This is a genomic window from Halorubrum tibetense (assembly GCF_055396225.1).
The window spans coordinates 1,167,623-1,223,304 of the sequence record NZ_AP043742.1 but is presented as its reverse complement, the minus strand read 5'-3'; the positions used below and the strand labels follow the sequence as shown (position 1 = coordinate 1,223,304).

The window sequence follows — 55,682 nt, the reverse complement described above, 5'->3', positions numbered from 1 at the left end:
TCGGAACGCCTCGGCTGCCACCCGCCGGTCGTCGAGCGTCTCGCGGACCTCGGCTTCGCGGTCGGCCAGCGTCGACCGGCGATCCGCGATCGCTGCCGCCGTCGGGGCGTCGAGCCCGGCGGCCTCGACGGCGTTGTCGACCGCGGCCTCCCGCTCGTCGATCCGCTCGCGTACCTCCCGGACCGCCTCTAGGTGCTCTTCGCGCTCCCGCTCCGTCTCGCGGATCGACTCCTCGATCGACTCGATCGTCGACTCGACGGTCGCCAGCTCGGAGCGTTTCTCCTCGTACGTTGCGAGCGTCTCGGCGGCCTCCGACCGCGTCTCCGTCGCTTGTTCGCGCTGGGTCTCGTAGTGGTCGACCTGATCGTCGAGCTCCGACAGCTCGCTCTCGAGCCCGTTGAGCCGGTCGTGGAGCCCCTTCTCTTCTTTCTCTTCGATGCGTTTCTCCTTCTCCTCTAACACTGCCCGTTTGGCGTTCAACACGTCCTCGACGCCGAGGCGGGCGTCCCCGGCGCGCTCGCGGTACTCTTCTAGCGTCCCGAGCTGGAGGAGGTCGTCGATGACGTCCTGTCGCTGGCTCGGGCTGGCGTTGATGAGTGCGTTCACTTCCCCCTGTCGGACGTACGCACAGTTGACGAACGCGTCGGCATCCATTCGGAGGAGCTCGGTGACGAACCGGCGCACCGCGGTCGCACCGTCCCGGGTTACGTCGCTCCCCGCGGTCGCCTCGAGGGTACAGTCGTGGTCGACCCGGTCGTCGTACGCTCGCAACCGGCGAGAGACGTGGTACGACACGCCGTCGTGGGTGAACCAGAGGTCGACTTCCGTCTCCTCCTCGCCGTTCGTGATCACGTCGTCGAGGGTACCGTCGAGCGCCTTCGAGCCATACAGCGCGAAGAAGCACGCCTCCAGCAACGAGGACTTCCCGCTGCCGTTGATCCCGTGGATGACCGTGACGCCTTCCGTCAACTGGAGGTCGGCGTCACCGTACGGTTTGAAGTTCGAGAGCCGGATCCGGTCGAACCTCATAGGTAGTCCTCCATCGACACCTGGCCGTCGGCGCCCGGGGCGGATTCATCCCGCTCCGCCGTCGACTCCGTCCCGTCGTCCGCTCCTGTCTCACCCGTGTGCGTCCCATCCGTGTCGGGTTCCGCGTGCTTACCGGCGTCGGGTTCCGCGTGCTTACCGGCGTCGGGTTCCGCGTCCTCGTCACTCTCGTCCCCGTCGGACATCGAGTCCTCGGCCGGCTCGAACGCTCCCGGATCGTCGAGTCGCTCCTCGACCGCCGACTTCACCGTCTCCCGGACGTTCGCGTCGGCGACGCCGTCGTCACGAACCGTCGCATCGACGTCGAGTGCGGCGGTCGACAGGCCCATCCTCTCGATCCGCTCACGAACCGCGTCCTCGGGATCGGCGAAGCTCACGTCGACCGCCTCGTCCGTCTCGACCGTTCGTCTGTCGGTGACGCGGGCGATCAGCGCGCCCGCGTCAGCCGCGAACTCCTCGACGGCCGCCGGGGTGATCGGGTCGCCGTCGCCGGTCACTTCGACGAGCACCACGGCGTCCGCGAGGTCGTGTTGTCGGACCTGCTCGCGGACGCGAGCCTCCCCCTCTCCCTCGCCGAGCTCGACGCTCACGAAGACGAACTCGCGGGTGTCGAGCGCGCGTCGCCGGATCTCGATGCGGTCGTCGCCCGCCGCGGCGGCCTCGTCGAACCGAACGAGGTTGTAGCCGCGTCCCTCCCGTTCGCTCGCGCTCGCGCGTTCCGTCGACCCCGGGTACGTCACCCACGTGTCGGCGACCGTCGCCCGATCGGGTTTGTGGTTGTCGCCGAGGAGCATCGCGTCGAACGCCACGTCGCTCTCGGTCAGCACCGTCTCGGTGTCCCAGTCGGCGTGTGCGAACGGCTCGAACAGTCCGTGGGCGACAAGCGCCGCGTAGTCGGCGTCGTGCGGCTCGAACGCGTATTCCAGCTCGTCGCGGCGCGAGACGGGGACGTGGTCGAGCCCGTAGAACGCGGTGTCACCGACCGTCACCGGCTCGTCGTCGAGCCGTGTCGCGAGCCCCAACCGCTCGAAGAGGTCGAGCCACTGTCCCCCGCGGGTCGACTCGTGGTTCCCCACCACCGCGAGGAAGGGGATCCCGGCGTCGTCGAGTCGGCGGAGGACGGTGATCGTCCCCATCAGGTCGGGGAGCTCCGGGCGACGGTCGTGAAAGAGGTCGCCCGCGTGGACGACGGCGTCGACGTCGCCGTCGATCGCGTCGTCGACGACGGCTCCGAACGCGTCGAGAAAGTCCTGGCGTCTGACCGGCGAGTGGTACTGCTGGTACCCGATGTGGGTGTCGCCGGTGTGGATCACCCGTGTCATCGCTCCACGATTGGCCCGTATCGGGTTTAGGGGTTCCGGGGCGGTGTCGGATCCGTCGTCGCCGCCTCTCCTGGCGTCGTTGTCGCCGTCGACGTAACGGTCGCCGTCTCCCTCGTCGCCGCCCGAAACCGCCGGTACGACTCGAGCGCCACGCGGCCACGCTCGGCGAGATCGACGCGCCCGTGCCGCTCCGCGTCCCTGATCGCCTCGTCGAGCCGATCGAGCCCGACGGCCTCGACGAACCCGGCCGCCCGCTGGAGATCGTCTCGTGCGGCGTCGGCCTCGTCGATAACGGCCGCGTACGGCCGCCTCGCGGTGTCGGTTCGCGTCGCTAGCGCCGAAAGGGCCCGCTTGACGTCGTCGGTCGAGACCACACGCTCCCTGGCGCGGTATCGGATTTATACTCTCGGCCGCCCCGATCCGAGACCGTCCCCGTGCTCACCCACCGGGCTCACACCGACAGCGAGTAGAGTCGCTTGCGGGCGTCGGTAAACGAAAAGCGCGAGTCGACCGCGTCCTCCTCCTCCAGCCGCGAGAGCGCGTACCGGACGGTTCGTGGCGGGAGCAGCGTCTCCTCGGCGAGCTCGCTCTGGGTCAGCGTGTCGTTGTAATCGAGGACCTTCGCGACGAGCTTCGCGCTCGGCGGGAGGTCGCGTACCCCTTCCCACCGGTCCGTGACGTCGTCGGCGGCGACTGCGTCCGTAGTGCTCATACGTGTCCTCCAGTAGTTCATGCCGTTAAATAATATTTACTATCCGTTCTAATTACTTTGGAGCATAAATATGGCTTTTTCGTGTGCATCGGTTTCCCCACCCGAAGCCTCTTATCCGCGAGACGCCTTGCTTGACGTAATGAGTGACACCGTCGACGACGTCGATATGCCCTACGATGAGGGGTCGGCGACGAGACAGGAAAAGATCGAGACCCTCCAAGACCGGCTAGAGGTGCTCGAGTCCCAGAACGAGGAGATGCGCGACAAGCTCCTCGACGCGAACGCGGAGAACAACAAGTACCAGCAGAAGCTCGAGCGGCTCACCCACGAGAACAAGAAGCTCAAACAGTCGCCGCTGTTCGTAGCGACCGTCCAAGAGATAACCGAGGACGGTGCCGTGATCAAACAGCACGGTAACAACCAGGAGGCGTTAACCGAGATCACGGACGAGATGCGCGAGACGCTCGATCCGGACGATCGGGTGGCGGTCAACAACTCGCTGTCGGTCGTCAAGAAGCTGGAGAAGGAGACGGATGTCCGTGCTCGGGTGATGCAGGTGGAGCACTCGCCCGACGTCACGTACGCCGACATCGGCGGGCTCGAAGACCAGATGCAGGAGGTCCGCGAGACCGTCGAGATGCCGCTCGAACACCCCGACATGTTCGAGGATGTCGGGATCACGCCACCGAGCGGTGTGCTCCTGTACGGTCCGCCGGGGACGGGGAAGACGATGCTGGCGAAGGCGGTCGCTAACGAGACCGACGCGACGTTCATCAAGATGGCCGGCTCCGAGCTCGTCCACAAGTTCATCGGCGAGGGCGCGAAGCTCGTCCGCGACCTGTTCGAGGTCGCCCGCGAGAACCAGCCCGCGGTGATCTTCATCGACGAGATCGACGCCATCGCCTCGAAACGGACCGACTCGAAGACCTCCGGCGACGCCGAGGTCCAGCGGACGATGATGCAGCTGCTCAGCGAGATGGACGGGTTCGACGAGCGCGGCGAGGTCCGGATCATCGCCGCGACCAACCGGTTCGATATGCTCGACCCCGCCATCCTCCGTCCCGGCCGCTTCGACCGCCTCATCGAGGTCCCCAAACCCGACACCGCCGGCCGGGAGATCATCTTCCAGATCCACACCCGCAACATGAACCTCGCCGACGGCATCGACTTCGAGCAGCTCGCCGAGAACGTGCCGGACGCCTCCGGTGCCGATATCAAGGCGATCTGCACCGAAGCCGGGATGTTCGCCATCCGCGACGACCGGACGCAGGTCACCCTCTCCGACTTCCTCGAGGCGCACGAGAAGCTCAAACAGGACGACGCGAGCGACGCCGACGACTCGCTGGCGTTCGCCTGATCCGCACTGCCCTGCCTCACTCCGCTTCGCGTCTTTCCTTCCCGTTCTCTTCCCGCTTCCACATCCGTTTCCACCCGGTCGACGCCCGATTCGCTACAACGCGCTGAGGACCAAGTACGGCAATAAAAAGAACCCGATGAGTATCAGCCCGGTCGCGAGGACGTATCCGAGCCCGACCCCCACCAGCGTCCGCCAGCTGTCGTCGACCGATCCGAACTCCATACCGCCCGATCGACGGGTTTCGTCTTAACCGTTGGGTCGACAACGATTCGGTCGACGCTCGTCCCGCGCGTCCCGCCGATCAGACGTCGCCGGCCATCGCCCGGAACAGGTCGTTCGAGAGGGTGTCACGGTCGACCGTTTCGAGCGCCTCCTCCCCGGTCGGTTCGATTTCCGGTGTTATCGTGCCGCCACCCATCCGCGAGTGCCCGCCGCCGTTGCCGTTCTCGACCTCGGAGAGCACGGCGTCGATGGCGTTCCCCATGTGAACGCGGTCGTCGCGGGACCGTCCCGAGAGGTGTACCGTCCCGTCGCGCTCACCGATGACGACGACGGCGCTTATCCCCTCCAGCTGGATCAGCTCGTCGGCGGCCTGCGGGATGGCGTCCACGTTGTTCACCCCGCCGACGTCGGCCACCGCGAACGACCCCTCGATCTGTCTCCCGGCTATCGCCCGTGCTTTCACCTCCAGTACTTCCGCGTCAACGGCGGGGTTCGCGATCCGGTCGAGCTGGTCCTGGTCGACGCCGGGGTACACGTACGCCGCGGCGGCGAAGTCCGGCTCGCTCGCGCCGACGGTCAGGTGTTTCGTGTCCGCCAGGATCCCGTACAGGAGACCGGTGGCGGCCCGTGTCGACAGAGCGAAGTCGCCGTCGGTCTCGCTCGCGTGTCTGTCCGGCGGCACCGGAACAGCTCCGTTGTCGTCGAAGTACTCCGCCACGATAGAGGCGGTCGCGCCGTAGTCGGTCCGAACATCCGTGAACTCGTCGCCGGCACCGTCTCCCGGGTGGTGATCGACGACCGCCGTCGGCAACACCCCGTCCGCGCCGCCGAATCCCCGTGGCTCGTTGTGATCGACGAGCACGACGGTCTCCGCGGCGAGGTCGCTGACGTGGTCGATCCGATCCAGTTCGAGGTCGAGGACGGTTCGGAACGCCCGGTTCTCCTGATGTCGGATCTGTCCGGGGTACTGAACGGTCGCTCCTACGTCCAGCTGGTCGGCGAGCGACGCGATCCCGACTGCGGCCGCCATCGCATCCGGATCCGGGTTCGGATGCATGAGGACGGTGACCTCTTCCTCGTCGGCCAGCAGTCGACGGAACGAGACACCCGGTGGCCGACGGGCGCGGAGAAGTGCGTACGTGCTCGCGACGACGGCGACTGCCGCCAACACCGCCACGGCGGTCAGCTCCGGGTTCTCACGGACGAACGTCTCCGCGCCGGAGAGCGTTTCGCTCACCGTCCCTAATGACCACATACGTCAGACGGCACTCGCCGCCGATACATCAAGGTTCGTGGATACTTCGACCGACCGATACCTGTAGAATACCGTTTCAGACCTTCTCTGTCCCGTGATCCGCACGGAACGCGGTGATCGCGTCCCGATACCCCTCGCGGTACGTGGGATACGCGAACTCGTAGCCGAGCGCCCGGAGTCGGTCGTTGGAGCATCGCTTGCTCGTCCGGATCCGTCGCCGGGCGGCCGCCGAGAGGTCGCCGTCGGCGATCCGCTCGTCCTTCGAGCGTTTCTCGGGCCGGGTGACGCCACACTCGTCGGCGAGCCAGTCGGCGAACGCGTGTTTGTCGACCGGCTCGTCGTCGACGACGACGACGGGCTCTCCCCGCGCTCGGTCGGTCTCGAGGAGGTGTCGTATCGCGCCCGCCGCGTCCGCACGGTGGACCATGTTGAGATAGCCGGCCGTGACGGGACCGTCGATGTAGCGTCGTAAGCGATACCGGTCCGGGCCGTACAACCCCGCGAACCGGGCGACGGTCCCGTCGATCCCGTGATCCGCCGCCTCCGACAGCGCGACCTCCTCGGCGGTCGCGAGCACTCGCGTCTTCTCCGTCGTCGGATCGATCGGCGTCCCTTCGTCGACCCGCTCGCCCCCGTGGTCGCCGTACACACCGGTCGAAGAGGTGTACACCAGCCGGCCCGGCGGTGCGGCACGGCTCCCGTACTCCTCGACAACGTTCCGGAGCCCGTCGACGTACACCGCCCGAGCCGCGTCCGCACCCCGGCCGCCGGAGCTGGCGGCGAAGACGACGGCGTCCGCATCCGGAAGCGCCGGGAGCGTCCCCGGCTCCGTCACATCTCCTCTAACCGCGTCGATGGAGCCGATCGCTCCGCTCGTGCCGCCTGTCGACTCATCCCCCACAGATCCGTCGACCGCCTCCCCGACCGCCTCGACCGCTTCCAGCCCACGGTCCGATCGGCGGACGCCAGTCACGTCGTGGCCCCGAGCCACGAGCTGCTCGGCGAGTTCGAGCCCGACGTAGCCGCAGCCGACGACGACGATCCTCATGGCTTTCGACCCTCGATGACGGCCATGACCTGCGCGAGCTGTTCGAGTGTCATCGCGGCGCGGCCCTCCAACACCTGTTGAACCTCCTGTCCGGTGAGGTCGGCGTCGATCGATGCCGCGATCGTGTCGACGTCGAGCACCGCCGTTACCATTCCCATGAGGAGGTGATCGCGGAGCTCGGCGACCATCGGGTCCGGCTCGCGATCGTTCGCCGCCGCGAGGACGGACACTCCCTCCTCAAGCGTGAGGTCACCCACGTTTCCGGTGGCGGTCGCGTCGACTGTCTCCTCGTCTAGCGACGTCTCCGCGACCACTCGGTCGCGACCCGCCGCGTCGATCGCGTCCGCGAGCGCCGCCTCGAACGCCGCCAACAACGCCGCAGCCTCGATCGTCCCGTCGCTGTCGTCGTCCGACCTCCCGGTCACGTCCGACTCGTCGACGATCTCGTGAAACATACCGTCGATCGGTGGTCCCGTCTCAAAACGCCACCGGTCAGGGACCGGTCAGGGACCGGTCTGAGCCCATCCCGCCTCGTTGTGTCCTGCTCTTCTCCCGGGCCGACGATCACCACCCTGCGGAGGTCTCGTCGCGGGTGCCGTCGACGTCGCCGACGCCCGGTGGGCCCGCCGGAACCGCAATGGCGACGATCGTCCCCGTCTCGAACGCGACCGGCCTGGTACTCCCGAGCTCGATCGGGTCGCCATCCACGGACACTGTCACCGTCGCCTCCTCGCGAACGTACTCGAAGGGTCGTCCGGGCTCCCCGACGTCCGCCCGAAGCGTGAACCGCGGATACTCGCCGCGGACCTCCACGCGCCAGGCGTTAACAGTCGCGACCCAGTACCCCGGCACCGGCGCGACCGGAAGCCCCGCCCCGACGCTCCGAACCGGCTTCGGCGCCCATCGCTCGGCGGCTTCCTCGCCCACCCGCGACGCGCCCTCCTCGACCGCCCCCTCGATCTCGCCGCGGACCTCCTCGCGGACTCGTTCGGTCGGCCCGTCGACGAACCGGGTTGGGATCCTGACGGCGTCCCGTCCGGCGGCCGTCCGAAGCGTGACGTGGAGCCGTGCGGTCAGTGTCGCTCGCTCCCCCGCCGAAAGCGACCCTGTTCTCGCTGCCTCGTCGGCCACCCGATCCGCGTACCCCCCATCGCCGATCGCGACCGCTCGCGCCCCCGGGGAGTCGTACGTTCCGGCGACCGAGGCGAGGACCGACGCCCGCTCCTCGCGTGTCAGCGACGTCCGGTCCGCGAGGGTCGACTCGAGGCGGTCGTCGACCACGGATCGCGACGCTTCGATCCGGTCGGCGAGCACGTCCCTGTCGGCTTCCAGATCCGGGTCGTTCCGTCCTGCAAGCGAGTCGTCGGCCGCCAACAACGCCCGCCCGGCGACGCCGATCCCGACCGTGTCCTCCGTCCCGAGGATCCGGTCGGTGATTCCGCCGGCGACATCGCCGTACGGCACGGTCACGTAGTTGAGGTTGCGCGTGGCGAGCGGCCGAGTCGTCGTCCCGTCGACCGCCTCGACGGTCGCCCCGTCGACCGGCGTTCGCGGGAGATACCCCGGCGAGCCGTCCGGCGTGAACCGCACGTAGCCGCCCGGCCCCTCCTCGCCGACGCGATACCGCCGGGTGTCGCGGGCGGCCTCGCGGCTGGCGAGTATCTCTCCGAGTGACGGACCGTCGAAGGCGCTCTCCACTCGGTCCAGAAACCCGTCGGTCGCTGCTTCGTCGTCGTCAGCGGCGGATTCCAGCTCGTCGACGACGGTGGCAAGGTACGCAGCGCGGGCGGCGACCCGGGCGCGGTCCTCGGCCCCGTCGTACGTGTTCGGTGCCGCGAGGAGCTCCGCTCGACGCTCCCTTACGGTTCCCGCGAGCGCCCCATGGGTACCGGCCTCGCCGGCCGCGACCGACTCCATCGAGAGGGTCGCATCGATCGCTCGCACGTCGGTTCGTAGCCCGTCGAGGTCCGCCCTGATCCGATCGACGGCCCCCGACGACGGCTCTCCGAACACGACGGTCGTACGTTCGAAGCTATCCGACATGACGGCGTCGTGAGCGGCGTCCTCGACGCCGACAGCCGTCTCGACGCCGAGCGTCGAGCGGGCTGTAGACGGCGTTCCGGTGAGGTCCGGTCCGCCGCTTCCGCCCGTTCCGAACGTTGCGGTCGGGCGATCCGGCGCGCCATCGACCGGTGCGTAGGCGCCCGAAACGGAGATGACGGCGTGGTACCGGTCGGTCACGGTTGCACTCGTCGTCGTCCGCTCGGCGACCTCCCGTTCGGGTTGGGTGCTGTGAACGGTCGTCGGTCCCGCGTTCGTCTCGGGTCTCGGGGCCCGATCGACGTTCGCGACGACGCCGACGTGTGTCGATCCGCCGCCGTCGATCACCGGCCCGATCCCGTCGTCTTCCCTGTTATCGGAGCCGTTTTGGCTGTCAGCGTCGTTTTCGCTGTCAGCGCCGTTTTCGCTGTCAGCGTCGTCCTCGTCGTCGACGACGACAACCCGTTCCCACGTTCGGCTGGCCGTGCGTTCGACGATGACCTCGCGCATCGTCGTTCCGAAATCGACGGTCTCCCCGGGAGTGACGGTCCCTGACGGCACCCCACTCGGGACCGCGTCGTGACCCACGACGCTGGCAGTCTCGTCGTGAGTGGTGTCGACTCGCACCCACTCGCCCTCTTCGGCAGTGTCCGGCCGTGGTGGACGCGGGACGCCACCGTTCACGACCCGCTCGGCGTCAGCTTCGAGCGTCGCCTCGACCCGGTAACTGTCCTCGATACCGGTCTCGACCCCCTCGTAGGTCTCGACCGCGGCGACGTCCGCAGCGTGGCCCACCGGGACGGTCGTCGTCTCGTCCGTGTGTCCCGCTGCGGCGACGAACCCGTCGTCACCCGTGCCGCGGGTCGGCGTGGGCGTGTCGACGACGAGGTCGGACCACGCCGACTCGTCGAGCGCGGTCGGTGCGAGCAGGTCCGCGACCCCGGTTCTCGCGGTCGCCGCGGCGACGCCGCCGCGTGCGCCCGGGTCGCTCTCCCCGAACACGTCCCGCTGTGTCCGGACGATCCCGGCGTTCGTCGACAGCTCTACGTGTCGGTTCGCGAGGACGTTTCGGACGGGTGCGCCCGCGTACTGTGCGTACCCCCGTGCCCACGTCATGGGATACAGACTCGCGGTCAGCTGTCGGCCGAGGCCGGCGCCCTCGACCGGGCCACGATTCAGTCGGTCCTCGAACCGCTCGGTCCGCTCGTGTGCGGCGAGCGTCGGGACGGCGACGACGACCGTCCGGTCGGCCGTCTCTTCGGCGACAGTACGGTCGTCCCGCGTCGCGGTCACCGTCACATCCTCGAACGTGACTCGCGTCGCAGTCCCGTCGGCGACCGGCTCGACCGTGATCCGCTCCCGTGCGGTCCGGAGGTCCTCCGATCCGATACCGTCCTCCCGGACGACGAACGCCGCCGTCGCCGAGACGCCGTTCACTTCCGTCTCGACCGCCGACAGCGACGCCTCGGCGGCGAGCGCGATCCGGATCCGGAAGGCGTCCTCGAACGCCGAACCGGGTCGGACCGCGGCCGTCGCGCCGGGGTCCACGGTCCCGGACGCGTCCCCTGGTGCGTCGGTCACCGGCTCCGCGGCCGCGTCGTGAGCGGCCTCCCGGGCCGCACGTTTCAACGCCGCCGTCGTGTCGGCGTCGACGCGTTCGACCGCTCGCTCGACGCTTCGATCCTCGCTCACGAGCCCTTGGTCGGCCAAGCCAGCAGCGTACGCCGCGCTCGTCACGAGCAGCAACACGCCGATCAGCGCGAACGGGATCCGTGCTCTGGTGTCCTCGTTGAACTCCCTCATCGTCACCACACCCGGACGACGACGTGGAACCGGTCGTCGGCTCCCGTCGACTCGAACCGATCCGGTCCGGGATGTGTCAGAACGACCACTGTCACCGACTTCCCAACCGGCGGCTCGTCGCCGACGGCGACCGGATCGTACTCTTCTGGACCCTCGTCCGCCGCATCGTTCCCGTCGTTCCCGCGAACGAGCCCCACGCCGGACCCCCACCGCATCGACACCGGCGGATCACCCGGTTCCGAACGAGGCTGGTCCGTGACGTCACGAACGTGTCGCACGTCGACGCGAGTTCGTTGCCCCAACGCATCGGCGACCGTCGCGAGCGCTCGGTGCCGGAACCGGTCCGTCATCGCCGGGTCCGCCGTCCCGTCGGCAGTGGCCGCCATCGTAAGCAGCTCGACGAGCGTCGCGTGGACCGTTCGCGACCCACCGTCGGTTCCGGGCACCGGATACGCAACCGTCGCGGTCTCGGTGACGAGCCGGTCGGCGGCGTCGGTCGCGGTGTACTCCGGACCGCTGGGTGCCGAACGATCGTCGGCCGCGCCGACGAGGACGACGCTCGCGGAGACACAGAGCAACAGAACCGTCACGTCGAGCACCGTACTCGTCATCCGTGCACCACCACGCGAAGCCTCCCGGGGAGGTTCTCGCCCGGCCCGACCCGCACCGTTACCGCGCTCTCCGCGCTTGGAAGCGACTGCGGGTCGCTCCCACCGCCATCAGTGACGGCGTCCGAACCGGTCCGTGTTCTCCACGTCTCGCCTCCTGCACGCAGCTCGACGGTCGCCTCCGCTCGCGTCCCGCCTATGCTACCGAGGCGGTCGGGTCTGACGACGCCGCCGACCGTCACGTCACGCTCGATTCGGTCGAGCACGGCCGTCGCGTCGTGTTGTCCGCCGGTCGTCCCGCTCGCCGCGGCGTCGAGGGCGCCGACGTACAGTCCGAGGGCGGCACCGACGGCGAGGACGGCAACGAGGGCGGCGATCGGCTCCACGGCACCCCGGTCGGCCGCCCCGAACGCCTCATCCGACGAGTGTGGCACGGTACCCCTCGTAGTGGACCTGTCTGACGGTTATTCGGTCGGGCGCGGCACGCCACTCCTGACCACCTGTCCGTGCGTCGGCGGCGGCGGCAGCGAACGCCTCCGGGTCGTCGAACACGGCATCCGGTGGAACGCCGTCGAGAACGCTCCGCAATCGGTCGTCCCCGCCGGATCCCTCGGCGAGTACCGGCGTTACCGGCCCGCCGTGAAGCGTCGCTCGGGCGGTCGCCCCACCACTGGCGAGCTCGATACGCCGATCCGTGAGGCGGATCCGGTCGGCCGCGAGGCCGTGCTCGGCAGTCGCGACGTACTCGCCGTCCGCGACGGAATCGATCGTGTGAGCGACGCCCGCCGCGTCGGGCGGCGGCGACGCGGGGAGCGCGGCGACCACGCCGGCCGTCGCGACGCTCACCACTGCGAGGCCGAGCCACGCGTAGGTCGCGTCCAGCTGCGTTTCGAACATACGCCCGGTGGCCGCGGTTTCGTATTTAAAAGATCGCCCCCGGGACACCGTATCGATGTTCTCCCCGAAACCGGATCGGATCGAGCTCTTCGCACTTGACGACCACGAGCCCACTACAACAACGCCGTCGCACCGACGAACGCCACGAAGTACGTCGCGGTCGCGGTCGGGAGCGCGATCCCGATCCGATACGCGACGAGCGTCGTGTCGAACCCGCGTTCGAGGCCCGTCGCCAGGGCGGTCAACGTCGCCGAGAGGAGGAGCACGTACGCCCCGACGATCCGGCCGAGAACCGGGACGGAGAGCGCGTCTCCACCCTCCCGTTCCGCCCCCGCCGTCGCGTCGCTCGTGCCGTCCGTTCCGCCGAACGCGTCCCCACCTCTGCCATCGATCCCACTCATCCCGACGCCCACGTCACCGACCCCGCCGCTCGCAGCGCCCAGTCCCCCGACGCCGACCGTGTCCACTCCCGTCGCCAGCGCGACCGTCGCGCCGCCGACGAGCGGAGCGAACACCGCGGCAGTGTTCGAGAGGGTACCAGTCACCGTTGCAAGCTGGCGTCTCGCGTCGCGTTCGAGCTCGCGGAGTCGTTCGATCTGGTCGGCGAGCTCGAGGAGAACGTCACCTGCCGGTCGCCCCTCGCGTGCGGCGACGGCGAGCAGCGCGACCGCTCCCTGTACCCGCGGTGATGGAACCGTCGCGGTCGGCCCGCCTGTCCCGGCGAACGCCTCCCGAACGCCGACCCGGAGCGTGTCGCTCCGCCGGGCGGCCCGCTCGAAAACCGCTCCTGTCGCGCCGTCGAGTCTCGTCCCGGCGTTCGTGACTGCCTGCTCCACCGCGACGCCCTCCGCGACGTCGCCGCCGATCACGGTCATCGCGTCGGGGAGCCCGGACTCGATAGCCCTGACCTCGGACAGGACCGCCCGCCGGGGCCGAACACCGACGACGAGCGCCGCACCGACCCCAGCGCCGATCCCCCCGATCGGTGCTGCCCAGGGGGCGACCGCCCAGCCGGCGACGACGGCCGCGACGGAACCTCCCACGACTCCGACCGCAAGCGCGTGTGGAAGCCGACGTGGTACGTCCGGGTGGCTTCCGTCAATGGCTGGCGGCGGGAACGCCACCGGCCGCTGCGAGAGCAACCACGCGGCGGCCGCGAGTAACCCTGCGGGCAGGAGACCCAGGTACAACAGCGCGACGAGCCCCGGACGGATCGGGACGCCGGCGGCGGCGGCCGCCGGTAACAGCGCGATGAGTGCCAGCGGGAGGAGGACGCCGAAGGCGTACAGCGCGCTCACCGGTCCTCGAACCGCGCCGACGAACTCGGCGAGCCGTTCGGTCGTCCCAGACAGCGTCGCGTCGAGCGCGCGGTCGAGACAGCGTCCGCGACGTTCCGGCGGCGCTGACGCGGCGGTCCTGACGAGCGTTGCAGCTCGCTCGATCGCCGGGAACCACGGTCGCCACTCCCGGGCGAACGCCCGAAGCCCGCTGGTCGGCCCGTTCACACAGCGCTGTTCGTGCCGTGTCAACGCCTCGGCGAGGGGGCCACGCCCGGTCCGTGCGGCGAACTCGACGGCCCGCTCGGTCGACGGATCCAGCCGCATCCGCAACACCAGCCGTCCGACGAGCCCTGGCGCGGCACCCAGCGCACGGGTCCGCCGGAGCGTCGCCAACCAGACGGGCCCCCGATGGGTGGCGTGTGTCGTCGACAGCCCTGCGATCGCTCCGGCGAGGAGCCCGGCGGGTGGGGCGACGACGAGGGTCACGACCGCGGCCACGACCAGTCCGGCGACGACCCCGAACCGGTACCCGACTTCGACGATCCGGTCGGCGGTCACGTCCCAGCCGAGGAACGCGACCGACCGCTCGAGCTCGGCGGACGCGTCCGCCGTGTCGCCGTCGCCGATCCCGCTGCCCGATCGGATCCCTCCGTCCGGATCGACAGGTCTTGAGCCGGCTTCAGTCATCCCTTGGCCCCCGTGTACCGATCCGGCGACATCCGTCCGGCGGCGGCCGCCGCGCGGATCGCGTCGGCCCGACGGTCCACGGCCGCTCGTGCCGCCGCGAACGACTCCCCGTCTCGTGAGAGGTACTCGAGGAGTCGGCTTTCCCCTCGGTCCATCCGACCGGTTGCGCGCAAACCGCTCTCGGAGCGCTCGAACAGCGGTTCGAACGCGACGTCGTCTCCGTGATCGATGACCTCACAGATGGTGTCTACTCGGTGGTCGTTCAACACGACGAGCAGGTCCGTCGCAGCGAACGACGACCGGCTGACTCCGAGGTCGGTGACCACACGCTCTCGGACCGATTCCGGATCCTCCCCGTGGATCGTCCCGAGAACCGTTTCGCCGGCAGCGCCGACACGCATCGCCTCGTACAGCGCCGTCGCCTCCTCGCCGCGGACCTCGCCGACGACGAGTGCACCCCCGCCGAGACGGAGCGCGGTTCGCACTGCCTCGCTCGGCGACGGCTCCGCACCGTCCCCGACCCGGAGCCGCTGGACGTCACGGTCGGCCGCCGCGAGCGCTGTCGCCGGCAGCTCGGGCGTGTCCTCGATGAGGACTGTTCGGGTAGCAGGCGGGAGGTCCCACAGGAGCGAGCCGAGCGCCGTCGTCTTCCCCGCGCCACGTCCGCCGGCGACGAGACCGGTAACGCCGCGTTCGACGGCCAGCGACAACACGCCCGCCGCGTCGGCCGAGAGCGTTCCGACGCTTACGAGCCGGGCGAGCGTCCAGGCGTCGGGGTCCCCCCGGCGGAAGGTGAACGAGAGCCCGTCGCTCGCCGGGGCGGTGGTCGCCGCCACGCGAACGCGTCCGGACTCCGTCTCGATGGTCGCGTCGAGCGTCGGGGTCGCCCGGGAGAACGCCCGCCCGCTCGTTCGACGGAGCCGCGACGCGAGAGTGGCGGCACCCTCCGGCGGAAGCCGAACGTTGGTGTGACAGCGCTCGCCGTCGAGCACGACGCGGAGCGGGTTCTCCGTCACCGGGGCGGACAGCGTCGCGTCGCTCACACGGTCGTCGGCGAACACGTGCTCGAACACCCCGTATCCGTGTGTGTGTCGCTGGAGGACGGCGGCGAGTACCGAGACCGGGTCGTCGTCGCTCGCCACCGCTCGCACCGCACGACCCGGTGCCCGTTTTCCCCCGTCGGGGTCCGCGAGCAGCCGCTCCTTTGCGGCTTCGAGGGTCTCGATGGCGCTCGCATCGAGATCCGCTACCGGGGGTGTGAGGTGGTAGGTGTCGAGGTCGCCCGAGCCGGCGTACAACCGGACCGTCGCGCCGGTCTCCAGCTCCCACCGATCGACGAGTGCCGCTTCCGCCGGCGTCGTCGCCGCGACCCGCGTCGACGCGACCGTGGGACCCGCGTGTGCCCGGATCACGTCCGCGGTCCGTTCCGCGTTTCCGACTGCCGCTTCGAGGCCGACTTCCGAGACGATCCGACGTGGTGGCCCGGCGCGGCCGGACGCCTCGTGAGCGGCCCCCACCGGGTCACGGGTGACGCGCTCGGCGAGCCGCGATTCGTGGAACGATACCTGCTCGCGAAAGCGACCGGCGGCGAGGAGGCAGGCCGCGGCCCGACCGGCGTACGTCCGCTCCCGTCCCGCGTGCCTCGTCCGGATCACGTCGGCATCGCGGTCGGTCAGGGCGTGGATGACGGTCGACAGGCAGTCCGGGTTCGCGGCGAGGTCGCCGCGTCCTGGACAGTCGCTCGCGTCGACCGCGAGCACGACCCGGTCGTCGACGCCGGTGCCGACGGGGCGGTGAAACGACGCGTCACAGCGGCACCCGTCGTTGTCGTCCCCGAAGCGGACGAACGACGGGATGTCGATGGTCATGGGCCGCGTGGCCGCGGTATTGTATATAAACGGTCGGTCGTTCCGTCGGTGGCTGGACGGCCTCTGTCACCTCGTGGACGGCGGGACGAACAGCCCGTCACCCCGTTCGTCGGATCCGAACTGTCGGACCGTCGTCCCCGTCGACGAACCGGAGTTCGAGCCGGCTCTCGCCGTCGGTTCGGAGGTCGACCCTTCCACCGACGACGTCGAGGCCGCCGACGCCTTCAGGGTTCGACAGCGGAACCGTCCGGATCGGAGCGCCCCGAAGTCGGTACGCGAGCACGACGTCGGCATCGCCGACCCCGCTGACATCGCCGACCCCACCGACATCGCCGACCCCACCGACATCGCCGACCCCACCGACTCGCTCGGCGTCCACGAGTGCTAGCCGGTCGAGCGGTGCGGCGGCGAACCCGGTCGGGGGGCCGACGACGAGCGACGAGCGGGCGGCGAGCGCTCGCTCGTCGACGGCCATCGAATCGGCGACCACGTCTCCGGCGGCCCGTTCGACCCGTTCTCCCTCCGTTTCCATCCGCTCCACGGTTATCCCGGTCCGTGCGTCGTCGAGGGCGGGCATCGAGACGGCGAGTAACGCGATTGCGAGGAGGACGGTCAGGACGACGCGGATCACAGGGCGTCACGGAGTCGCTCGAACGCGCCGGTCGTGCCGCTCCCGTCGTGTTCGTCGCTCCCAACGGTGTCGTCGTCCCGCCCCTCTCCGTCCGCTCCCGGATTCCCGGTCGCCACAGTCGCCGGGTCGTCCCCCGGGATCGCGGCCTCGATCGCGGCGTCCGTGGGAACGCTCGTGTCACCTCCGTCGGCGCGTCGGTCGTCCCCGTCCCGGTCGGCCGACGTACCGCGGGCCTCCGTCGCCCGGGCGAGCGCGAGGTCGGCGCGCCGCTCCACGTCGCGGTTGACGGCGCGTATCGCCCCCGCGTATCCCCGGACGGCCTGTGTCGCGGCCTCCAACTCCTCGACCCGCGCCTCGATCTCGTCGAGGCGATCGTGTACGGCCTCCGTTTCCCCGCCGACGCTCCCGCCGTCGACGTTCCCGCCCGCGGGCCGTTCGCCCCCGGCGATCGCCCGTTCGACGGCGGCCAACCGCTCCGTGAGGCGGGCTTGCTCCGTCGTCGCGCTCCCCTCGACCGTCCCGCCGTTCTCGCTCGACATACGCCGGGTGGCCGCGGTACCGTACTTAAATCGACGGGGAAAGGGTATTATCCCCGGATAGGTATGGTTCGTGCATGAAAGCCGTCCTCGTCGGTGTCGGACAAGCGGGAGGCAAGCTCACGACGGCGCTCTCGGAGTTCGACGCTGAGATGGGGTTCGGCGCGGTCCGCGACGCCCTCGCCGTCAACAGCGCGGTCGCTGACCTCGACCCACTCCCTCTCGACACGGTGCTCGTCGGACAGTCCAGAGTGAACGGCCACGGCGTCGGCGGCGACAACGAGCTCGGTGCCGAGGTGATGGACGAGGACGCCGTCGAAGTGTTGGATGCGCTCGCTCCGAAGGTGACGGCCGACGTGGAGGCGGTGTTCGTCGTCGCCGGGCTGGGGGGCGGGACTGGGTCCGGCGGCGCGCCGGTACTCGTCCGCGAGCTCGCCGCGGTGTACGACGTGCCGATCTACGCGCTCGGCGTCCTTCCCGGCCGTGACGAGGGTGCGATGTATCAGGTGAACGCGGGCCGGTCGCTGAAGACGCTCGTCCGGGAGGCGGACGCGACGATCCTCCTCGACAACGACGCGTGGCGCTCGGCCGGCGAGAGTGTCGAGGGCGGTTACGCCGCCATCAACGAGTCGATGGCGCGCCGCGTCGGCCTCCTGCTCGCCGCCGGCGAGGCCACACAGGGCGTCGGCGAGTCGGTCGTCGACACCAGCGAGGTGATCAACACGCTCCGGGCGGGCGGGATGGCGGCCGTCGGCTACGGATCGGCCCCGGCGGCCGAGGAGGCGGGCGAGAACGTGAACACCGTGATAAGTACGGTCCGCAGCGCGGTGATGACCGGGCTATCGCTGCCGAACGCCACGGAAGCGGACGCGGGCCTCGTCGCGATCGCCGGCGACCCGGAGCGGATCTCCCGGAAGGGCGCGGAGAAGGCGCGAAAGTGGCTCCAGGAGGAGACGGGATCGATGCAGGTCCGCGGCGGCGACTTCCCGCTCGACTCCGACCGCCTCGCGGCCGTGGTGTTGCTCGCGGGCGTCGAGCGCTCGCGGCGGGTCGAAGCGTTCCTCGAACGCGCGCGCCAAGCGGTCCGGGACGAGGAGGGGACGAGGCCCGATCCGGCGGAGGCGTTCCAGACGGACGAGCTCGACGACCTCATGTGACCTCGCAGGCGAGCCCGGGGCCCTCTTCCGCCGCCGCCGTCGCCCTCACGACGCTTCCGCACCTTTTTACTCCCGCCCGGTGGACTCACTTCCGATGAGCAATCCGTGGGACGACTGGGACCACGTGCTGAAGGTCGACCCCGACAAGGAACTGCTGGACGGGGAAACCTTCGAGGACGTCTGCCGGACCGGGACGGACGCGATCGAGATCGGCGGTACCCTCGACATCACCGCCGAAAAAATGACGCGGGTCATCGACGCCGCCGCCGAGTACGACGTCCCGCTCTACCAAGAGCCGTCGAATCCCGGTGTCGTTATCGAGTCACCGGCACTCGACGGCTACCTGATCCCCACGGTGTTCAACGCCGGGGGTCCGTTCTGGATCACGGGCGCACACAAGGAGTGGGTCCGCATCGACGATCTCGACTGGGAGCGGACTCACACCGAGGCGTACATCGTGTTGAACCCGGACGCGGCGGTCGCGGAGCTGACGAACGCGGACTGTGACTTGACGCCGGACGATGTCGAGGCGTACGCGAAAGTCGCGGAACGGATGTTCGGCCAGGAGATCGTCTACGTCGAGTACTCCGGCACGTTCGGCGACACGGAGACGGTCGCGGCCGCTCACGACGCGCTGAACGACGCGTCGCTGTTCTACGGTGGCGGCATCCACGACTACGAGTCGGCAAACGAGATGGCCGCCCACAGCGACGTGATCGTCGTCGGGGACCTCCTCCACGACGAGGGAGTCGACGCGGTTCGCGAGACGGTCCGAGGCGCGAAAGACGCGTAACGCGCCGGTTGTTCTCAGTACCCCTCCCCGGTTGTTCTCAGTACCCCTCGGTCATGTTCTCGACGTACTTCGCGATCACGTCGACCTCCAGGTGGACCGGGTCGCCGACGGATTTCTCCGAGAGCGTCGTCAGATCGTAGGTTGTCGGGATGATCGCCACGTCGAACGCCGACTCCCCCTTTTCTGCGACCGTCAGGGAAATGCCGTCGAGCGTCACCGACCCCTTGTCGACGAGGTACCGACCGTGTCCCTCCGGGATCGAGAAGGTGAACCGCCAGTCCTCCCCGACCCGCTCGATGGCCGTCACGTCGGCGACGGTGTCGACGTGCCCCTGCACGACGTGGCCGTCGAACCGCCCGTCTGCGGGCATCGCGCGCTCCACGTTGACAGCATCGCCCTCGCGGAGCTCCCCGAGGTACGTCTTCTCGACGGTCTCGCTCGCGAGGAACACCTCGAACCACGCGCCCTCGCCGTCGGGCTCTCCGTAGGATTCGACCGTTAGACAGACGCCACTGACGCTTATCGACTGGCCGTGGTGGAGGTCGTCGAACCCGCCGTTTCCCGTCTTTTCGTCCTTTCCTTCGACCGCGTCGATGCCGATCCGCAGTCGAAGTCCGTCGTCGGTCTCCGTCCGCTTCCGGACGGTTCCGGTTCCCTCGACGATGCCGGTGAACATGGTCGACGGTCCGGGCGGCCGACGGATATCCATTCCGGGTTCCGACCGATCCCAGGGCGCAGTATCCCGGTCGGTGTCGGGATGCCGCTCGGACTGCACGACCGCCATCGACAGCTCGAGTGGTCCCCAGGACACCCGCACACCCGGACCATCCGTGACCCACCTCGGTAGTATAAAGTACGGCAGGGATCTGATATCTCGTGTGTCACGAACGGCCGTCATCGCCGACGACGACGAGACCATCCGGTCGATCCTCCAGTACAAGCTGTCGATGGCGGGGTTCGACCTGACGGTCTGTCACGACGGCGTCGAGGGACGGGAGGCGCTCGACGCCCCCGATATCGACCCGGATGTCGTGATCCTCGACGTGATGATGCCGCGACTGAAGGGAACCCAGCTCCTCCGGGAGATCCGTCGAGGGGAGCTCGGGGTCGATCCGGACGTCCCCGTGGTGCTTCTCACTTCCCGTGGGCGCGAGTCGGACGTCTTGGAGGGGTTGGAATCCGGGGCGAACGAGTATCTGACGAAGCCGTTCAGTCCGAACGAACTGCTCGCTCGACTGGAGAAACTGCTCGCGAGACGACCGTGACGGCCGCAACGCTCATCGCACAGGTCACGGTTCCGACAGGCGTGCTGACGGGGGCGATCGTCGTCCTCGTCTCGGCGCTGATGGCGGCCGTGATCGTTACTCTCGGGTACTCGCTTCGAGCGGCCAGAACGCGACGACGACGGACCGTCGTCCGGAGCGAGCTGCGCTCCGAGTTGCTCGACCGGCTGTACGGCCGCGACGATCCCGCGTGGGAGGCGTGGGCCGCGTCGCTGTCGAGCCGCGAGCGCGAGGAACTGGAGTCGATCCTCGGCGTGTACCTCCGCGAGATCGAGGGACGGGACGCGCGCCGGCTCGCCGGGCTCGGGACGGCGCTCGGGATCGACGACCGCTCCCGCGAGGACATCGCGACCGGCGACTACTGGGACCGGCTCCACGCGCTCACGTGGCTCGCGCTGCTGCGTGACGCCCCGGACCGCGACCTGCTCGAGACCCACTGCCGCGGAACGCCCCGTGAGCGGGCGGCGGCGGCACGCGTCCTGTACGCGAGCGACGCCACGGACCTCGCGACCACCGGCGTCGACCTTCTGTTGGGGGACCGTCCGGACGCGTTCTCGGTGTTCGGTATCGACACGCTGTACCGGGTCGCCGAAGCGGACCCCTCCGTGCTGTTCGAGCGGGCGGCGGCCGACTTCGACGAGTGGGACCCGGCGCTCCAACAACAGGTGTTGCTCGCGACCCGCCACCTCCACACCGTCGTCGGGGGTGCCGACCTCTCGTGGGCAGTTCGCGCTATCGACAGCCCGGCGGAGCGGGTCCGCGTCGCCGCCTGGCGCGCCCTCGACGCGTACGGCTGGAACCCGCGGATCCGTGCAGGAGTCGAGTTCGATGCCATCTACGACGACCCCTCGCCGATCGTCCGTGCCGACGCGTACCGCCTGCTCGGCGCGTGGGGCGACCCGGACGCACTCGCGACACTTCAGGGGGCTGCAGCCGCCGAACCCGACGCGAGAGCTCGGGTCGCCGCGGCCGACGCCCTCTTCCACAACCGGTCTCGAACCCCCGAGACGCCGGTCCCGGACGGTCTCGACGTCGCGTGGCAGTGGGCCGCTGAACACGCACGATTCGACGCCCTCGCTCGCGACGTCTCTGCCGGTCGGCGCGTCGCGACCGCGCCCGCGTTCGAGGGGGCGGACGGATGACGACGGTCGAAGGGGTCGTCACGAGCCTCGTCATCGGTTCCGGGATCTTCATCGTCGCGTACTACGCCGTCATCAACCTCGGATACCTCCTGATACACGTGCTCGCGCTGTTCGAGCTGCGCGACAACGTCCGCGAGGCCGAGTGGCAACCCCCGTTTCGCCCCTTCGACAGCCCGTTTTACCCCGGCGTCGCGATGGTCGTCCCCGCGTACAACGAGGCGGCGACGATCGTCGAGAGCGTCCGGTCGATGTTGACGCTGAACTACCCCGACCAGGAGATCGTCGTCGTCAACGACGGTTCGACGGACGCCACCATGGATCGTCTGCGAAACGCCTTCGATCTGGAGCCCGTCGAGGCCGAACTCCCCTACGATGTCCCGTCGGAGCCGATCCGCGGGGTGTACCGCTCGACCCGGTACGAGGACCTCCTCGTGGTTGATAAAGAGAACGGCGGGAAGAGCGACGCGCTCAACGCGGGCGTGTGGCTCACCGACCAGGAGCTGTTCTGTGCGGTCGACTCGGACACGATCATCGACCGAAACGCGCTGTTACAGATCGTGCGGCCGTTCCTCGAGGAGCCGGACAAGGCGGTCGCCAGCGGCGGCACGATCCGCGTCGCCAACAATTGCGTCGTGGAGGACGGGGAGGTACAGGAGGTGAACCTCCCGAAGACGGGGATCCCCGGGCTCCAAGTGATGGAGTACCTTCGTGCGTTCTACTCGGGGCGGCTCGGGCTCAACCGGCTCAAAGGGCTGATCCTCATCTCCGGCGCGTTCGGGGTGTTCCGAACCGATCGGGTCCGCGAGATCGGTGGCTACCGCCACGACACGATCACCGAGGACTTCGATATCGTGGTCCGGCTTCACCAGTATCTCGTCGACGAGGATATCGAGTACACGATGGACTTCCTCCCGGAACCGGTCGCGTGGACGGAGGTGCCTGGAGATCTGAAGACGCTCGGCCGTCAGCGGCGGCGCTGGTACCGCGGGATGCTCGAAACCGTCGTCGCCAACCGGAACATGTTCCTCAGACGGAAGTACGGTCGCGTCGGCACGCTCATCCTCCCATTCTTCGTGATGGCGGAGGCGATCGGTCCGCTGATCGAGGGGTTCGGCTACATACTGTTGCCGCTCGCCTGGTACTTCGGGCTGTTGAACATCGAGTTCTTCCTCGCGTTCCTCTTTCTCACCGTCGGCGTCGGCGTCTTCCTCTCGTGGTTCGGGGTGTTCAGCGAGGTGTGGAGCTTCAATCGGTACGAGCGCCCCCGCGACGTCGTTCGCCTCCTGTGGTACGGGATCCTGGAGAACTTCGGCTACCGGCAGTGGAAGACGATCGTCGCCTGGCACGGGCTCGTCGAGTATCTCCGCGGCGAGAAGTCGTGGGGTGCTATGGAGCGTCGCGGATTCGGCGGGGGCGATGCGCTGGACGCCGGTACGAGCGGAGGAACGGGGGCGACCGCCGGAATGGCTGCCGGCAGCGCGGCGGCCGCGGGGGCGGCCGCGTCGTCGCGTCGAGATGACGGCTCGGACGCTCACGAGGGCACCGATTCGGGGTTCGTCTGGGCCGATCACCTCCGCGAGGAGCCCGGATCGGACGGGTTCCGATGGGTCTCGTATCTCGCGAGCGACGAGATCGCGGGCGGGTTCTCGCTCGCTCGTGACCCGGTCGTGGGCGTCGGCGACGGGGGGTTCGTGTGGACGACGGACTTCTCGGGGGGTGTCGGCGACGGGGGATTCGTGTGGACGACGGACCCGACGGACGGGGTGGGCGACGGCGGCTTCGTCTGGGTGCTCGACGGCAACGACCCTCACGTCGGCCGCCTGGTCGCGACGACGGACTTCTCGGAGGGTGTCGGTGATGGCGGGTTCGTATGGACGACGGACCCGACGGACGGGGTTGGCGACGGCGGCTTCGTCTGGTCGCGGGAGTTCGACGACGTGGACCCCGACGCCGGCTACGTCTGGATCGCGGACGCGCCGTCGTCGTTGTCGTCGCGGTGAAGCGCGTCGTGAACGGGCTCGGCGGCGTTGATGTCCGTTACGCGGAACGTCGTCCCATCGGCGCTACTCGTCACGTCGAGGTCCCAGTCGTGTCCCGACACCACGCGGAGCACCACGAGGAGCCCGAGCCCGAACGACTTCACGTTCTCCGTGTCGGCACGGTCTAGTGCGGCCTCGACCGCGGGCGGGAGCCCGGGGCCGTCGTCGGCGACGGCGAACCCGTCCGCGTCGCCGGTGACGGTCACCGTCACGTCGCGCCCCCCGTGTTCCACGCTGTTGCGGAACAGGTTCTCGAAGAGGCGCTGGAGCCGCTCCGCGTCGGCGATCACGGTCGTTCCCGGATCGATCTCGACCGCGAGGGTCGCGTTCCGGGTTCGAACCGTCGCCCAGGCGTCGCGGACGAGCGGTTCGAGTTCGACCGCCTCGCGTTCGCCCACGTCCGCGCCCTCCTTCGCTAAGATCAGACACTCCGCGATCATCGATTCCATGCGTGCGAGCGAGCTCCGCACCCGGTCGAGGAACTCGGCCGTCTCGCCCGTCGCGTCCTCCTGAGCGAGCTCGGTGAACCCGATGGCCCCCGCGAGTGGGTTCCGGAGGTCGTGGGCGACGATGCCGGCGAACTCGTCGAGTCGCTCGTTCTGTTCGCGGAGGTCCGCGTAGTGTTTCGCCCGTTCGATCTCCGTTCCCACCCATCCCGCGAGGATCGAGACGAAGTCACGCTCCTCGTCGCTGATCGGCTCCGTCCGGGCGTTCTCACTCGAGAAACACAGCGTCCCGTACGTCTCGCGGCCGACCGTTACCGGCGCGCCGACGTAACAGTTCAGCCCGGTCGTTTCCCGAGCGACGTCGTCGCGGTACGGACTCTCGCCGGCGTCGGCGAAGCCGATCGTCTCCCCGTCGGCGACGACGTGGCGACACCACGTTCCGTCGAGATCGACGACACCTCCCTCAGCGTATGGGCCCTCATCGATGTTCGTTCGAATCACCTCGTACTCGCCCTCGCCGGTGTACGAGAGCACGCCGTAGTCGACGTCGAGGTACGCTCTCCCGACGTCGATGGCGGTCCGGATCCGTTCCTCGGGAGTCAGATCCTCGTCAGCTAACCTGAGCAGACTCTTAAACGGGTTCGACCGCTCGGCGGTACCGGTCCGAGCAGTCGGATCAGCGTCGCCGGTCATGGGCGTGAATTGGGCTCGGGGATCATTCGTCAATACCGTCCCCTTTCTCGGCGACACGGTATAACCCTCGGATGACGTTTCGGTCGTGAACGCCCATCTCCGTCGTTGACGGATACCGGCCGAGCGTATCACGATACGCCGCTCGATCAGATCTCGGTGCGCTGGCCGGCGAGAAACCGACGTTCGAACGGTCCGATCGGGAGGACGGAAAGATACTTATACGATCCTTGGCATACATTGACACGCAATGTCTAGCGCACCCAGCTCGAACGACGACGTGTTCGACGAGTTCCTGTCCGACCGCGGTCACGAAACGGAGATCGTACGCTGGGAACGATCTTATAACAAGCTTCAGTGTCCCGAGTGTGGTGCGCTACACCCCCAAGACGCTGTCACTTGTGACGTCTGCGACTGGCGGCCGACCTAACGGTTCCGAACGCCCGACGCGCCGGTGACGGCTACTCGACGCGGCGCTTTTCTTTCCACTGAGATCCGGCGGTAGTATTATGTATACCGATCGGTTAGTTGCCATTATGCCGACCTGCCAGAACTGTGGTTCGTTCGTCACTACGGACTACGTACGGGTCTTTACGCCCAACGATGTCGATCGGCCCCGTGTCTGTCCTGCCTGTGAGGACCTCGTCCGTGACGGCGCGGACGTCCGCGAAGCACGCGCGACGCGCAGTTGATCGGCCGACTCGCCCCGAACGCTCCTCCGTGCCGTACGTGTTCCGGCCGCCCTCTCGGTCGGCCCTCCATCGTCGGTCCTGTTCGACCCCTGACGGCACGCCATACTCCGAGCCACGGCGTTTAAGGAGAGTGAGGATCAGTAGTCGGTAATGAACGACCCCACCGTAACTCGGCTGTTTGGCGGCCCCGGAAGCGGGAAGACCACCGCCCTCCTCGACCGTGTCGAAACGATCCTCACGGAGGAGGACGCCGACGTCCGTGACGTCCTCGTCGTCTCGTACACCCGTGCGGCTGCCGCCGAGATCCGTGAACGGCTCGCCGAGCGGCTCGACGTTTCCCCGCGAAGCCTCAAAGGGAACGTCTGCACGATGCACGCGAAAGCGTACGAGCTCCTCGACCTCTCGCGCGGCGACGTGGTCGGCGAGGACGACAAGGAGGCGTTCTGTGAGGAGTACGGGATCGAGTTCGAGGACCAACACGGCGGCGCGGGCCGCCGAACCGCGCGGTCGACGACCATCGGCAACAAGATCATCGCCACCTCCCAGTGGCTCCAGCGCACCGAGCGGGACGTCGCCGACTGGTACGACGTCCCGTTCCAGTGGGACGTCGAGGAGGTCCGTCTCCCCCCCGAGGAGGACCCCAACGCTCAGCAGGGGAACAAGTACACGCCGACGTGGCCCTCCGACGACGACCGGATCGACATCCCGGAGACGATCCGTGCGTGGCGAGGATATAAAGGGGATAACGGCCTCGTCGGGTTCGCCGACATGCTCGAACGCGTCGCTCAGCGGTCGCTCGTTCCGAGCGTCGAGTACCTGATCATCGACGAGTTCCAGGACATCACCACGCTCCAGTACAACGTCTTCGAGGAGTGGAAACCGCACATGCGGAAGGTGCTCATCGCCGGCGACGACGACCAGGTCGTGTACGCGTGGCAGGGCGCGGACCCCGATCTCCTCTTAGAGACCGAGGTCGACGAGGACGTGATCCTCCCGAACTCCTACCGGCTCCCCTCGGAGATCCTCAACGTCGTCAACGCGGAGATCCGCCACATCGACAAGCGGCAGGAGAAGGACCTCCACCCGCGCAAGGAGGGCGGCAGCGTCGAGGCGATCCAGTCCCCGTCGATGCTCGAGCTCGTCCGGAACGTCCGCTACACCGTCGAGGACGACGATGGGAGCGTGATGTGTCTGTTCCGTGCGCGCTACCAGATGTTCGATTTCATCGACGAGTTCATCGACCACGGGATCCCCTTTACGATGCTGACGGACGGGCGGATGTGGACCGACCGGATCCAAGATTACGTCGCGGCGATCGAGAACGTCGACGACGGCGAGCCGGTGTCGTTGCTCGAGGCGCGGCGGCTCGCGGACATGCTCCAAGAGTCGGCGTTCGGCACCCACGACCGCGACGAGTTCTACGACTTCCTCGACGACTGTGAGGAGGACGCCGACGCCGACGACATCGCGACGATCGAGCTCGACCCCGACGAGGTGACCGACTACATCCCCTTTATGCCCGACCGGACGAGCGCCGACGACATGGTCCGGAAGGTGACGAGCTTCCAGCGGAAATCGATGGGTGCGTACTTCGACGGCGACTATCAGGACGCCGACCCGGGCGCGGTCCGCGTCGGCACCATCCACTCCGCGAAGGGCCGCGAAGCCGACCACGTGTTCGTCGCGACCGACCTCACGGAGAAGGTGGTCGAGCAGATGGCGGCCTCCATCGACGACCCGACCGACGTCGACGGGGTCGACGAGTTCACCAAGTCGACGAGCCCGGTCCCGGTGCTTACCGACAACGAGCGCCGGGTCTTCTACGTCGGGATGTCCCGGGCTCGCGAGCGACTGGTCATCATGGAGAGCCTGATCGGCGGCGCGCCGACCCTCCCGATCAGCGTCCTGTTGTTCAACGAGCTCCGTGACGAACCTCCGCAGGAGCTGATCGAGGAGGTTCAAGCGGAGCTGGCGGTCCCGGAACCCGACCCGTGAACGGGGATGGATCGGGGGCCGAAGCGGACGAAGGCGACGGGTCAGGGGAGGACGCGGCCGGATCGGGAGCCGAGGAAGCGGCCGACGCGTCCTCCCCGCTCCGGACGGACCTGACGCCCGTCGTCGATGCGGTTCGGACGGCGGGGGCCGTGGGGTTCGTCGCCGTCGGCGACCGCTTCGACGACGCCCTCCGATACCTGGCCCGTTTTTCGGGTCCGGACCGCGCGTACGGGCTGGTCGTGTGTCCGGGAAACGGGGACGTCCCGCCGCAGGCGACCCTCCTCGCGCCCGGGCTGTTCGCCGAGCAGGCCGAGCGGGAGTTCGTCTCCGCGGCGCGGGGAGACGGCCCGGGTGCGTCCGCGGCCGGCGCGGACGCGTTCCACGACGGGGTCGTCCGCTCCGTGAGCCTCGACCGCGTCGGCGACCCCGCCGGGCTCAGGGCCGTGGCCGTTCTCGACCGGGTGACCGGCCGTGACGAGGGCGGAGCCGGTCCCGCCGATGCCGATGCCGACACCGGCGTCGAGGGAGACGCAGGCGACGAACCGGTGTCCGTCCTCGTTCCCGCATCGATCCCTCACGACGCCGCCGTGTACCTCGAACGCGCGGGATACGAGCTGGCGTCGACGACCGTGGTCGCCGAGGCTCGCGCGGTCAAGTCCCCGGCCGAGATCGGTCGGATCCGGCGGGTCCAGCGGGCGGCCGCCGCGGGGATGGCGCGGGCGGAGTCGGTGTTGGCCGCGAGCGACCCGGCGGAACCGGGATCGAACGCTCAAGCCGACGCAGCGACGGACGCGACGACGGACGACGACACCCGGCCGGTGTCGTGGCGGGGCGAACCGCTCACGACCGAACGACTTCGGCGGGCGGTGAACGCGACGCTCGCCGCTCACGGCGTTCGGGACGCCGGCAACACCGTTGTCGGGGCCGGGCCGACGGCGGCCGACCTCCACTACGTCGGCACCGACCCGATCGACGCGGGGGAGACGGTCCTGATCGACATCTCCCCGCGCGGTCCGGACGGCTACTACGGTGACCTCACGCGGACGTTCGTCGTCGACGGCGACGGCGGCTGGGACCGCCGGGCGTACGTCGCGGTGGAGGCGGCCCGGGAGGCCGCGCTGGCGGAGCTCGGTCCGGGCGTGACCGCCGCGACCGTCCACCGCGAGGCGGCCGCGGAGCTGGCCGCCTACGGGTTCGACCCGGACGCCGACGAGGGGGAAGCGGGGTTCACCCACGGGACGGGCCACGGTGTGGGCGTGAGCCTCCACGAGTCGCCGTCGCTGTCGGGTGACGTCGAGCTGCGCCCGGGACACGTGGTGACGGTCGAGCCGGGCGTGTACGACCCCACGGTCGGCGGGGTCCGACTGGAGGACCTCGCCGTCGTCACCGACGACGGCTACGAGCTCCTCGCGTCGTACCCGTTCGGAACGGTGCCGACTGAACGCGGTCGGTCGTGAGTCGGCGTTCGGGGACGGATCGGCCCGATGGAGACGGATCGACCCGACGGGGACGGATCGGCCCGATGGAGACGGATCGACCCGACGGGGACGGATCGGCCCGATGGAGACGGATTAGCGGCCGAGCGTCTCGGCGGTGTCCGTCGTCTCCGTCGTTTCTCCCGTCTCTGACGACTCCGCTGTTTCGGGAGACTCCGCCGTTTCGGGCGATTCCTCCGTCTCGTCGGTGTCAGTCGCTGTTGCGGTCCTCGCCCGCTCGCCGTCCGTCTCCTCCTCGCCGCGGAGCTGCCGTGGGAGAAGCCCTTTTAACAGCCCGGCGAGGATCCGTCCCGGATCGAGGAAGTACTGCGGGAGGACGACCATCGCGACCGCCACGACGAGCAGCCCCGCGCCGAGCGCGATCTGGCCGGCAAACAACTGGATAACGGCGTAGTTCGCGAGCGGGATCGCGAACACTAACGAGGCCGCCAGCCCGATCATGTCGAACACCCCGAGGTTCATCGCTCGCCTATAGCGCCCGGGCGCGCATAAGGGTGGAGGGATCCGGCCGTCGGAACGCCCTGGGTGCCGCCGGCGAACGGGACCGAAGCCCGCACGTTGAAGGCGGTCGGGGTTAATCGATCGAACATGTCGGAACACCGAACGACGACCGCCGTCGTACTCGCCGCGGGCGCCGGCCGACGGCTGAGCCCCCTGACGAACCGGCGGCCGAAGCCGATGGTTCCGGTCGCGAACCGGCCGCTCTTGGAGTACGTGATCGAGGCCGTCAGCGACGCGGGCGTCGAGGAGGTCGTGCTCGTCGTCGGCTACGAGCGCGAGCGCATTCAAACTCACTTCGGCGACGGCGGTGACTGGGACGTGTCGATCCGATACGTCACCCAGGGAAAACGGCTCGGAACTGCACACGCGGTCTTACAGGCGGAGGCACACGTCGATTCGCCGTTCCTCGTGTTGAACGGGGACCGAGTCGTCGACTCCCGGATCGTCGCCGACGTGCGGGACGCGCTCGCCGACGGCGACGAGGCGGCCGCGATGGCGGTTCGGCGAAGCGGCCGGCCGCGCTCGTACGGGGTCGTCACGGTGCGGGACGGCCGCGTCGAGACGATCGTCGAGAAGCCCGGCCGCGACATCGAGTCGGAGCTGATCAACGCCGGCGTGTACGCCTTCTCCCCCGCAGTGTTCGACGCGATCCGGGAGACCGACCCCGCCGCGGACGGCGAGTACCAGCTGCCGGCCACGGTCGAACGGCTCATCGACGATGGCGGGGTTCGAGCGGTCAGACACGACGGGGTCTGGCACGACGTCTCGTACCTCTGGGACCTCCTCGACGTCACCGACGCGGTGATCGACCGTGAGGGGGGCGCGATCGACGGGAACGTCGCCCCGGGCGGTGCCGTCGACGAGCGGAGCGTCCTCGCGTCCACCGCGTCGGTGGGTCGGAACGCGGTCGTCGCGTCGGGGACGACCGTCGGAGCGAACGCGTATGTCGGCCCGAACGCGACGGTCGAGCGCTCCGTGCTGTTCCCGGACGCGACCGTCGAGGCGGGTGCGGTGCTCCGCGACTGCGTCGTCGGCGCGGGCGCGACCGTCGGCGCGAACGCCACGGTTCGCGGCGGAACGGCGACGGTCGTCGTCGAGGGGACGCTCCACGAGAACGTCCGGCTCGGCGGGGTCGTCGGCGACGACGCGAGCGTCGGGGGTGCAGCCGTGCTCGCCCCGGGGACGGTCCTCGGAAACGACGCGGTCGTCGGCGACGGCGCGGCGGTGAGTGGACGCGTCGCCGACGCGGAAACGGTACGGAGGGGATAATCATGTGTGGGATCATCGGCTACGTCGGCGGACGACCCGCGCTTCCGATCCTCTCTACGGGGCTCGCGAACCTGGAGTACCGCGGCTACGACTCGGCGGGGGTGGCGCTGTCCGGCGAGGCGTTGGCGGTGTACAAGACGTCCGGCGAGGTGAGCGCCCTCCAATCGATCCTGCCGGAGTCGACGGACCACCGGGCGGGGATCGGCCACACGCGGTGGTCGACGCACGGCCCGCCGACCGACGAGAACGCCCACCCGCACACCGACTGTACGGGTCGGGTCGCCGTCGTCCACAACGGGATCATCGAGAACTACGACGCGTTGCGCGCGGAGCTGTCCGACGAGCACGCGTTCACGAGCGAGACGGACACGGAGGTCGTGCCGCACCTCATCGAGGACGCGCTCGACGCGGGTGCCGACCCGCGAGCCGCGGTCGAAGAGGCGGTCGAGCGGCTGGAGGGCACTTACGCGCTGGTCGTGACGATCGCCGGCGTCGACGAGCTATACGCGACCCGGCAGGACAGCCCCCTCGTCGTCGGCCACGGCGAGGACGGGACGTTCATCGGTAGCGACGTCACCGCCTTCCTAGAGCACACCCGCGACGTGACGTACGTTCAGGACGGCGACTTCGCGGTGATCGACGACGACGGGCTGGCGCTGTACCGTGACGACGAGCGGGTCGAGCCGACGGTCGAGCGGCTGGAGTACGAGGCGGACGCCGCCGAGAAGAGCGGCTACGACCACTACATGCTCAAGGAGATCCACGAGCAGCCACGGGCGCTCAGACAGACGATCTCCGGACGGATCGACCCCGACGCCGGTAGCGTCGACGTCGAGGTCGACCTCCCCCCGGAGTATATCGCCTCTATCGAGGAGATACAGATCGTCGCCTGCGGCACCTCGAACTACGCCGGACGGTACGCCGCGGAGCTGCTGGAGTCGACCGTGGACGTCCGCACGACTGTCGAGGTCGCGAGCGAGTACGAGTTCGACGGCGGCCGCGACCCGTGGCGTACGCTCGTCGTCGCGGTGACCCAGAGCGGGGAAACCGCGGACACGCTCTCCGCGATCCGCCGGGCGAAACGCGCTGGGGCGCGGACGCTCGCGGTCACGAACACCCTCGGCAGCACGATCGTCCGCGAGACCGACGACAGCGTGTTCATCCGCGCGGGCCCCGAGATCGGGGTGGCGGCGACGAAGACGTTTGCCTCCCAGGTAGCGACGCTCACCCTGCTCGCGGTCCACATCGGTCGGGAACGCGGAACGCTTCCGTACGGCCGGGCACAGGAGCTGCTCGACTCCGTTCGGCAGCTCCCGAACGCGGTCCAGAGCGTTCTCGACGCCGAGGACCGCGTCCGCGAGGTGGCCCGCGAGTACGTCGACAGCGACGCGTTCTTCTTCATCGGCCGACAGCTCGGCTATCCCGTCTCGCTGGAGGGGGCGTTGAAGCTCAAGGAGATCTCCTACGACCACGCCGAGGGGTTCGCCGCCGGCGAGCTGAAACACGGGCCGCTCGCCCTCGTCACCGAGGAGACGCCCGTCCTGGCGCTGCTGACCGACGGCAGCAGACCGAAGGAGACGCTGAACAACGTCAAGGAGGTCCAGGCGCGTGGCGCGCCCGTGATCGGCGCGCGAACGGACGCCGGTGACGGTTCGAGCGCCGGAGCCGGCCCGGGCGGCGCGGACGCCAGCTCGTACGTCGACGTCGACCTCCCGGTGCCCGCCATCGGCGATCTGGAGCCGCTCGTCGCCAACGTCTACTGGCAGCTGTTCGCGTACCACGTCGCGAACGAGAAGGGTCGGCCGATCGACCGGCCGCGGAACCTCGCGAAGAGCGTGACGGTGGAGTGAGGACGGTCGGACGCCCCGTCCGCCCCTCTCTGTGGACCGGACACTGTCGGGGCAGGGGGTCCCGACACGCGCACGGCGATATCCGTCCTCGGCTCACGCTCACGCGTATCTATCGAAGACGTCGGCGACGGCGTCCGCGGACTCCTTGAGCCGCTCCGTGTACCGCGGCACGTCCCACGTCGGTGGGGTGTAGGCGGTCGTGTCGAGACGCGCGTCTGGGCCTGCCGATCCCCCTCCAGTCTCGTCGATCCCGGGGATCGCCCCCGTCAGGTTCGTCTCTCCCGCTTCTGTCCCCGCCTCCGCATCCGCCCGCGCCCCTGCCCCCGCTCCTACTCTCAACCCTGACACCGACGCGGCGTCGCCGTCACCGCCAGCCGGCACGTACGACGCGGCCGCGACGTCGATCGTCTCGAACGGCTCGTACCTGTCGAGTCCGTCGGTCCAGACGTCGCCGAGTCGGCGTCGTCGGCTCGGGTCGGCGACGTTGAGGAGCTGCCAGGGCAACCGGACCTCGATCGCGTCCTCGGGTGGCGAGACGTGGACGTCCGCCAGTGAGTCGTACGCTGACGAGGCCGGGTTCCCGTTCCCGTATCGGAGCCGCCCCGTCTCGACCGACTCGAACGGGATCCGCTCGCCGGTCGGGGGGACGGTGTAGCCGCGGTTGATGACTATTCGGAGCGGTGCGAACCAGCCCGGTTCGGGGTCGCGGTAGGCGGCCAAGTCCAACCCGGCCTCAGCGCCGTAGCGGTACGCGAAGGTGTCGTATCGGGGATACACCGTGACCCGGGAATCGTCAGGGCCGCCGAGCCTGACGACGAAGTCCGCCCCTCGCGAGGTCGCGTCCACGTCGTAGGGCAGGACGACCTCGCCGCGGTCGGTGAGCCCGAGCGTCAGCAGGTAGTTGACGCGGTCCCAGTCGACGCCGGAACCGAGGTCGGCGCACTCGAGCCGGATCGAGAGGTACGCCTCGTCGCTCGTGACCCGAAGGGCGGTCAGCTCGCGGGCCGGATCGACACCGTCGTCGAGGCGGGTCGACTCGCCCCTCGGCTCCGCGACGGTCGCGTCCGTCCACGCCTCAGGCGACCCGTCCAGCGGGACCGCGTCGGCGGGGTCGAAGGCGAGTAGCCCGAACCGCTGTTCGGGAGTCTGAACGTTCGACCAGTGGGGCCGCCGGTTGGGGTCCGAGAGCGCTTCGAGGTTCCAGGTCCGCTTGAACCACTCGTCGTGCCAGCTGAAGAGGATCCCACCAGCAGCCCCCGACTCCTGGACGTCCTCGTAGCTCGCCGCGAGTATCTCGCCCTGTTCGCGCTCCGTGTGTCGCCCCTGATCGCGGCCGTGGACGTCGCGCTGGGCGATCCCCCGTGAGGAGGGGACGCCGAACTCCGCGACGACGAGCGGGATGTCCGTCGATCCCACCAAGTCGTTCAGATAGCCCGCGTAGCTGTTCGGCTCGCCGCGGTGGTCGACGTACTCGGCGTACTCCGGCGTCTCGTTCAACAGCGGCGGGTAGTACGGATACACGTGGTAGGCGGCGAACGTCCCCGCCTCGTACGCGTCGGTCGGGACGAGCGCGTCGGGGTCGACGCTCACCGCGTCCTCCATCTCGAACGGCTCGTAGGGGTGATCCAACGGGTCGGTCGTCACCCAGTTGGTGAACGCCGTCGGGCGCTGATCGCCGTACTCGTCCGTTTCGTAGGCGATCCCGCGGTCGAGCCGCTCCGCGAGCCAGCGCTCGAACGGGCGGTCGGCGACCGAGTCGAGGTACGACCCCGCGTATCCGCCCGCGTCATTCACACGGTTCGTCTCGATGACGACCGCCGGCGGCCACTCGATGCCGATCACGTAGCCGAGGGTGTAATCGCTCACGTCCGCGTCGTAGGTGCCGCTCGCGTGGCCCGGCTCCGGTGCGATCGTCGTCGCGCCGTGGACCGCGTCGATAACCTGGCGGAACGAGCGGTCGAAGGGGTCTGCGAGCGTGAACGCGTCACCCGCTTCCCGGAGGTGTTCCTCGCCGATCCAGTTGCCGTGGACGAGGTAGATCGGGTCCGGATTCCCCCGGTTGTGCTCGGCGAGCGCCCGATAGAAGGCCGGCGGATGGACGGTGTACACCCGAACCACGGTGACTCCGAGCTCGCCCATCGCGCCGAACCAGCGATCGTACTCCTCCCGGGTTATCGCGGCTTCTCCCGGGAAGTGGCCGGGGTTCGCCATGCCGAGGTTCACGCCGCGGACGGCGAGCGGCTCGAACGGGCCGTCGTCGACGGCCACCTCGAACCCGTCGTCGACCACGCGGAACCGCCGGTCGGGAACGGCGATGTTGGGCCCGCTCCGACCGTCGTCGAGGAACGCGCAACCGGCCGTCCCCACCGCGGCACCGGTGCCGACCGACGCGAGGAACGAGCGTCTGTTCACGATCGGATCGGTCGTCGGAGAGGCATAACGTTGTCCACGGTCGCGGTACCCTTACCAAGGCTCGTTCTTGACGCCGATGGCGTACGCGATGACGTTCGTCCCCACGTGGAGGACGGGCGTCATCACGAGGACGACGGCGAGCACGGGGAGGGTGAACACCGCCGTCGCCCAGCCGGGCGCGACGAGGAAGACGGCGACGAGCGCGCCGACGACGAAGTCGAGCTGGTCGAGTCCCGGGAACGCCGCGCCGCGCTCCCGACCCGACCGCCGTTTGAGGAACGACGCCCCGATGTCGCCACACATCGCCCCGAACGCCAGCGCGACCGCGGCGCGGAGGTCGAACGCGGGGAGCTCGACGCCGATCGCGGCACCGGCGGGACCGACTATCGCGTTGAGGAGGAGCGCGAGCGCGACGCCCGCGGCCGTGCCGACCGCGGTGCCGCGCCACGTCTTCCCGTCGCCGAGCACGCGCGCACCCCGCCACTCGCGGCCCCCGTCGATCGGACGGCCGCCGCCCGCGAGCACCGCGGCGTTGTTCGGCACGTACGCTGGCAACATCGCCCAGAACGCCGTCGCGACGAGCGAACCGACCATGGCTAGGCTCACGAGTGTCCGGGTGATATAAACCGTGGATCCTCGCGTCTCCCTTCGCTCGGGTGGCAACATTTGACAACGCTCAAGTCCGATGGCCCCGATCCGTCGGTATGATCCCGCCGATCGCGCGACGGTTCGTCGCCGGCGAGTCCGTCCCGGAGGCGCTCGACCACGCGCGGGCCCGCAACGACGACGGCGTCGCCGTCATCCTCAATCTGCTCGGAGAACACTACGACGACCCCGCGGCGGCCCGTGCCGACGTCGACGCGTATCTCGCCCTCATCGACGATATCGCCGCGAGCGGCCTCGACGCGTGCGTCTCCGTGAAACCCTCGCAGATCGGTCTCGACATCTCCGCCGACCTGTTCGAGGAACACTATCGAGAGATCGTCTCACGCGCCCACGAGCGCGACGCGTTCGTCTGGTGTGATATGGAGGACGCCGAGACGACCGACGACACGCTGGACGCCTTCGAGTCGATCGCGACGGAGTACCCGTGGAGCGTCGGCCAGTGTCTCCAGTCGAACCTGAAACGCACCCACGACGACCTCGAGCGCCTCGTCGATGTCCCCGGTTTCGTTCGGCTCGTGAAGGGCGCCTACGACGAGCCGAAATCGATCGCGTACACGGACAAAGCGCGCGTCAACGAGGCGTATCGCGAGGACATCGAGTTCCTCTTCGAACGTCGTGACCGCGGCGTCGCCGTCGGGAGCCACGACCCGGAGATGATCTCGCTGGCGAACCGGCTCGGCTCGACACACGACACCGACTACGAGATACAGCTGCTGATGGGGGTCCGCGAGGACGCACAACGCGACCTCGCGCGGCAGGGCGTCGACGTCAAACAGTACGCACCGTACGGCGAGAAGTGGCTCTCGTACTTCTACCGTCGCGTCCGCGAGCGCAAGGAGAACGTCCTGTTCGCGCTTCGGGCGGTCGTCGGCCGGTGACCGTCGTACTGTCCGCTCAGCCGACATGTAGACACCCTCTTAAGGGCCGGCGACACATACGGAAGCGATAGATGTCCACGTGGAAACGCGACTTCGCCAGCGGGCTCATCGTGCTGGCTCCGCTCCTCGTTCTCCTTCTCGTCGTCAGATGGATCTACCGCTACATCGCCTCGATACCGCTCATCGACGCGCTCCAGCCGGCCGCGATCCCGGAGCCGCTGGAGCCGTTCTCGCGGGTGATCATCGCGGTCGCGGTGCTCGCTACGCTGGTGCTCGCGGTCGGGTACCTGATGCGGACGACGATGGGGCGGCTCGCCGAGGCGAAGGTCGACGACACGATAAACCGGATCCCCGCGATGCGGGTGGTGTACAACGCTTCGAAGCTCGCGGTCGAGACGGCGATCTCCGGGACGGACGACCTCCAGAGCCCGGTGTACCTCGAAACGTGGCCCGGGATCCGCATGACCGCGTTCCGGACCGGCAAGGAGACCCGCGACGGGAAGGTCGTCCTGTTCATGCCCACCGCCCCGAACATCACCACCGGCTTCGTTATCGAGGTCGAGCCCGAACGGATCGAGGATACCGGCGAAACCGTCGAGGAGGGACTCACACGCATCCTCTCGGCCGGGTTCGCGGAGTCCGCACAACAGATCCCCGTTCAAGAGGAGCGGCCGCCCGCGGACGCCCCGGAGGGCGGCGGGACGCCGGGTGGCATCGGTCGCCCGGGGCGCACAACCGGTTCCACGGGTGCCACCGCGACCGACGGCTCGGACCCCACGGCGGACGGCGGGGGCTCGGTTGACAGCTCCTAACCCCCTCGGTTCGTCTACAGGTAGGTGAACCAGTCGTCGTGTTCGTCGGTCTCCCGTTCGACCAGATCGAAGAACGCCGACTGTAGCTCCTCGGTGATCGGTCCGCGCGTCCCCGCGCCGATCTCGGTGTCGTCGACGGACCGGATCGGCGTCACTTCCGCCGCCGACCCCGTGAAGAACAGCTCGTCCGCGGTGTACAGCTGGCCGCGGGAGATCACGGCCTCGTCGTGGACCTCGTACCCGCGTTCCTCGGCGAGCGTGATGAGCGTGTCACGCGTGATACCCTCTAGGATCGACTGTGCGGGCCCGGTCGTGTAGATCTCGCCGTCGTTCACCATGAAGATGTTCTCGCCGGGCCCCTCGGCGACGTTCCCCTCCTTGTTGAGGACGATGGCCTCGACGTAGCCGTTTCGACGGGCCTCCTCGCCCGCGAGCATGGAGTTGACGTAGAGGCCGGTGGTCTTCACGTTCGTCGGCACCTGCGAGGAGGCGTGTTTCCGCCAGGAGGAAACCATCACGTCGACGCCCTCTTCTAACGCCTCGTCGCCCAGATACGCGCCCCACGGCCACGCGGCGAGGACGAGGTCCGTCGGGCAGTCCTTCGGCGAGACCCCGAGGGTGTCGTAGCCGTAGTAGGCGATCGGCCGGATGTAACAGGACTCGAGATCCTGTCGGCGGAGGAGTTCGAGTGTCGCCTCGGTGATCTCCTCGCGGGTATGCTCGATCTCCATGTCGTACATCTTCGCGGAGTCGAACAGCCGGTCGAGGTGCTCCTCCCAGCGGAAGATCGCGGGGCCGTTTTGGGTGTCGTAACACCGGACGCCCTCGAACACACCGCTCCCGTAGTGGAGCGCGTGTGTCAGCACGTGGGTCGTCGCCTCTTCCCAGTCGAGGAACTCCCCGTTCTTCCAGATCGTGTCCACGTCCATCTCATCGAATCCCATGACTGAAGAGTCGGGGTGTCCCGGCTTAAAATTATGACATACGTGGGTGGGGACCGGCGGATCCGGCCCGTCGATCCGCCTTATCGAAACGCCTCGACCAGCGCCGCTCCCTCGACGTACGGGATATCGTTGCGGGCGGCGTACGCCGCGGCGTCCTCGGGGGCTAACGCGTCGCCCGTCTCGTCATCGAGCATCTCACAGACGACGGCGGCGGGCGCGGCGTCGACGGCCGCGGCGAGCGCCAGTCCGAGCTCCGTGTGTCCGACGCGGTCGTCGAGGCCGCCACGCGCGCCGCGTAACACGTGAACGTGGCCCGGCGCACGGAACGACGCGGCGAACTCCGCGGGCGTGTAGCCGTCGGGGTCGCTCGCGGCGGCCGCGGCCGCGTTCGCGATCTCCGTGATCGTCAGCGCGCGGTCCGCGTCCGTGATCCCGGTGAACGTCTCGCGGTGGTTGACGGGCAGCGAGAACGACGACCGGTCGTCGTAGGCCGGGTCGTCATCGACCGCCGGATGGTCGAGCGCGTCCGCGAGGAACGGGAGGCCGAACGCGTCCGCGACGGGGTCCGCGACCGCGACGCAGATCAGCCCGCCCGCGTCGTTTCGCATGTGTGCGACCGCGGTCTCGTCGACCGCACCCGCCGGATACACGATGTCTGTCTCCCCCTCCCGGTCGGCGAAGTCGTGGACACACACGGGGTCGCCGGCGCGGAAGGCGTCGAGGGCGCGCTCGACCGCGCCGTCCGCGTCGCTCGGCGGGGCCTCGGCTCCGGCGTCTGGGGCGTTGGAGTCGTGGCCCTCGGCGTCGGCGCGCATTCAGGCCACCTCCTGCTCCGGGGCGGCCGCCGATCGGTCCGCCCGCGACGCCGCCTCGACGCGCACCTCGATCGGGTCGCCGTCCGATACGTCCAGGGCGTCGCGGAGCTCGTCCGGCGCGATCACCTCCAGCTTGTCGTCGTCGTGGTGCGTGCGATCCGGGACGATCGCGTGGGCGTCGGCGTACCGCTCGCCGTCGGCGACGAGCGTGACCGCGTAGCAGGCGGCCGCACCGTACGTCCGGTCCGCGTCCTCCCAGGCGTCGATCGGGACGGCGTCGACGCCGGCGATCTCGCCGCGACGGCGGACGCTCTCGGCGTCGAGTTCGAGGTTGAGCGTCCCCGGGAACGGCTCGTAGCCGAGGCGCGCCGCGAACTGCTCGGCGTACCCCGGCAGCGTGATGTAGTGACGGCCCTCGCCCATCCCGCCAGTGACGTGTCCGCGGAGGACGAGCTCGACGTCGGTCTCGAAGAGGCGGCGGTAGTCGGCGTACTCGCCGCGGAGGGCGGCCTCGCCCGCGTCGGTGACCCGAACCCACTGGCCGTCGCCGACGACGTCGCGTTCGACGAGCCCCGCGGATTCGAGCGTCTGGAGCCGTCGGGAGGCGGTCTGTGTGGAGGCGTCGAGCCGGTCGCCGAGCGCCGCACACGACACCTTGGTCTCGTTGAGCCCGCCCGCGAGCGCGACGTGTTTCAGCGCCGCGATCGCCGCCGGGTCGGCGGTCGCCGCCGTCGTCTCTGACATACCTAGATCGACGCCGTGCGTACTGAAAAGCATACCGAATGTGTGATGGATCTCAAAACCGTGATGGGCGTTTCGACAGCCCCGCCGTTTCATGTCGAACTCACGCCGCGAGTCACCTAAGGGCGTCGCTTCCGGCGGTCGTTCGGCGGTCGGCTCGCGTGTCACCGCCTCACGCGCGGGTCGTCGAAAAGTAAGGTACAAGTACGGACGGAGTGTGTTCCGTAATGCGGGCTCGTAGATCAGCGGCAGATCGCTTCCTTCGCAAGGAAGAGGCCCGGGGTTCAAATCCCCGCGAGTCCACTCCTTCACTCACTTCGTTCGCTCAGTCGTTCCCTCGCGAGCCCCCGCTCGCGGCTTCGCCGCTCACGGGGACCCCGCGAGTCCATGTTTTTGCGCCGCGAGCAACGTCGCGAGCGGCGCAACACTGCAACGAGCGGGATTTGAACCCTACCAGCCGCAGCCCCGAGCGAAGCGAGGGGAACGGCTGGTTTTGGTTCATAATCCCCGCGAGTCCACTCCTTCACTCACTTCGTTCGCTCAGTCGTTCCCTCGCGAGCCCCCGCTCGCGGCTTCGCCGCTCACGGGGACCCCGCGAGTCCATTCAATTATGGCTTGACTTCACAGAAGCACGGAGCCGAGGTTCATCCGATCTCACGCAGATCTGGCGACATTACTTATATACTCGGGAGCAGCAACGCCAGGCCGGATTTCGCGACGTTTTAGCCGGGACCGGTGGGGAGTGAGCGACGGATCAGCCACGATCTCGGTCGAGCCCACAGCCCACGGCGACCTCGACGAGCTGCGAGTCGAACTCGGATCGACCCCCGGGGGTCGGTCACACGTTAGGGGTGTGGCTAAGGCCACAGATTCTAAGGTACCCCTCTGTTTTCACGGGATCGGCGGCGCGCCGCTTGCGGCGCGATAAAACTTGACGGAACACGCAGATGTGCTGATTTCTAGCTAGTGTATGAGAGATGTGAGTATGTTTTACTCACTACACTGCCGAACAATTGGGTAACATAAGTAAGATCATCTGCTGTCAACGATGGCAACTCTTTCTGACTCAGTGACTACAAAATCGTATTCTGGGGGGCTATCATTAACCTCTGTAATCTTAGGAAGCGATTCAATAAAATCCAGATGATTTTCACTAGGACACATAACACCGAACCGTTGCTCAGTGAGTTTATCATACGATTCGATTACATTTCCGATCTCAAGTGCTACCAGTGCCGCTTCGGTTTCTGTTTTTACGGACATGTATAACTAATTCCGCTGATCTGTCAAAACGCCTCGCCCTTTTGAATATACCTCAAGGGCAAAAAGATAAATACGGTGTTTTCAGGGCATATGCTGTTCATTCTGTGAATCTTGTCTTACATTTAGCATAATCGCAGAAACCCATTACCTGATGAAGATCTTGGCAGGACCAAACGGAGGATTACTGATTAGTAGTACAAACTGAATTCTATGATAACATGCTCCCAAATCGATGGAAAACTGCGGCAGGTATTCTCATTGTAGGTTTTGTATTTGTTTCTTCAATACCAATATCATATTTAAGATACGGATCCGTCGGTTTGGAGTCAATCTCGATAATCGCAACATCGGTGTTGACTCTCGGACTTGTAGTCCTATATTACGAGCAACATTCTGTGTTGAAAGCCCAGCAAGAGCCGCATTTAGAAATTACTGAGTTCGATATGTTTAATGAACTACAATCTATCGATGTTAGAATATCAAATTTTGGTGGTGGGCCAGCTACATCTCTCAAACTTGTTATCGAATTCTACGACTTAGACGGTACCGGCCCGCTTGACACGGCTAGCGGGTTACTGAGACGAATTGAAACAGATTCATCTGTTATGGACCATGTAACGTTATCTTCGTCTGTAAGGCCTTCTGAGGTTGGAATAGAATTCGAGATCACGTCAGAAAGTGTTATTCCAATGGGAAGCACGTCTACCTCATATTCCCAAAGATCACTTGGCAGGATTATACGGAATAATCTAGATGAACGTGATGTGCTGTACGGAAAAGTTAAAATTGAATACGAATCCGTTTTTTCAGAAGGAGTTTATGAAGCAGACTTTTCGCTGAAATTCACTAAATCTGATGGAGAATTAAAATATGAAACCTTCTCATATCTTCCTTGGAATGACGAATATGCCAAGAGTTCACTGGGTGGGTAAATTAATTAGAAACCACCGATTCAATCGAAATCTTCCCCTGCCGACTATCCCGATGACTCCCACCCCCATGCCACCGAAGCGTCGGTAACTTTGACGCCCGAACGGCGGTCGTCTTCAAGATCTGCGTCCCGGTCCCGCGCCGTCGGTATACAGCGAACCCGTACCACCCGCCCTGTTGCTGCAGTTTCACGTGATACTTCTCGTAGATCTTGAAGTTGCCCGGATTCCCCTCGGCGTGGCGGTGCGCGGTCGCCTTGAACTCCCACGGCGTGCCGTCTTTCAGCCCATCGTACCAGCTCGTGTCGAGCCGCTCCCCGTCCTCGTTGACGAGCCGCACGTTGTACCGATCCGCGGGGTGGTACTCACACGCGGTGCGGTGTTTGTTTCGTCTCGTGCGACGTCCTCGATCACTCGCCCCTGCGCCTTGCACGCGCCTTATATACTTCGTGCTCGTCGACAATCCGGCTCACGCTGCTTGTCCCGGCAGCGCGCTGTGGGATTTGAGAGACCTCTGCATATACAACTGGTATATATATGGGCCGTCGAACGAGCCTGAAGATCACCGACGAGCGGGAGCGGCAGCTGGAGCGGGCGACCGAGATAGTGGCGAGCGATCCCGACGACGACCCGCCGATGAGTGTCGTTACTGATGCCGCTCTTGCGCACTTGGTGGAGAGTGAAGAGAATATTCGAACCACACGGGAAGAGTACGACCCGGTGACGGTTCAAGAGTTGTGTAACACGTCAGTCCTCGGGTTACAGTACCGGACGCGAATAAAAAGTCGTCGGAGTCAATTAGCTAGAGAAGTTAATGTCGCCATCTCCGATATCGAGATCGCCGTTGAGTTCGAATGTGCGGTCAAGCAGGAAAGAATTACTGGGGTTGTGAACGATCCGGACCCGGACGTTCTCAGGTGTATCTCCAGTGCCATCGAAATCGCCGGTCACGGAGTTACCAACACTGAAGGGTTCTTCGACATCTCCTTCGACACTCTCACCACTAGTTGTGTTAGTCACAATCACCGTTAGTGTATCCGAGTCAATCCGATCACCGCCGTTGTGTTCAATAATAATGTCGTCATCGTCGGTATCAAAATCAACACTCAGCTGCGCAGATGGTTGACTATCCCCGAGCGAGTCGCCGAGTCCGAGCACGAACGTGCCGATGACGGCGGCCAGGATCACAGTGATCGCGACCATGAGTATGACCCCAATCACGGGGCTGACCGCACGGTTCTCCGAGTTGAACAGGTTGTCTGGTTTCATGGATTGAATCCAGCGGTGCGCCGACGCGGATTCGGCCCGCCGCCGATCCCGGCCGGTTGCTGGTTACGTGAGCGTATCCGGATCCGACTTATGTACTTACCGACCCGCTTATCACGGTTGAAAATTAGTCGGGTTGGTTTAGACTCTTTGACGGGTGGGGGCTCGCATGTAGCCCAGGGCTCACGCCCTCGCCCGCACCTACAGCAACCCACGGCGGTCGATCCAACGAGACCACAGTCGGGTTGCCGGACCCAGCATCGAGCACAACCGGCCCCGCGAAGCGCTCCCCGGCGACTTCAGGCGCGCTTCGCGCGTTACCTGGGGAGTCCTTCTTCGTCGGCGTCGGTGTCGTCGGTGCCGGTGTCGCCGTCGGTCCTGGTATCGTCGTCGCCAGCCGCCTCGCCGTCATCACCGGTCTCACCGTCCGCTTCGTTCGCGTGCTCGTCTTCAGCGCTCGCCTCGGCTTCAGGGTGCTCCTCGGTTGCCTCATCCGCGGCTTCTTCGGGCGATCCGACCTCGATCGTCACCGGGCCGTCGTCTGTGGTGTCTTCGTCGTCCATCTCCTCGTCGTCGCTTTCGGCGTAGTCGTCGAGCGTCGTCGAGCGGGTGTCGTCGTCAACTGCGGCGTCCAGCTCGCTCATCACGTAGCCGACGGCGTAGCCGGTCGATCCGCCGAGGAACGCGCCGATACCGGCTCCCACGGGGCCACCCTTCGCGCCGAGCACCGCTCCGGCGAACCCGCCGACGGTCGCCGCGCGCTCGGCGTCCCGCTCCGGGTCACCGGTGCGTTCGAACGGGCGGGCGCGTCGCTGGGGGCGGTCGACTTCGTCGTCGCCGTCGCTGGCGTCGTGGTGATCGTGGTGAGTCATACGTCACGGTAGGGGCTCCAACGGCGTATAGCTCCCGCCCAGATTGTTGGGGCCTGGACACGGTCCGTTCGCTTCCGGATGGCCTCCTCCGCCACCGACTGCGGGGTTCCGCTCACACCGTGTGTTTCGCTTCCGCCTCTTCGACGACCTCCAGCCCGCGGTTGTTTACGGCGTAGGGGTCGAGCCCCTGCTCTTGGAGGAACTGCTTGTAGAGTCGCTCGGCGGTCTCGCCGTCCTTCTGTTTGTCGGAGGCGTGATCGCAGAGCTCGATGAGGGTCTCGGGGACGTCGTTCTCGTGGACGATCCAGTGGTTGATCGTGTCCGAGAGCCGGCGGATCGGCGAGGTGAAGTGACCGTAGATGTCGAAGTTGAGCGCGTGGTGGCCGCCGAACGGGTCGTTCATGTACTTCGCCCGGGGCATCACTCGCAACACGGCACGCTGGATCTTGTTCAGTTGGCGCTCGGGTGACTCCTCTAAGGCGGCGTTGACCGCCTTCCGCGGGTCGTCGCCCCACGCGTCGCCGGGGATCGAGACGCCGTCGAGCTCTTGGATCTCCTGGAGCGCCTTGCTCCACTGGTCGGGCGTCGGCTGCGGGTGGACGCGGTACATCGCTTCGACGCCGCGGTCCCACATCAGCGTGTGTGTGACCGCCTTGTTCGCTTTCAACATCGACTCCTCGATGATCGTGTGTGCGCGGTCGCGACGCGGGTTCAACACGAGCGAGCCGTCCTCCTTGCGCTGTTCGTGCATCCGGTCGGCGAGCTCGAAGGCGAGCTGGTTCTCCTCGCCGAGCGGGAGCGAGGGGTCCTCCAATCGCTCCTCACACTGCTTGTAGGTGAGCCGCTCGTCGGAGTTGATCACCGACTTGTAGATCTCGATGTCCTCGAACGAGAGCGTTTCGTCGTCGATCTCCATCTCCACCGTGTGTGCGAGCCGGTCCTCGTTGGGGACGAGCGAACAGACCGTCTCCGCGAGCACCGGCGGCAGCATGTGGATCGTGTACGCGGGGAGATACACGGTGTTCGCGCGCTCGACCGCCTCCTCCCACATCGCCGTGTCGGGCGTGACGTAGTGAGTGACGTCGGCGATGTGGACCCACAGTCGGTAGGCGTCCTCCTCGCGCTCGATCGAGATGGCGTCGTCGAAGTCCTGTGCGTCGATCGGGTCGGTCGTCCACGTCGTCAACTCCCGGAGGTCCCGCCGCTCGTCGATCTCCGATTCGATCTCGTCGTACACGCCCTCGGTTCGGGTCTCGGCCTCGCGGAGGACCTCCGGGGGGAACTCGTCGCGGATCCCGAACTCCTCGAACAGCTCCTCCCGTTTGTCGGCCAGCCGGTCGGCCAGCGCCTCGGTGATCGTCACCGGACCCTGGTCCTCGGCGGACCCCTGTTTCGGCTCGTCGTTCGACATACGCGCACCAACGCGCGTCCGTTAGAAAGGCCTGTCGGGGCCCGGTCCGTCGGTCGTCCGAGCTCGCCCGCTTCGTCGGTCGTTCGCCGGACTGCTCCGGCGCGTCCGCTCGGACGACCGTCTGCTCGCCGCTCCGGCTCCGTCACTCGGACGATATCCGCAGAGCCGGCTGTCAGGTTCATCCGATCAGCGGCCGCCAAACCGGCGCGAGAAACCCTATAGCGACCGCGGCGAGGACGACACCCCCCACGAGCGGGAAGGCGGATCGCCCGACCAGTCGGAGCGCGGTCCGACGCGGGCTCGCGTCGCTCACGACGAACGGGCTCCCACCGGCGATCCCGGCTTTCACCTCACCGACCGGCGCGTCGGGGAACGCGCTCGCGTCGCCGACGACGGTCACGGTGTCGCCCGGTCGGAGCACACGCTGTCGGTACCGGCGGTCGGGTCCCCGCCCGACCGTGAACGGACCCACGTCGTATCCGGGATGTGACCCCTCCACGGCGTCGACGGCGTCGACGAACCGCCGGATCCGCTCGGGCGGTTCCTCGCTCGATCTCACGCGGATCGATTCGTCGAGCCCGAGGACGTACGTCGCGTTCCCGGGGTCGACCCGGACGCCCGTCCCGTCGACGTCGACGCGAAACGGGACGCCCGCCTCGCCCGTGTCGATGGCCGACCACGACTGCGTCTTCCCGCTGGTCCGGTACTCCGCCACCTCGTACGCGAGACACAGCGCGTCCTCGTCGGTGAACGGTGCGGGGAGCGTCTCGCCGACCGACGCCGCGCGCCCGACGACGCTGACACTCCGGTCGTCGTCCGCGAGGCTCATGGGGTCGGTTTCGCGGGCGCGGAGGACTCGGAGGGCGTTCAGGGAGCCGTACAGCCCGTACGATCCCACGAGGACGCCGACGGCCAAGCCGAGGAGACCGAGTCCGAGGATCGTCGTCGGAACGTCGAGTTGGGGGACTACCGTCACTGGCACAGCGAACTGGAGGGCTATCGTCGGTGATGCGCCGATCTGGAGGGGCATGTCGGTCACGATGCGTCGGCGACCTAACGGTTCTAACGGTTCGACGGCGACGACGCCTCCGCTGGGGTCCGTGGACCGACTCTTCCGCGATCCGTCTATCCTTCCGCGATCCGTCTATCCTTCCGCGATCCGTCTACCCGTCTTCGGGTGGCCCTGCGGAGTCGCTGACCGCGTCGGCGTAGCGGTCGAGGAACTCCTCCTGAGAGAGCCCGTCGGATTCGATAGAGAGGACGAGCGACTCGAGCCCGTCACGAGGCTGATGACAGATCTCGTCGTCACAGTCGGTACAGAGGTGTTCGAACTCCTTGTCCCGCCGGTCCCAGCGGTCGCCTTCCTTGTCGTATTCGCGAGCGTCCTCGCGCAACACGGAGTCGCCACACGCGATACACACCACCGTTCGTCGGTCCCGGTTCCGCCGGGAGCGCCACATATCCACATACACTACCCCGGTCCACTTAGCGTTTGGTGCGCGGCCGACACCCGTCAGACACCACCGAAGTATACGCTTTTAATCCGGGAGTCGTATTTCCGCGTATGCCGATCACCGAGTCAGACCTTCCCGGCGTCGGGAAGAAATTCGAGATCGAACTCGTGGACGGCGAGATGATCGTCGTCATTCACAACACCGGAAAACGGTAGTTGTTCTATCGCCCCGATCCGGACGCCGACTCCGAGAAGGTGTTCGAGTTCTCGGACGACCTCGCTCGGACCATCGGGTCCATCATCGAGGGCGCGCATTTCCAACCGATCGAGGCGGGCACCAAGGAGACCACCCTCCCGGGCGGGATCCTCCTCGAGTGGTACGAGATCCAACCGGGCTCACACCTGATCGGCGAGACGCTGGAGAGCGCGGATGTCGGCAACCGAACCGGCCTCACGATCGTCGCCATCCAGCGCGACGACGAGACGATCGACAGCCCGCCCGCGGACACCGTCCTCCGGGAGGGCGACACGGTGATCGGCGTCGGGACCCGCGAGAACTGCGAAGCGTTCGAGGAGCTCCTCAGGGAATGAGTGGATCCCCTCTGTCTACCCTTCTCGTCGGCCCTACAGAGGTGATCCTGCGTGGCTGATCTCCTCTTGGAGATCGGTGTCATGTTCGCCGCGATCGCGGGGGCCGGCGCGCTGGCGAACCGGCTCGGCCAGTCGGTGATCCCCTTTTATATCGTCACTGGGATGCTGCTCGGCGAGTTCGTGCTTGGACGGGTCGAGCTGCCGGTGATCGGCACGGCGTTCGTCGCCGAGTCCGAGTTCATCGTGCTCGGCGCGGAGCTCGGGATCGTCTTTCTGCTGTTCTTCCTCGGCCTCGAGTTCAACCTCGACCGGCTGCTCGAACGACGGACCGAGATCGGCACCGCCGGAACGATCGACCTCGGGATCAACTTCGGGGCGGGACTCGTCATCGGCTGGCTCGTGTTCGGATCCCTGCTACCCGCGATCCTCGTCGCCGGGATCGTGTACATCTCCTCGTCGGCGGTGATCACCAAGTCGCTCATCGACCTCGGCTGGATCGCCAACGACGAGTCCGAGCCGATGCTCGGCACCCTCGTGTACGAGGACCTCTTCATCGCGCTGTACCTCGCGATCGTCTCCGCGCTGATCCTTGGGGGCGGCAGCATCGGCGCAGCCGCGCTCGATATCGGGATCGCGGTCGGCTTCATCCTCGCGCTGCTCGTGTTGGTGTACGTCGGCACGAGCTTCTTCTCGAAGCTCGTCGAGACCGACGACCACGAGTTCATCGTGCTCCGGACGATCGGCGTGCTCGTGTTGATCGCGGGGGCGGCGCTCGCGCTCGGCGTGAGCGAGGCCGTGGCCGCGTTCTTCGTCGGGATGGCCTTCTCGGCGACCGACTACGTCCACCAGCTCGAGGAGCTGCTCGAACCGCTGCGTGACACGTTCGCCGCGGTGTTCTTCTTCTGGATCGGGCTCGTCACCGACCCGCTGCTGTTCGGGGCGGTCGCCGGGCTCATCCTGCTCGCGGTCGTCGTCACCACGCCCACGAAGCTGGTGAGCGGCTTCCTCGGCGGCCGCGCGTTCGGGCTCGACACCCGCCGCTCGACGCGCGTCGGCCTCGGGATGACGACCCGCGGCGAGTTCTCGCTCATCATCGCGACGATCGCCGTTTCGGGGGCCGAAGCGGGCACGTTCGACCCGGCGCTCGCCGCGACGATCAACGCGTTCGCGGTCGGCTACGTGTTGATAATGGCGATCCTCGGCACCACGCTGATGGGGTACTCCCGGCCGTTCGAGGAGCTCGTCGTCTCCCGGATCGACACGGAGATGGGCGGTTCGGTCCCCGAATCGGGCGACTGACTGTCGGGGTCGGTCGTCGTCGCGGTACCGGTCGAGGGTCCGGTCCCGACCCGGGGATCGACCCCCGTCCCCGGCCGCGACGCGTATATACGCGTTCGCGACCGATCGACGGTAATGGACGCCGAACCGACGACGCGGGTTCACACCGCCCGCGATCGAACGTCGTACAGGACCAGGGGTCGTTCCGGACGCGGTTCAATTTCCCCGGCCGCGCAGTCCCGGGCCACGACGACCACGGGTACGGCCCGCTCTCGACGGTCGTCGAGTCGTTCATGGACCCCGACACCCTGATCTCGATGCACCCGCACCGTAACGAGGAGATCGTCTCGTGGGTGCCCGCCGGCGTGATGCGTCACGACGACCGCGAGGGGAACGATCTCGTCACCGACGCCGAGAACGTGCTGGCGATGAACGCCGGGAGCGGCTTCTGGCACGCGGAGTACACCGCCCCCGACGACCCGCCGTTGCGTATGTTACAGATCTTCGTCCGCCCCCACGGCCTCGGGCTCGATCCGGGGATCCAACACGCGCCGCTTCCCGACCCGGTCCCCGGCGAGTGGCGGCGGGTGTTCGGCCCGGACGGCTCGGACGCCCCCGTCACCGTTCGAAACGCGGTCGACCTCTACGACGTTCGCCTCGACGCCAATACGAGCGTCGACCTCCCTGCCGAACCGGGGCGTGACGTCTACCTGTACGTCTTCGAAGGATCGGTCGCGCTCAACGGGTCGGGTGCGGACGGAGTGGGCGCGGACGGAGCGGGCGCGGACGGAGTGGGCGCGGACGGAGCGGGTACGCAGGGACCCGGTGTGGGCGACGAACGGCTGTCCGAGACGGAGAGCGCGGTCGTCGAGGAGGGGTCGGCGGTGACGCTCACCGCGAGCGAGGACGCCGTCCTCGTGGCGTTTCTGATCGACCCCGACGCGCCGATCACGCGGCAGGGAACGATCGGCCGGTGAGCCGCCGGATGTCGGCAAGTCGCGCTCCGAGGTGCGGGGCGGCTGTCCTGATACGTTTATAAGTATATCGTCGGCAGTCACGGGCTCCGTATCATCGGATACGTCGATCACTACGGGTGTTTATATACCCGTATATGAGTGCGAGTCGTCGAGTACTACGAACGGTTGCGGATGGGGGTGATGGTCGGTCCTCGATTCTCGTCTCCGCGTCCTCTAACCGCACCGCACCGCACCGCTCCGCTCCGCGCCTCACGCCTCCCCAGCCTCGTCGTCGCCGACGGCGACGACTCCCTCGCGGTCGGGTCGCGTTTTATAAGGCGCGACCCGGCACGCCGTCGATTCACCCGATGAACGGCACGCCGCCGATTCACCCGATGAACGGCATGCCGCCGATTCACCCGACGAGCGTCACGACAGCGACCATCCCGACGAGCGCGGCCGGCGGGATGGTGAGGTTGTCGTCGACGGCGACGCCGCGCATGACCGGCGGGAGGCCGTCGGCGACGGCCGCACAGGCCGCGCCCGCGGCCGCGACCGCGATGCCGACCGTCGTCCCGAACGCGGGGAGCGTGAACGGCGCGGCGAGGGCGACACAGACGAGCCACATCGCGACCCAGACGGCGGGTCGTTTCGGTTCCGTCGGCCCGTTGTCGCCGAGCGCGCCGCTCACCGGGTCGCCGATCGCGAGCATCCACATCGCGGGTACCGCCAGCGTCGGCGTCGCCAGCGATGTCGTCGCCGCCAGCGCCACGCCCGCCATGCTCACCTGATACAGCGCGTAGCCGGCGACGCCGTCTGCTTCGTACTCGCGCACCAACGCCGTGTACAGCGGCGACAGCGGGCCGGCGTTACCCGAGAGCCGGAGGAGTTCGAGCAGGCCGACGACCGCCACGCCCGCGAGGAGGACCCCGGTCGTCTCGCCCCACGAGAGCCAGCCCAGCAGGTGCGGGACGGGGTAGAGCGCCCCGCCCATGTGGACCAGCCGGCGCTCGAACTCGACGCGCTCGCGCCACGCCGCCGCCGGGAGCGTCACGTCAGCTCGTCTCCACGTCCGTCTCGACCGTCCCGTACCGATCGATCAGGTCGCCGAAGGAGCCGCCCGCCCGCAGCCCGGCCAGCGTCTCGGCGAGCTCGTCGACCGGGACCCGGACCTGTTCGGCGGAGTCGCGCTCGCGGACCGTAACCGTCTCCGGCCCGTCGCCCTCGATCCCGTCGCGGTCGACGGTGACACAGAACGGGGTCCCCACCTCGTCCTGCCGCCGGTAGCGACGCCCGATCGAGCCGGAGTCGTCGTACGCGACCGCGAGGCCGGCCGCCCGCAGGTCGGCGGCGACCTCGTCGGCGAGCGCGGTCAGCCGGTCGTCGTTCGTCACCAGCGGGAAGACGGCGGCGTCCTGTGGTGCGACCTCGGGCGCTAACGAGAGGAAGGTGCGCTCCTCGCCGTCGACCTCGTCGGTCTCGTAGGCGTGCGCGAGCAGCGTCTGGACCGTTCGTCCGACCCCGAAGGAGGGTTCGACCACGTGCGGCGTGATGTGCTCGCCGTTCTCGGTGGCCTCCGCAACCGAGAAGTTCGCCACGTCGGCGTCGACCTCGTGCGTCTCCGCGTCGTCGCCCTCGCCGACGGTCACCTCGACCGTCTCGCCGTCGAAGGCGTCGGGGTCGCGCTCGGCGAGGGTCGCGAGGGCCTCGGCGACCGCGGCGGCGTCCCCGCCGAATTCCGGCCCCAACACCGACATGTCGGGGTCGACGGTGGCGCGCTCGACGGTTTTCGGTTCGTCGTACCGCTTGAACACGGTGAAGGAGTCGTCGCCGTACGCGTCGTGTTTCGAGAGGTCGTAGTCGCCGCGGTACGCGAAGCCGGCGATCTCGATCCAGTCGCCGTCGACCTCGCTCTCCGCGTCCCAGCAGTCGGCCGCGTAGTGGGCGCGCTCGCCAGCAAGGTGCTGCCGGAACCGGAACCGGTCGGTGTCGACGCCGACGCGCTCGTACCACTCTTGGGCGACGCCGAGGTAGTAGCCGACCCACGGCGAGCCGATGACGCCGTCGTCGACCGCCTCGCCGATCGTCGTGTCGAGGTACTCGCCGTCCGCGGCCTCCTGTTCGGTCGCGGGGTACAGTCGGACCGACACGTCGCGGACGCGGTCCAGCGGCGGCTCGTCTGATTCGGGGTCGATGAACTGCTCCAGCTCGGCCTGCGTGAACTCGCGCAGCCGGAGGAGCCCGCCGCGCGGCGAGATCTCGTTGCGGTAGGCGGGGCCGATCTGGGTGATACCGAACGGGAGGTTCCCGCGGGCGTACTCCTTCAACCGCGGGAACTCGACGAAGATCCCCTGTGCCGTCTCCGGCCGGAGGTACCCCGGTTGGGCGTCGCCGGGTCCGATATCGGTCGCGAACATGAGATTGAAGTCCTCGACCGGCTCGCCCGCGAGCGACGCGCCACACGTGGGGCAGGCGATGTCGTTGTCGGCGATGAGCGCTTCGACCTCCTCGCCGGGTAACGCCTCGGCGTCCTCGATGTCGGTGACGGCCTCGACGAGATGGTCGGCGCGGTGGGACGAGCCACACTCCGAACACTCGACGAGCATGTCGTCGAACGTGTCCAGGTGGCCCGACGCCTCGAAGACCGCCTCCGGCATGACGGTCGGCGCTTCGATCTCGCGGTTCCCCTCCTGGAGCGTGAAGCGGTCGCGCCAGGCGTCCTCGACGTTCCGCTTCAGGGCCGCGCCCTGCGGACCGAAGGTGTAGAAGCCGGCGGTGCCGCCGTACGCGCCGTTCGAGCCGAAGAAGAACCCGCGCCGCTTCGCGAGCTCGGTGAGCGCCTCGCTGGCCATCAGATACCCTCCAGGAGGTCGACGTCTCGAACGATACCGGCGAGCTCCGTGCCGTTCACGAGCGGCACCTGCTCGACGTCGTTCGTGATCAGCTCCTGTGCCACGTCGCGAGCGGTCCGCGCGCCGTTGACCGTGATCACTTCGTCGGTCATGAAGTGGCGCGTCGGCCCCACGGGCAGCTCGACGTTCCGGGTGGGGAGGTAGCGCGCGCCGGTCGCTTTGATCCCCTCCCAGGACCACTCGGAGTCCTGCTCGGCGATCGAGTCGCCGGTGCTCGCCTCCCCCTCGACGACGCGGGCGACTTCCACCACGTCGACCTCCGTGAGGATGCCGGCCATCGACGCGTCGTCGTCGAGGACGACGGCGTACGGGACGCCCGCGAGCCCGATCTCGCGCTCGGCGACCGGAAGGGGTGTCTCGACGTGAGTCGCGTTCACCGACCGAGTCGCCAGTTCGCCGACCTGTCGGTCGCCGTCGACCTCGCCGCGGGCGATAGCACGCACCACGTCGGTGACGGTGAGTATCCCGACGAGCGCGTCGCCGTCGACGACCGGGAGCCGCCGCGCCCCGTCGGCGACCATCAGCTCCGCGGCCGCCTCGATCGAGGTGTCCGCCGTCGTCGTCGGCACTTCACGCATCAACAGCGCGAGCTGGTCCTCGTCGGGCTGGTCGATGAGGTCGTCACGCGAAACGAGCCCGCGGTACACCTCCTCGCCGTCGACCTCCTTGACGACCGGTACGGAGGAGAAGCCGTGCTCCTGGAGGTATTCCAACACGTCGTTTCGACTGCCCGGGATCTCGACGACGACGAGGTCCGAACGGGGCGTCATGGCGTCTGCTACGTTCATGCTCCGTCTTTCAGCGTCGCTCCTCTTGTATCCCCCGAAGGTGACCGGCGGGCGATCCCTCGCGGGTTCCGCCGGCTATCCGGGGCCTTCTCGTTCCATTCCGTCGGATCGTCACCGAATCCCGGTCGACGATCTCCTGATCCGCGAGCGGACGGCGATCCAGACCCGGATATCGGGTGATCACGCCGATCAGGCCGACTGATCCGAAACCTGGGTTCGGAAACCTTATAAATGGTTGAGAAGTAATCACAACCATGTCACGGAGTTCCACTCCCTGGGACGACCCGGACCCTGACCGTCATCGGACGGGGTTGCCGATGGACCCGGACGTCGACGTCGGCTCTTCTCCCGATGTCATGGCGTCCATCGACGCCTCGGCGACACGATCGGAGCTCGTGATCGCCGATGTCTCCCGCGAGAACGCGTGGCTCTCCGTCGACGAGACGGATGCTCCCGTGCTCGAGGAGTGGTGCTGAAGTCGCCACCCTCGCGTTCCGGGTATATTTCCGTCCCGTTCGCCGACGAACCCGAGTCGGCTACTCCCCGTCTCGAACGCCCTCTCCCACTTCCCATCCCTGGATCAGTGCCGACAGCGTTCGACACGTGGGGACGTCGACATCGTGGGCGGCGGCACGCTCGACGATCGTGCCGTAGATCGCGTCGACCTCAGTCCGCCGTCCTGCCTCGACGTCCGCACACATCGATGACCGGTTCGCGGCCGTGTCGTGGGCGACCCGCTCGACCGCGTCGATCGCCGTTTCGTCCGGGAGATCGATCCCGTCGGCCCGTGCGACCGTCGCGACCTCGCGGGCGGCCTCGCGAGCGACATCGACGGCGGGCCCCGTCCGCACCTCGCCGTTCGTCACTCGTGCGAGCGCCGACGGACCGTTTATGCCCGCGTTGACGGCGAGCTTCTCGTACCGACGACGGGGCATGTCCTCCGCGGTCGTGGCGTCGACCCCGGCGGCGTCGAAGGCGCGCCCGATCCGGCTTGCCAGAGCGCTCGGCCCGCCGGCGAGCGTCCCGACGACGACCTCGCCGACCCCGGTACACCGGACGTGACCCGGTTCGAGGAACCGCGCGCCGTAGCTCGCGGTCCCGGCGAGCACCGGTGGGTCGACCGCCGCGACGAGCCGCTCCTCGGTCAGCCCGTTCTGGAGCGAGCAGACCGCGTCGTACTCGCCAGTCGCCAGATCGGCCGCGGCGCTGTCGGTGTCGTACGTCTTCGTCGTGACCAGCGCGAGCTCCGCCGAGCGCCGGGCCCCGTCAGTGACTGCCCGCGGCCGCACGTGCGCGTTCACTTCGCCATCGATCCGTAGCCCGTCCTCGCGGATCCGCCGCATGTGAGCGTCCCGCCCCACGAGCGTCACGTCGTGCGCGCGAGCGAGCATCCCACCGACGAGGCTCCCGAGCGCGCCCGCGCCGTACACGAGCACCTCCATAGTCGATCCAACGGCCTACCCCGGAAAAGAAATATCGGTGGGATCCGCACGCGACCGCTCCGGAGGAGACGAGGTCGGTCGCTCCCGGCCTCGTTCGGAGCTCGCCACGGCCTGTCGCCTCCAGCCCCGGCCTGTCGCTTCCAGCCCCGGCCTGTCGCTTCCAGCCTCGCTCTTCCAGCCCAGTTACCCCTTCAACCCGCTGCCGGTAAGCGGGACGACGACGTCCTCGTCGTCGCCGATCGCTCCCCGCGTCCGCAGCTCGTCGAGGGCGGCGGGCGCGACCGCACAGGTCGGCTCGATGTAGAACCCGTCGGCGTGGAGCCGGTCGAGCGCCCGCGTCGTCGCCGCCTCGGTAACCGCGATCGCGTCGCCGCCGGCGTCGGCTATCGCCTCGCGGATCCCGTCGATCCGGACCGGCTCCGCGATCCGGATCCCGTCGGCGATATCGTTGCTCGCGCCGTCCGGGCCGGCCGCGTCGCCCCCGTGGAGCTCGCGGACGACCGGGGCGAACCCCGCCGCCTGTGCTCCGTACAGCCGCGGGATCTCGTCGATCCAGCCCGCCCGTCGCAGCCGACGGAACCCCCAGT

54 protein-coding genes, 1 tRNA gene and 2 pseudogenes (2 of these 57 running past the window's edge) are annotated in these 55,682 nt (G+C 67.9%); 21 read left to right on the top strand and 36 right to left on the bottom strand.

The features are described from left to right. The 4 genes from ACZ5TV_RS06210 to ACZ5TV_RS06195 all read right to left on the bottom strand — a co-directional run. A protein-coding gene (locus tag ACZ5TV_RS06210) for a DNA double-strand break repair ATPase Rad50 (protein WP_464384249.1) crosses the window boundary here: on the bottom strand, positions 1-1,029 show its 5' portion. 1,752 nt of this gene lie to the left of the window's left edge; the window shows 1,029 of its 2,781 coding nt (coding positions 1-1,029); it begins with the start codon at positions 1,027-1,029; the stop codon falls past the left edge of the window. Continuing rightward, positions 1,026-2,369: a DNA double-strand break repair protein Mre11 gene (mre11, locus tag ACZ5TV_RS06205; RefSeq protein ID WP_379782356.1), complete on the bottom strand. Its 1,344-nt coding sequence runs from the start codon at positions 2,367-2,369 to the stop codon at positions 1,026-1,028. The genes ACZ5TV_RS06210 and mre11 overlap by 4 nt, the downstream gene beginning before the upstream one ends. Positions 2,370-2,395: 26 nt before the next feature. Beyond that, entirely contained in the window at positions 2,396-2,743 is a 348-nt protein-coding gene (locus ACZ5TV_RS06200) for a hypothetical protein (RefSeq protein ID WP_379782358.1), read from the bottom strand. Positions 2,744-2,820: 77 nt separating this feature from the next. Beyond that, the gene (locus ACZ5TV_RS06195) at positions 2,821-3,081 is read right to left on the bottom strand and encodes a MarR family transcriptional regulator (RefSeq protein WP_379782360.1); all 261 of its coding nucleotides are present in this window, start codon (positions 3,079-3,081) and stop codon (positions 2,821-2,823) included. A gap of 139 nt (positions 3,082-3,220) precedes the next feature. Between ACZ5TV_RS06195 and pan1 the strand changes: the two genes are divergently transcribed. After that, a complete protein-coding gene (pan1, locus tag ACZ5TV_RS06190; RefSeq protein ID WP_464384248.1) occupies positions 3,221-4,438 on the top strand; it encodes a proteasome-activating nucleotidase Pan1 in 1,218 nt (405 codons plus the stop codon). Positions 4,439-4,531: 93 nt separating this feature from the next. Here pan1 and ACZ5TV_RS06185 read toward each other — a convergent pair whose 3' ends face one another. The 12 genes from ACZ5TV_RS06185 to ACZ5TV_RS06130 all read right to left on the bottom strand — a co-directional run bounded on the left by ACZ5TV_RS06185 (position 4,532) and on the right by ACZ5TV_RS06130 (position 17,316). Next, on the bottom strand, positions 4,532-4,660 hold the full coding sequence (locus ACZ5TV_RS06185) for a hypothetical protein (RefSeq protein WP_379782362.1): 129 nt from the start codon (positions 4,658-4,660) through the stop codon (positions 4,532-4,534). Between the two features lie 79 nt (positions 4,661-4,739). Further along, on the bottom strand, positions 4,740-5,915 hold the full coding sequence (locus ACZ5TV_RS06180) for a DHH family phosphoesterase (protein ID WP_379782365.1): 1,176 nt from the start codon (positions 5,913-5,915) through the stop codon (positions 4,740-4,742). A gap of 76 nt (positions 5,916-5,991) precedes the next feature. Beyond that, a complete protein-coding gene (locus tag ACZ5TV_RS06175; RefSeq protein ID WP_379782367.1) occupies positions 5,992-6,963 on the bottom strand; it encodes an NAD-dependent epimerase/dehydratase family protein in 972 nt (323 codons plus the stop codon). After that, positions 6,960-7,418, bottom strand: coding sequence for a DUF5791 family protein (locus ACZ5TV_RS06170; RefSeq protein WP_379782369.1), 459 nt, complete (start codon positions 7,416-7,418; stop codon positions 6,960-6,962). Before ACZ5TV_RS06170 ends, ACZ5TV_RS06175 begins: the two co-directional genes overlap by 4 nt. Before the next feature lie 109 nt (positions 7,419-7,527). Further along, positions 7,528-10,806: a DUF7286 family protein gene (locus ACZ5TV_RS06165; RefSeq protein WP_464384247.1), complete on the bottom strand. Its 3,279-nt coding sequence runs from the start codon at positions 10,804-10,806 to the stop codon at positions 7,528-7,530. A gap of 2 nt (positions 10,807-10,808) precedes the next feature. Continuing rightward, entirely contained in the window at positions 10,809-11,417 is a 609-nt protein-coding gene (locus ACZ5TV_RS06160; protein WP_379783629.1) for a DUF7284 family protein, read from the bottom strand. Next, positions 11,414-11,848: a DUF7285 family protein gene (locus ACZ5TV_RS06155; protein WP_379783631.1), complete on the bottom strand. Its 435-nt coding sequence runs from the start codon at positions 11,846-11,848 to the stop codon at positions 11,414-11,416. The genes ACZ5TV_RS06160 and ACZ5TV_RS06155 overlap by 4 nt, the downstream gene beginning before the upstream one ends. Then, positions 11,829-12,311: a DUF7283 family protein gene (locus ACZ5TV_RS06150; protein WP_464384246.1), complete on the bottom strand. Its 483-nt coding sequence runs from the start codon at positions 12,309-12,311 to the stop codon at positions 11,829-11,831. The genes ACZ5TV_RS06155 and ACZ5TV_RS06150 overlap by 20 nt, the downstream gene beginning before the upstream one ends. Positions 12,312-12,424: 113 nt before the next feature. Next, positions 12,425-14,278 (bottom strand): type II secretion system protein, encoded by a 1,854-nt coding sequence (locus ACZ5TV_RS06145; protein ID WP_464384245.1) that lies wholly within the window; start codon positions 14,276-14,278, stop codon positions 12,425-12,427. Continuing rightward, positions 14,275-16,146 carry an ATPase, T2SS/T4P/T4SS family gene (locus ACZ5TV_RS06140; RefSeq protein ID WP_464384244.1) on the bottom strand — a complete coding sequence of 624 codons (1,872 nt, stop codon included), beginning with the start codon at positions 16,144-16,146 and terminating at the stop codon, positions 14,275-14,277. The genes ACZ5TV_RS06145 and ACZ5TV_RS06140 overlap by 4 nt, the downstream gene beginning before the upstream one ends. Before the next feature lie 97 nt (positions 16,147-16,243). Continuing rightward, entirely contained in the window at positions 16,244-16,777 is a 534-nt protein-coding gene (locus tag ACZ5TV_RS06135) for a DUF7311 family protein (RefSeq protein WP_379783851.1), read from the bottom strand. After that, positions 16,774-17,316, bottom strand: coding sequence for a DUF7310 family coiled-coil domain-containing protein (locus ACZ5TV_RS06130; protein WP_464384243.1), 543 nt, complete (start codon positions 17,314-17,316; stop codon positions 16,774-16,776). The genes ACZ5TV_RS06135 and ACZ5TV_RS06130 overlap by 4 nt, the downstream gene beginning before the upstream one ends. Before the next feature lie 74 nt (positions 17,317-17,390). On the opposite strand from ACZ5TV_RS06130, the gene ACZ5TV_RS06125 reads away from it, so the two are divergent. Together ACZ5TV_RS06125 and ACZ5TV_RS06120 are read left to right on the top strand one after the other, a co-directional pair. Next, positions 17,391-18,470 (top strand): tubulin/FtsZ family protein, encoded by a 1,080-nt coding sequence (locus ACZ5TV_RS06125; RefSeq protein WP_464384242.1) that lies wholly within the window; start codon positions 17,391-17,393, stop codon positions 18,468-18,470. 94 nt (positions 18,471-18,564) lie between these two features. Next, the gene (locus ACZ5TV_RS06120; RefSeq protein WP_379782736.1) at positions 18,565-19,263 is read left to right on the top strand and encodes a phosphoglycerol geranylgeranyltransferase; all 699 of its coding nucleotides are present in this window, start codon (positions 18,565-18,567) and stop codon (positions 19,261-19,263) included. A 37-nt stretch (positions 19,264-19,300) separates the two neighbouring features. Here ACZ5TV_RS06120 and ACZ5TV_RS06115 read toward each other — a convergent pair whose 3' ends face one another. Beyond that, a complete protein-coding gene (locus tag ACZ5TV_RS06115) occupies positions 19,301-19,939 on the bottom strand; it encodes a riboflavin synthase (RefSeq protein WP_379782733.1) in 639 nt (212 codons plus the stop codon). Positions 19,940-20,141: 202 nt separating this feature from the next. On the opposite strand from ACZ5TV_RS06115, the gene ACZ5TV_RS06110 reads away from it, so the two are divergent. Genes ACZ5TV_RS06110 through ACZ5TV_RS06100 form a run of 3 tightly spaced genes read left to right on the top strand, consistent with a single transcriptional unit; the run spans position 20,142 to position 23,688 of the window. Further along, positions 20,142-20,528: a response regulator transcription factor gene (locus tag ACZ5TV_RS06110; protein WP_379782730.1), complete on the top strand. Its 387-nt coding sequence runs from the start codon at positions 20,142-20,144 to the stop codon at positions 20,526-20,528. Beyond that, positions 20,525-21,688, top strand: a complete 1,164-nt coding sequence (locus ACZ5TV_RS06105) for a HEAT repeat domain-containing protein (RefSeq protein ID WP_464384241.1) — start codon at positions 20,525-20,527, stop codon at positions 21,686-21,688. Before ACZ5TV_RS06110 ends, ACZ5TV_RS06105 begins: the two co-directional genes overlap by 4 nt. Further along, positions 21,685-23,688, top strand: a complete 2,004-nt coding sequence (locus ACZ5TV_RS06100; protein WP_464384240.1) for a glycosyltransferase family 2 protein — start codon at positions 21,685-21,687, stop codon at positions 23,686-23,688. The genes ACZ5TV_RS06105 and ACZ5TV_RS06100 overlap by 4 nt, the downstream gene beginning before the upstream one ends. Here the strand turns inward: ACZ5TV_RS06100 and ACZ5TV_RS06095 are convergent. Beyond that, a complete protein-coding gene (locus tag ACZ5TV_RS06095; RefSeq protein ID WP_464384239.1) occupies positions 23,643-24,866 on the bottom strand; it encodes a sensor histidine kinase in 1,224 nt (407 codons plus the stop codon). The genes ACZ5TV_RS06100 and ACZ5TV_RS06095 overlap by 46 nt on opposite strands. A gap of 247 nt (positions 24,867-25,113) precedes the next feature. Between ACZ5TV_RS06095 and ACZ5TV_RS06090 the strand changes: the two genes are divergently transcribed. The 4 genes from ACZ5TV_RS06090 (at position 25,114) to ACZ5TV_RS06075 (ending at position 29,007) form a co-directional block, all read left to right on the top strand. Beyond that, complete coding sequence (locus tag ACZ5TV_RS06090; RefSeq protein WP_379782290.1) at positions 25,114-25,293, top strand: HVO_0416 family zinc finger protein; 180 nt, start codon at positions 25,114-25,116, stop codon at positions 25,291-25,293. Positions 25,294-25,399: 106 nt separating this feature from the next. Then, positions 25,400-25,555, top strand: a complete 156-nt coding sequence (locus tag ACZ5TV_RS06085; RefSeq protein WP_464384238.1) for a DUF7563 family protein — start codon at positions 25,400-25,402, stop codon at positions 25,553-25,555. Positions 25,556-25,705: 150 nt separating this feature from the next. After that, positions 25,706-27,550 (top strand): UvrD-helicase domain-containing protein, encoded by a 1,845-nt coding sequence (locus tag ACZ5TV_RS06080; protein ID WP_379782292.1) that lies wholly within the window; start codon positions 25,706-25,708, stop codon positions 27,548-27,550. After that, positions 27,547-29,007, top strand: a complete 1,461-nt coding sequence (locus tag ACZ5TV_RS06075) for a M24 family metallopeptidase (RefSeq protein ID WP_464384237.1) — start codon at positions 27,547-27,549, stop codon at positions 29,005-29,007. Before ACZ5TV_RS06080 ends, ACZ5TV_RS06075 begins: the two co-directional genes overlap by 4 nt. Positions 29,008-29,121: 114 nt before the next feature. On the opposite strand, the gene ACZ5TV_RS06070 is transcribed toward ACZ5TV_RS06075, so the two are convergent. Then, positions 29,122-29,508, bottom strand: coding sequence for a DUF7533 family protein (locus tag ACZ5TV_RS06070; protein ID WP_379783573.1), 387 nt, complete (start codon positions 29,506-29,508; stop codon positions 29,122-29,124). A gap of 126 nt (positions 29,509-29,634) precedes the next feature. Between ACZ5TV_RS06070 and ACZ5TV_RS06065 the strand changes: the two genes are divergently transcribed. Both ACZ5TV_RS06065 and glmS read left to right on the top strand, forming a co-directional pair. Further along, entirely contained in the window at positions 29,635-30,816 is a 1,182-nt protein-coding gene (locus ACZ5TV_RS06065; protein WP_464384236.1) for a sugar phosphate nucleotidyltransferase, read from the top strand. Between the two features lie 2 nt (positions 30,817-30,818). Beyond that, complete coding sequence (gene glmS, locus ACZ5TV_RS06060) at positions 30,819-32,666, top strand: glutamine--fructose-6-phosphate transaminase (isomerizing) (protein ID WP_379782314.1); 1,848 nt, start codon at positions 30,819-30,821, stop codon at positions 32,664-32,666. Between the two features lie 99 nt (positions 32,667-32,765). On the opposite strand, the gene ACZ5TV_RS06055 is transcribed toward glmS, so the two are convergent. Both ACZ5TV_RS06055 and ACZ5TV_RS06050 read right to left on the bottom strand, forming a co-directional pair. After that, positions 32,766-35,078: a hypothetical protein gene (locus ACZ5TV_RS06055; protein WP_379782316.1), complete on the bottom strand. Its 2,313-nt coding sequence runs from the start codon at positions 35,076-35,078 to the stop codon at positions 32,766-32,768. A gap of 51 nt (positions 35,079-35,129) precedes the next feature. Continuing rightward, positions 35,130-35,672, bottom strand: a complete 543-nt coding sequence (locus ACZ5TV_RS06050) for a CDP-2,3-bis-(O-geranylgeranyl)-sn-glycerol synthase (protein WP_464384235.1) — start codon at positions 35,670-35,672, stop codon at positions 35,130-35,132. A 110-nt stretch (positions 35,673-35,782) separates the two neighbouring features. Between ACZ5TV_RS06050 and ACZ5TV_RS06045 the strand changes: the two genes are divergently transcribed. Beyond that, positions 35,783-36,622 (top strand): proline dehydrogenase family protein, encoded by an 840-nt coding sequence (locus tag ACZ5TV_RS06045; RefSeq protein ID WP_379783086.1) that lies wholly within the window; start codon positions 35,783-35,785, stop codon positions 36,620-36,622. Between the two features lie 71 nt (positions 36,623-36,693). Beyond that, positions 36,694-37,434 carry a DUF502 domain-containing protein gene (locus ACZ5TV_RS06040; protein ID WP_379783084.1) on the top strand — a complete coding sequence of 247 codons (741 nt, stop codon included), beginning with the start codon at positions 36,694-36,696 and terminating at the stop codon, positions 37,432-37,434. A 14-nt stretch (positions 37,435-37,448) separates the two neighbouring features. Here ACZ5TV_RS06040 and ACZ5TV_RS06035 read toward each other — a convergent pair whose 3' ends face one another. From ACZ5TV_RS06035 to ACZ5TV_RS06025, 3 genes are all read right to left on the bottom strand, one after another. After that, positions 37,449-38,378, bottom strand: a complete 930-nt coding sequence (locus tag ACZ5TV_RS06035) for a branched-chain amino acid transaminase (protein ID WP_379783082.1) — start codon at positions 38,376-38,378, stop codon at positions 37,449-37,451. Positions 38,379-38,458: 80 nt separating this feature from the next. Further along, positions 38,459-39,193, bottom strand: a complete 735-nt coding sequence (ribB, locus tag ACZ5TV_RS06030; RefSeq protein ID WP_464384234.1) for a 3,4-dihydroxy-2-butanone-4-phosphate synthase — start codon at positions 39,191-39,193, stop codon at positions 38,459-38,461. Further along, positions 39,194-39,937, bottom strand: coding sequence for a DUF120 domain-containing protein (locus tag ACZ5TV_RS06025; protein ID WP_464384233.1), 744 nt, complete (start codon positions 39,935-39,937; stop codon positions 39,194-39,196). Positions 39,938-40,165: 228 nt separating this feature from the next. Between ACZ5TV_RS06025 and ACZ5TV_RS06020 the strand changes: the two genes are divergently transcribed. Further along, positions 40,166-40,237: transfer RNA gene (locus tag ACZ5TV_RS06020), tRNA-Ala, on the top strand. A 729-nt stretch (positions 40,238-40,966) separates the two neighbouring features. Here the strand turns inward: ACZ5TV_RS06020 and ACZ5TV_RS06015 are convergent. Further along, positions 40,967-41,197: a hypothetical protein gene (locus ACZ5TV_RS06015; protein WP_379782753.1), complete on the bottom strand. Its 231-nt coding sequence runs from the start codon at positions 41,195-41,197 to the stop codon at positions 40,967-40,969. Between the two features lie 218 nt (positions 41,198-41,415). Between ACZ5TV_RS06015 and ACZ5TV_RS06010 the strand changes: the two genes are divergently transcribed. Then, a complete protein-coding gene (locus ACZ5TV_RS06010; protein ID WP_379782755.1) occupies positions 41,416-42,129 on the top strand; it encodes a hypothetical protein in 714 nt (237 codons plus the stop codon). A gap of 1 nt (position 42,130) precedes the next feature. Here ACZ5TV_RS06010 and ACZ5TV_RS06005 read toward each other — a convergent pair whose 3' ends face one another. Beyond that, positions 42,131-42,559, bottom strand: coding sequence for a hypothetical protein (locus ACZ5TV_RS06005; protein ID WP_464384232.1), 429 nt, complete (start codon positions 42,557-42,559; stop codon positions 42,131-42,133). A 104-nt stretch (positions 42,560-42,663) separates the two neighbouring features. On the opposite strand from ACZ5TV_RS06005, the pseudogene ACZ5TV_RS06000 reads away from it, so the two are divergent. Continuing rightward, positions 42,664-42,915, top strand: a pseudogene (locus ACZ5TV_RS06000) (DUF7386 family protein); the annotation flags it as partial. 9 nt (positions 42,916-42,924) lie between these two features. On the opposite strand, the gene ACZ5TV_RS05995 reads toward ACZ5TV_RS06000, so the two are convergent. The 5 genes from ACZ5TV_RS05995 to ACZ5TV_RS05975 form a co-directional block, all read right to left on the bottom strand. Next, positions 42,925-43,395 (bottom strand): type IV pilin domain-containing protein, encoded by a 471-nt coding sequence (locus ACZ5TV_RS05995; protein ID WP_379782759.1) that lies wholly within the window; start codon positions 43,393-43,395, stop codon positions 42,925-42,927. A 314-nt stretch (positions 43,396-43,709) separates the two neighbouring features. Beyond that, the gene (locus ACZ5TV_RS05990) at positions 43,710-44,264 is read right to left on the bottom strand and encodes a glycine zipper family protein (RefSeq protein WP_464384231.1); all 555 of its coding nucleotides are present in this window, start codon (positions 44,262-44,264) and stop codon (positions 43,710-43,712) included. Between the two features lie 112 nt (positions 44,265-44,376). Continuing rightward, positions 44,377-45,675: an RNB domain-containing ribonuclease gene (locus ACZ5TV_RS05985; protein ID WP_379781641.1), complete on the bottom strand. Its 1,299-nt coding sequence runs from the start codon at positions 45,673-45,675 to the stop codon at positions 44,377-44,379. A 178-nt stretch (positions 45,676-45,853) separates the two neighbouring features. Then, the gene (locus tag ACZ5TV_RS05980) at positions 45,854-46,705 is read right to left on the bottom strand and encodes a GIDE domain-containing protein (protein WP_379781643.1); all 852 of its coding nucleotides are present in this window, start codon (positions 46,703-46,705) and stop codon (positions 45,854-45,856) included. Between the two features lie 133 nt (positions 46,706-46,838). Beyond that, the gene (locus ACZ5TV_RS05975; RefSeq protein ID WP_379781645.1) at positions 46,839-47,135 is read right to left on the bottom strand and encodes a DUF7562 family protein; all 297 of its coding nucleotides are present in this window, start codon (positions 47,133-47,135) and stop codon (positions 46,839-46,841) included. Positions 47,136-47,239: 104 nt separating this feature from the next. On the opposite strand from ACZ5TV_RS05975, the pseudogene ACZ5TV_RS05970 reads away from it, so the two are divergent. The 3 genes and pseudogenes from ACZ5TV_RS05970 to ACZ5TV_RS05960 all read left to right on the top strand — a co-directional run bounded on the left by ACZ5TV_RS05970 (position 47,240) and on the right by ACZ5TV_RS05960 (position 49,974). After that, positions 47,240-47,719, top strand: a pseudogene (locus ACZ5TV_RS05970) (cation:proton antiporter regulatory subunit). Between the two features lie 81 nt (positions 47,720-47,800). Continuing rightward, the gene (locus ACZ5TV_RS05965) at positions 47,801-49,018 is read left to right on the top strand and encodes a cation:proton antiporter (RefSeq protein ID WP_379781647.1); all 1,218 of its coding nucleotides are present in this window, start codon (positions 47,801-47,803) and stop codon (positions 49,016-49,018) included. A gap of 104 nt (positions 49,019-49,122) precedes the next feature. Continuing rightward, positions 49,123-49,974 (top strand): pirin family protein, encoded by an 852-nt coding sequence (locus ACZ5TV_RS05960; RefSeq protein WP_379781649.1) that lies wholly within the window; start codon positions 49,123-49,125, stop codon positions 49,972-49,974. Between the two features lie 394 nt (positions 49,975-50,368). Here the strand turns inward: ACZ5TV_RS05960 and ACZ5TV_RS05955 are convergent, their stop codons facing one another. The 3 genes from ACZ5TV_RS05955 to ACZ5TV_RS05945 are packed head-to-tail and all read right to left on the bottom strand — an operon-like array spanning position 50,369 to position 53,653. Next, positions 50,369-51,007 (bottom strand): dolichol kinase, encoded by a 639-nt coding sequence (locus tag ACZ5TV_RS05955; protein ID WP_464384230.1) that lies wholly within the window; start codon positions 51,005-51,007, stop codon positions 50,369-50,371. 1 nt (position 51,008) lies between these two features. Then, a complete protein-coding gene (gene glyS / locus ACZ5TV_RS05950; RefSeq protein ID WP_464384229.1) occupies positions 51,009-52,805 on the bottom strand; it encodes a glycine--tRNA ligase in 1,797 nt (598 codons plus the stop codon). Further along, a complete protein-coding gene (locus ACZ5TV_RS05945) occupies positions 52,805-53,653 on the bottom strand; it encodes a CBS domain-containing protein (protein ID WP_464384228.1) in 849 nt (282 codons plus the stop codon). Before ACZ5TV_RS05945 ends, glyS begins: the two co-directional genes overlap by 1 nt. 254 nt (positions 53,654-53,907) lie before the next feature. Between ACZ5TV_RS05945 and ACZ5TV_RS05940 the strand changes: the two genes are divergently transcribed. After that, positions 53,908-54,129 (top strand): DUF7556 family protein, encoded by a 222-nt coding sequence (locus ACZ5TV_RS05940; RefSeq protein WP_379782967.1) that lies wholly within the window; start codon positions 53,908-53,910, stop codon positions 54,127-54,129. Between the two features lie 60 nt (positions 54,130-54,189). Here ACZ5TV_RS05940 and ACZ5TV_RS05935 read toward each other — a convergent pair whose 3' ends face one another. Together ACZ5TV_RS05935 and ACZ5TV_RS05930 are read right to left on the bottom strand one after the other, a co-directional pair. Then, positions 54,190-55,095, bottom strand: a complete 906-nt coding sequence (locus tag ACZ5TV_RS05935) for a ketopantoate reductase family protein (RefSeq protein ID WP_464384227.1) — start codon at positions 55,093-55,095, stop codon at positions 54,190-54,192. 183 nt (positions 55,096-55,278) lie between these two features. Beyond that, a protein-coding gene (locus ACZ5TV_RS05930; RefSeq protein ID WP_464384226.1) for a threonine synthase crosses the window boundary here: on the bottom strand, positions 55,279-55,682 show its final stretch. The gene runs 811 nt beyond the window's last position; the window shows 404 of its 1,215 coding nt (coding positions 812-1,215); the start codon falls outside the window, past its right edge; the stop codon is at positions 55,279-55,281.

Bases quoted from the DNA above. Each gene is read 5' to 3' on its own strand.
- ACZ5TV_RS06130 (WP_464384243.1), bottom strand. From the start codon at position 17,316: ATGTCGAGCGAGAACGGCGGGACGGTCGAGGGGAGCGCGACGACGGAG.
- ACZ5TV_RS06015 (WP_379782753.1), bottom strand. From the start codon at position 41,197: ATGTCCGTAAAAACAGAAACCGAAGCGGCACTGGTAGCACTTGAGATC.
- ACZ5TV_RS06120 (WP_379782736.1), top strand. From the start codon at position 18,565: ATGAGCAATCCGTGGGACGACTGGGACCACGTGCTGAAGGTCGACCCC.
- ACZ5TV_RS06085 (WP_464384238.1), top strand. From the start codon at position 25,400: ATGCCGACCTGCCAGAACTGTGGTTCGTTCGTCACTACGGACTACGTA.
- ACZ5TV_RS06040 (WP_379783084.1), top strand. From the start codon at position 36,694: ATGTCCACGTGGAAACGCGACTTCGCCAGCGGGCTCATCGTGCTGGCT.
- ACZ5TV_RS06185 (WP_379782362.1), bottom strand. From the start codon at position 4,660: ATGGAGTTCGGATCGGTCGACGACAGCTGGCGGACGCTGGTGGGGGTC.
- ACZ5TV_RS05945 (WP_464384228.1), bottom strand. From the start codon at position 53,653: ATGAACGTAGCAGACGCCATGACGCCCCGTTCGGACCTCGTCGTCGTC.
- ACZ5TV_RS05980 (WP_379781643.1), bottom strand. From the start codon at position 46,705: ATGCCCCTCCAGATCGGCGCATCACCGACGATAGCCCTCCAGTTCGCT.
- ACZ5TV_RS06045 (WP_379783086.1), top strand. From the start codon at position 35,783: ATGATCCCGCCGATCGCGCGACGGTTCGTCGCCGGCGAGTCCGTCCCG.
- ACZ5TV_RS06195 (WP_379782360.1), bottom strand. From the start codon at position 3,081: ATGAGCACTACGGACGCAGTCGCCGCCGACGACGTCACGGACCGGTGG.
- ACZ5TV_RS06115 (WP_379782733.1), bottom strand. From the start codon at position 19,939: ATGTTCACCGGCATCGTCGAGGGAACCGGAACCGTCCGGAAGCGGACG.
- ACZ5TV_RS06175 (WP_379782367.1), bottom strand. From the start codon at position 6,963: ATGAGGATCGTCGTCGTCGGCTGCGGCTACGTCGGGCTCGAACTCGCC.
- ACZ5TV_RS06100 (WP_464384240.1), top strand. From the start codon at position 21,685: ATGACGACGGTCGAAGGGGTCGTCACGAGCCTCGTCATCGGTTCCGGG.
- mre11 (WP_379782356.1), bottom strand. From the start codon at position 2,369: ATGACACGGGTGATCCACACCGGCGACACCCACATCGGGTACCAGCAG.
- ACZ5TV_RS06095 (WP_464384239.1), bottom strand. From the start codon at position 24,866: ATGACCGGCGACGCTGATCCGACTGCTCGGACCGGTACCGCCGAGCGG.
- pan1 (WP_464384248.1), top strand. From the start codon at position 3,221: ATGAGTGACACCGTCGACGACGTCGATATGCCCTACGATGAGGGGTCG.
- glyS (WP_464384229.1), bottom strand. From the start codon at position 52,805: ATGGCCAGCGAGGCGCTCACCGAGCTCGCGAAGCGGCGCGGGTTCTTC.
- ACZ5TV_RS05985 (WP_379781641.1), bottom strand. From the start codon at position 45,675: ATGTCGAACGACGAGCCGAAACAGGGGTCCGCCGAGGACCAGGGTCCG.
- ACZ5TV_RS06180 (WP_379782365.1), bottom strand. From the start codon at position 5,915: ATGTGGTCATTAGGGACGGTGAGCGAAACGCTCTCCGGCGCGGAGACG.
- ACZ5TV_RS06150 (WP_464384246.1), bottom strand. From the start codon at position 12,311: ATGTTCGAAACGCAGCTGGACGCGACCTACGCGTGGCTCGGCCTCGCA.
- ACZ5TV_RS06170 (WP_379782369.1), bottom strand. From the start codon at position 7,418: ATGTTTCACGAGATCGTCGACGAGTCGGACGTGACCGGGAGGTCGGAC.
- glmS (WP_379782314.1), top strand. From the start codon at position 30,819: ATGTGTGGGATCATCGGCTACGTCGGCGGACGACCCGCGCTTCCGATC.
- ACZ5TV_RS06010 (WP_379782755.1), top strand. From the start codon at position 41,416: ATGCTCCCAAATCGATGGAAAACTGCGGCAGGTATTCTCATTGTAGGT.
- ACZ5TV_RS05940 (WP_379782967.1), top strand. From the start codon at position 53,908: ATGTCACGGAGTTCCACTCCCTGGGACGACCCGGACCCTGACCGTCAT.
- ACZ5TV_RS06160 (WP_379783629.1), bottom strand. From the start codon at position 11,417: ATGACGAGTACGGTGCTCGACGTGACGGTTCTGTTGCTCTGTGTCTCC.
- ACZ5TV_RS06070 (WP_379783573.1), bottom strand. From the start codon at position 29,508: ATGAACCTCGGGGTGTTCGACATGATCGGGCTGGCGGCCTCGTTAGTG.
- ACZ5TV_RS06080 (WP_379782292.1), top strand. From the start codon at position 25,706: ATGAACGACCCCACCGTAACTCGGCTGTTTGGCGGCCCCGGAAGCGGG.
- ACZ5TV_RS06090 (WP_379782290.1), top strand. From the start codon at position 25,114: ATGTCTAGCGCACCCAGCTCGAACGACGACGTGTTCGACGAGTTCCTG.
- ACZ5TV_RS05990 (WP_464384231.1), bottom strand. From the start codon at position 44,264: ATGACTCACCACGATCACCACGACGCCAGCGACGGCGACGACGAAGTC.
- ACZ5TV_RS05965 (WP_379781647.1), top strand. From the start codon at position 47,801: ATGTTCGCCGCGATCGCGGGGGCCGGCGCGCTGGCGAACCGGCTCGGC.
- ACZ5TV_RS05995 (WP_379782759.1), bottom strand. From the start codon at position 43,395: ATGAAACCAGACAACCTGTTCAACTCGGAGAACCGTGCGGTCAGCCCC.
- ACZ5TV_RS05935 (WP_464384227.1), bottom strand. From the start codon at position 55,095: ATGGAGGTGCTCGTGTACGGCGCGGGCGCGCTCGGGAGCCTCGTCGGT.
- ACZ5TV_RS06125 (WP_464384242.1), top strand. From the start codon at position 17,391: ATGAAAGCCGTCCTCGTCGGTGTCGGACAAGCGGGAGGCAAGCTCACG.
- ACZ5TV_RS06035 (WP_379783082.1), bottom strand. From the start codon at position 38,378: ATGGGATTCGATGAGATGGACGTGGACACGATCTGGAAGAACGGGGAG.
- ribB (WP_464384234.1), bottom strand. From the start codon at position 39,193: ATGCGCGCCGACGCCGAGGGCCACGACTCCAACGCCCCAGACGCCGGA.
- ACZ5TV_RS05975 (WP_379781645.1), bottom strand. From the start codon at position 47,135: ATGTGGCGCTCCCGGCGGAACCGGGACCGACGAACGGTGGTGTGTATC.
- ACZ5TV_RS06050 (WP_464384235.1), bottom strand. From the start codon at position 35,672: ATGGTCGGTTCGCTCGTCGCGACGGCGTTCTGGGCGATGTTGCCAGCG.
- ACZ5TV_RS06140 (WP_464384244.1), bottom strand. From the start codon at position 16,146: ATGACCATCGACATCCCGTCGTTCGTCCGCTTCGGGGACGACAACGAC.
- ACZ5TV_RS06145 (WP_464384245.1), bottom strand. From the start codon at position 14,278: ATGACTGAAGCCGGCTCAAGACCTGTCGATCCGGACGGAGGGATCCGA.
- ACZ5TV_RS06025 (WP_464384233.1), bottom strand. From the start codon at position 39,937: ATGTCAGAGACGACGGCGGCGACCGCCGACCCGGCGGCGATCGCGGCG.
- ACZ5TV_RS06065 (WP_464384236.1), top strand. From the start codon at position 29,635: ATGTCGGAACACCGAACGACGACCGCCGTCGTACTCGCCGCGGGCGCC.
- ACZ5TV_RS06165 (WP_464384247.1), bottom strand. From the start codon at position 10,806: ATGAGGGAGTTCAACGAGGACACCAGAGCACGGATCCCGTTCGCGCTG.